Below are 55,748 nucleotides of genomic sequence, written 5' to 3' on the forward strand. Positions count from 1 at the left end.
CGCGAGCCCACCAGCAGCAGGTCGACGGCCAGGGCGAGGACGGCGATCAGGGCGATGCCCGCCCAGATGGGGGTGGGGAAGTTGCGCTGGTAGCCGTCGATGAACAGGTAGCCGAGCCCGCCGCGCCCGACCAGCGCGCCGACGCTCGCCAGCGAGATGCTGGACACCGCCGCGACCCGAAGCCCGGCGATCAGGTACGGCACGGCGGCGGGCAGTTCGACGGCGGTCAGCCGGTGCCAGGGCCCGTACCCCATGGCGGTGGCGGCCTGGCGTACGGCGTCCGGGACGGCGCGCAGCCCGTCCACGGTGGTCGGCAGCAGCACGGCCAGCGCGTAGAAGGTCAGCGGGATCATCACCGTCGCCTGGGTGGCGAGCCCGGTGTACGGGATCAGGATGATGAACACCGCCAGCGAGGGCAGCGCGTAGACGATGTTGAAGACGGCGGACAGCGGCTGGTAGAGCCGGGGGAAGCGGGCGCAGGCCAGGCCCAGCGGGACGGCGGCCAGCAGGCCGATCAGGACGGGGACGAGGGCGATCACGGCGTGGTCGGCGAGCAGGTCGCCGAGGTAGCCGAGGTGGTCGCCGATCCAGTACCAGCGGATGATCGGTTCATCGTCCACCGGCGGCTCCGTCCGTCAGTGCCGGGGCGGACAGCGCGGCGAGGACGGCCTCGCGGCTCGCGGTGCCCGTCACCCGCCCGTCCGCGTCCAGTACGGCGGCCACTCCGGCGGGGGAGAGGACGGCCGCGTCCAGCGCGGTGCGCAGGGTGTCCGCCTCCGGGCGGAAGCCCGGGGCCGGGTGCGGTCCGGCGCCCGCGGCGTCCCGGTCGATCCAGCCGGCCGGGCGGCGGTCCTCGTCCAGCGTCAACTCCCAGCCGCCGTAGCGCAGCCCGTCACCGAGCGGGCGGACGGCGACGGCGCTCGCGGGCCGCAGCGCCAGCCCGCGCAGGCCCCGGTCCCGGCCGAGGAAGGCGGCCACGCCGTCGTCGGCGGGGGAGGTGAGCAGGGTGTGCGGATCGGCCAGCTGGGCTATTCGGCCGTGCTCGCGCAGCACCACGACCTGGTCGCCGAGGCGTACGGCCTCCTCGATGTCGTGGGTGACGAACAGCACCGTCTTGTGCAGTTCGGACTGCAGCCGCAGCAGCTCGTCCTGCAGCCCGGCGCGCACCACCGGGTCGACGGCGCTGAACGGCTCGTCCATCAGCAGGACCGGCGGGTCGGCGGCCAGGGCTCGCGCCACGCCGACGCGCTGCTGCTGGCCGCCGGAGAGCTGGAACGGGTACCGCTTGGCGGTCTCGGGCGCAAGACCGACCAGCTCGAGCAGCTCGGCGGCCCGGGCGCGGGCCCGCTTGCGGTCCCAGCCGAGCAGCAGCGGGACGGTGGCGACGTTGTCGATCACCTTGCGGTGCGGGAAGAGGCCCGCCTGCTGGATCACGTACCCGATGCCGCGGCGCAGCTTGGCGGGCTCCAGGCCGGCCACGTCGGCGCCGTCCAGCAGGACCCGGCCGGAGGTGGGCTCGACCATCCGGTTGACCATCCGCAGCAGGGTGGTCTTGCCGCAGCCTGACGGCCCGACCAGGACGGTCGTGCGGCCGGTGGGGACCTCCAGGTCCAGGCCCTCGACGGCGATGGTGCCGTCGGGGTGGCGCTTGCCGGCGCCGTCGAATCTGATCACGGGGTGTTTCCTCGTCAGGGCGCCCGGGGAAGGCGGCGCCTGGATCGGTCGGTGGGACAGTCGTTCGGTTGACAGCGGATCCAACCGCCGGGGTGTCGACGTTCTTCCGCCGTTCTACGCCCGCGTGGCTGCCCAGCTTCGGAGCGGTGGAAACTCTGATCAGACTATGACCTGCGTCATCCGCTGTCGCACGGATATCAGCCACGGGCCTCTCAACGGCCCCCCTGACGCGTCGGCAGCCCGGCCGCCGCCCAGCCGACGAAACCGCCGTCCAGGTCCGTCGCCCGGTGCAGCCCCAGCTCCCGCAGCGTCGCCGCGGCCAGGCTGGAGGCGTAGCCCTCCGAGCAGACCACGATCACCTCCACGTCGTACCCGGTCGCCTCGGCGATGCGGTGGCTGCCCGTCGGGTCCAGCCGCCACTCCAGCACGTTGCGCTCGATGATCAGCGAACCGGGGATCTCCCCCTCCGCCGCGCGCTGCGCCGCCGGACGGATGTCCACCAGCAGCGCGCCCTCCCGCTGCGCCCGGTGCGCCTCCAGCGCCCCCGGCCGGTGGACGCCCTCGCGGGAGCGCTCCACCAGGTCGTCGATCGTGGTCACCATTGCTCCGGTCCTTCCATCGAGGTGCGGACGAGCCCTTCGGCCCGCAGGTCGTAGTGCGCCATCGAACTGAGCGGCGGCGAGTAGGCGTGCAGGGTGACGGCCGGGCCGACGGCCGTGTTGCGCACGTCGTGGACGTACTCGGGGCCGAACGCCCGGGCCGTCCCGGCCGGGACCCTGCGGATCAGCAGCCCCTGGTCCGGCCCGCCGAGGGACAGCTCCTCCAATTCGCCCAGCGCGACCGTGAAGGCGCCGCGCGAGCCGCCGTGGTCGTGGAAGCCGGTCGACTGGCCGGGCAGCCAGCTGATCAGCCACACCTCGTGGTCCTCGTCGCCCGCCAGGCGGCGGTACCAGCGCTCCTCGGTGGAGAGGCGGACGTGGTGGACCCACCGGTCGGGGCGTTCGGCCAGGTCGCGGACGATCGTGCGCAGGGTGCTCGGGGTGAGCGGTGTACGGGCCCCGGCGTCCGGGTCGGGGGCCGAGTCGGCGGCCGGGTCGGGCTCGGTCAGGGGCGTGGCACTCAGGCTCATCGGGGCGTCCTCGGATGCGGCGGGAACGTCGAATGGTCTGCCCGGGCCCGGCGAGCGAGCGCGTGGACGGGCCGCGGGAGCGGCCCGGAACGCGGCGGTGCGGTGCGCCGGTGCGGGCGGGAGTCAGAACTGCGGGTGCGGGTGCGAGCCGAGGGCCCTGGCAGACGTCACAGGGAAGGCCACGCGGAGAGGGGAAGGGTCAACAGGCACAGATGGAACTCGCCTGGCGTCGCAGATCGACGTGCAGGCGGCAGACCAGAGTGGTGCCGGTGTCCATGAGCCGGATCCTTCCCGAGCGACGCGGGCCAAGTCAAGCCGGGACGCGGACGGCTCCACCGCCGCACCGGCCGGGGGCGAGGAATGCATCCGGGTGGGCGGATGCGTAAGGAGGCGACCCGCGGGGTAGATGACCGTTTCATCCCGCCCCGCCAACCCTCGAAGCGCGGCCCGGCCCCCGCGGCCGAGCGGCGCAGTTGCGGAGGTACCCATGTCGCAGATCGTCCGTGCCGCGCTCGTCCAGACCCGCTGGACAGGCGACCAGGAGAGCATGATCGCCCTCCACGAGCGCCACGCCCGCGAGGCCGCCGCCCAGGGCGCGCGGATCATCGGCTTCCAGGAGGTGTTCAACGCCCCGTACTTCTGTCAGGTCCAGGAGGCCGAGCACTACCGCTGGGCGGAGGCCGTCCCCGACGGCCCGACCGTACGCCGCATGCAGGACCTCGCCCGCGAACTCGGCCTGGTGATCGTCGTCCCCGTGTACGAGGAGGAGCAGACGGGCGTCTACTACAACACCGCCGCCGTGATCGACGCCGACGGCAGCTACCTCGGCAAGTACCGCAAGCACCACATCCCCCAGGTCAAGGGCTTCTGGGAGAAGTTCTACTTCAAGCCCGGCAACCTCGGCTGGCCCGTCTTCGACACCGCCGTCGGCAAGGTCGGCGTCTACATCTGCTACGACCGCCACTTCCCCGAGGGCTGGCGGGCACTGGGCCTCGCGGGCGCCCAGATCGTCTACAACCCCTCCGCCACCAGCCGGGGGCTGTCCTCCTACCTGTGGCAGCTCGAACAGCCCGCCGCCGCCGTCGCCAACGAGTACTTCGTCGCCGCCATCAACCGCGTCGGCACCGAGGAGTACGGCGACAACGACTTCTACGGCACCTCCTACTTCGTCGACCCGCGCGGGCAGTTCGTCGGCGAGGTCGCCTCCGACAAGGAGGAGGAACTCGTCGTCCGCGACCTCGACCTCGGCCTGATCGAACAGGTCCGCCAGCAGTGGGCGTTCTACCGGGACCGCCGCCCGGACGCCTACGGCCCGCTCGCCGAGGCGTGAGGGGCACCGCGATGACCACCCGCGACCCCGGGCAGCGCACGATCATCCGCGGCGGCCTCGTCGTCACCGCCACCGAGGAACTCCACGCCGACGTCCTCGTCGAGGGCGAACGCATCGCCGCGCTCGCCGCCACCGGCAGCGCCGCCGCCGACGCCTGGAGCGCCGGGACCGTCATCGACGCCACCGGCCACTACGTCATCCCGGGCGGCGTCGACGCCCACACCCACATGGAACTGCCCTTCGGCGGCACCGCGGCCTCCGACACCTTCGAGACCGGCACCCGCGCCGCCGCCTGGGGCGGCACCACCACCATCGTCGACTTCGCCGTCCAGCCCGTCGGCAGCTCCCTGCGCGAGGGCCTGGACACCTGGCACGCCAAGGCCGACGGCAACTGCGCCGTCGACTACGCCTTCCACACCATCGTCTCCGACGTCAACGACGCCGTCCTCAAGGAGATGGACACCCTCGTCGACTCCGGCGAGTCCACCTCCTTCAAGCTCTTCATGGCCTACCCCGGCGTCTTCTACAGCGACGACGGCCGCATCCTGCGCGCCATGCAGCGCGGCGCCGCCAACGGCGGGCTCATCATGATGCACGCCGAGAACGGCATCGCCATCGACGTCCTCGTCGAACAGGCCCTCGCCGCAGGGAAGACCGACCCCCGCTACCACGGCGAGGTGCGGCGCGAACTCCTCGAGGCCGAGGCCACCCACCGGGCCGTCAAACTCGCCCAGGTCGCGGGCAGCCCGCTGTACGTCGTGCACGTCTCCGCCGCCTCCGCGCTCGCCGAGATCGCCCGCGCCCGCGACGAAGGGCTCGACGTCTTCGGCGAGACCTGCCCGCAGTACCTCTTCCTCTCCACGGACAACCTCGCCGAACCGGGCTTCGAAGGCGCCAAGTACGTGTGCAGCACGCCGCTTCGGCCGCGCGAGCACCAGGAGGCGCTCTGGCGCGGGCTGCGCACCGACGACCTCCAGGTGGTCTCCACCGACCACTGCCCGTTCTGCTTCGTCGGGCAGAAGGAGCTCGGCCGCGGGGACTTCTCGAAGATCCCCAACGGCCTTCCGGGCGTGGAGAACCGGATGGACCTGCTCCACCAGGCCGTGGTGGAGGGGCGGATCAGCCGGCGCCGCTGGGTCGAGATCGCCTGCACCGCCCCGGCCCGGATGTTCGGCCTCCACCCGCGCAAGGGCACCGTCGCGCCGGGCGCCGACGCCGACCTCGTCGTCTACGACCCCGTGGCCGTGCAGACCGTCTCCGCCGCCACCCACCACATGAACGTCGACTACTCGGCCTACGAGGGGCGCCAACTCACCGGCCGCGTACGGACGGTGCTCTCGCGCGGCACCGTCGTGCTGGACGACGGCCGATGGCTCGGCCGCGCCGGGCACGGCACCTTCCTGCGCCGGGGGACCTGCGGGTACCTGCGCTGATCCGCCCCTGTTCCTTCACCCCCGCCTCTGGAGCCGCACCCATGGACATCGGCCTCGTCCTGCAGACCGATCCGCCCGCCCGCCTGCTCATCGACCGGATGATCCGCGCCGAACGGGCCGGGTTCAGCCACGGCTGGACCTTCGACTCCTGCGTCCTGTGGCAGGAGCCCTTCGTCATCTACAGCCGCATCCTCGCCGAGACCGAACGGCTGGTCGTCGGCCCGATGGTCACCAACCCCTCCACCCGCACCTGGGAGGTCACGGCCTCCCTGTTCGCCACGCTCAACGACATGTACGGCAACCGCACCGTCTGCGGCATCGGGCGCGGCGACTCCGCCATGCGCGTCGCCGGCCGCCGCCCGGCCACCCTCGACCGGCTCTCCCAGGCCATGCACGCCGTCAAGGAACTGGCCGAGGGCCGCACCGTCGAGGTGGACGGCACCGAGATGCACCTGCCGTGGGTCGGGCCCGGCGCCCAACTGCCCGTCTGGATGGGCGCGTACGGTCCCAAGGCGCTCGCCCTGACCGGACGCCAGGCGGACGGGTTCATCCTGCAGCTGGCCGACCCGTACCTCACCGAGTACATGGTGAAGGCCGTCCGCGCCGCCGCCGCCGAGGCGGGCCGGGACCCGTCCTCGGTCACCATCTGCGTCGCCGCGCCCGCCTACGTCACCGCCGACGACTCGCCCGCCGCGCTCGCCCACGCCCGGGAGCAGTGCCGCTGGTTCGGCGGGATGGTCGGCAACCACGTCGCCGACCTGGTCCGCCACTACGGCGAGCACTCCGACCTCGTCCCCGACGCCCTCACCGACTACATCAAGGAGCGCCAAGGCTACGACTACAGTCACCACGGGCGTGCCGACAACCCGGACACCGCCTTCGTCCCCGACGAGATCGTGGACCGGTTCTGCCTGATCGGCCCGCCCGAGGCCCAGCTCGCCCGCCTGGAGCAGCTGCGCTCGCTGGGCGTCGACCAGTTCGCGGTCTACGCGATGCACGACGCGATCGAGAGCACCATCGACGCGTACGGGGAGCAGGTCATCCCGCGGCTGTAGGTCTTCGGCGACGGGTGACAGGTGGCGGGTGACAGATAACAGGTGACAGCGAACGGATGACGGATTTCATCATCTGTCATCCGTTCGCTGTTATCCGTCAGCTGTCACCCGTCACCTGTCAGCTGTCACCCGTCAGCTGTTCGCCGCCCGCTCCACGGCGGCGAGGACCTTGGCGGTGCCGTCCTCGGTGGCCAGAGCCGTGGCGACGGCGCGGGCGCGGGCCGCGTGCCGGGGGTCGTCGAGGGCGCGGCGGAGTGCGGCGGCCAGGTGGGAGGCGGTGAGGGCGCGCAGCGGCACCGGGCCGGGGGAGACGCCGAGCCGGGTGAGGCGGGCCGACCAGAACGGCGCGTCCAGCTGGGCGGGCACGGGCACGGTCGGCGTCCCGGCGCGCAGGGCGGCGGCCGTGGTGCCGGCCCCGGCGTGGTGGACGACGGCCGCCGTGCGGGGGAAGAGCCAGCTGTGCGGGGTGTCGCCGATGGTCAGGACGGTCTCCGAGTCCTCGGCGGCCAGCCCGCTCCAGCCGGACTGCAGGAGGAGCCGCACCCGCGCGGCCCGGGCGGCGGCGAGGACGGTCCCGGTGAGCCGCTCGGGGTCGGGGACGACCAGGCTGCCGAAGCCGACGAAGACGGGCGGCGGCCCGGCCGCGAGGAAGTCGAGCAGCCGGGCCGGTGGCTGCCAGCCGTCCGGCTCGGGCGGCCACCAGTACCCGGCGACGTCGAGCCGGGGATGCCAGTCGGCCGGGCGGGGCACGACGGTCGGCGAGAAGCCGTGCAGCACGGGGTGCCCGCGCCGGGCCCCGGCGGCGCCGAGGGCGGGCAGTCCGAGCCGGCGGCGCAGCTCCCGCACGGTCGGTCCGAACAGCTGGTCGGTCCCGGCCTGGACGGCGTATCCGGCCAGCAGGTTGCCCAGCGCCCCGAGCGAGCGGGAGCCGGTGACGGCGGGTGCGAACTCCCGCGTGGGGGAGAGGGGTTGGAGGTGCAGCCCGAGGCTGGGGATGCCCGACGCCTCGGCGGCGACCTGGCCGAGCGGGTCGGTGGCGCTCGAGGTCAGCAGCAGGTCGGCGCCGAGCGCGGTGGCCTCGACGATGCCCTCGCCGAGCGCGGGCATGAACCGGCGCCCCATGCGCAGGAGTTGCACGATCACGCCCGGCCCGGTGCCGGCCTTCAGCAGGCGCCGCCCCTCGACGGAGGCGAGTTCGGCACGCGGGTCGACGGGCAGCGGGCGGAACTCCAGCCCGGCCGAGCGCACCGATTCGGCGAAGGTGGCATGGGTGGCGACGGCCACCTGGTGACCCGCCGCCCGCAGTCGCACGCCCAGCCCGGTGAAGGGGGCGACGTCACCCCGGGACCCTGCGGTGGCGATCAGGATGCGCATGGCCGCAGTATTCCGGCCCCCGGGGCCCGCCGGAAGCCCGCCACGCCTGCCGCGCCCGCACCGGAACCGCCGACCGGGCGGCGGGCGTCCTTGGAGTCAGAAGGGCGCGGCGGGGCTCTCGCGCCGATGACGGGAGGGACGAACGAATGGGCATCATCGCGTGGATCGTACTGGGCCTGATCGCCGGGGCCCTGGCCAAACTGCTGCTGCCGGGCAGGGACCCGGGCGGCCTGATCGTGACGACCCTGATCGGCATCGCCGGCTCGTTCGTCGGCGGCTGGATCGCCTCGCATTTCTTCCACCGCTCCGTGACGGCGCACTTCTTCGACGCGACCACCTGGGTCTCCGCGATCGGCGGCGCCCTCGTCCTGCTGGTCGCCTACCGCATCCTGTTCGGCCACTCACGGCGCTGACGCCGACTGCAGCCCGAAGGCGGGCCGGTTCCGGGGGGAACCGGCCCGCCTTCGTCATTCCCCGTCACTCCCCGTCATTTCCCGACGTCCCCCGCCATCCCGCCGTCGGCGCCGCTTCGCCGACCCACTCCGGCAGGGCCTCGCGGGCGGCGAGCCAGGAGGCCGGGACCTCGGCCGTCCCGGTGCGGGCGGCGACCACGCCACCGGCGATCGCGCAGGTGGTGTCCCGGTCACCCCAGCCCTCCAGGGTCTGCCAGAGGGCCTCGGTCAGGCGGTCCAGGTGCCCTGCGGCGGACCAGAGGGCGAAGGGGACGGTGTCCGGCGCGGAGAGCAGCAGCCCGGAGCCGAGCACGGCGGCGGAGTGCCGCACGCTGGTGCCCTCGGGCAGTCGGGCGGCGATCCGCACCCCGGAGCGCACGTCGCTCTCCGGCAGCCGTCCGGCGATATCGGTCAGCAACTCGCCGCGCCCCGGCGGGACTTCGCCGCGACTGCGGACGGCCAGGGCCGCCGCGAGCGCGACGGCCACCGCACCGACCACGGCCTCCGGGTGGAAGTGGGTGGTGAGCGCCTGGAGTTCGGCTTCGCGGGCCGCCCGCGCGAGGTCGTCGGCGTACCAGGCACCCAGCGGCGCCACCCGCATGGCGGCGCCGTTGCCGTACGATCCCTGGCCCTCGAACTGGGAGGAGGTGACGGCACGCCAGTCCTCCCCGGCGTCGATGGAGCGCAGGACCCGGCGCATCGAGGGCCCGTACTTGCGGTGGGGCGTGCCGATGTACTCGGCGGCGAACTCTCGGGCCAGGGCGTCCTGGCGGACCTCGCCGTGGGCCTTCAGGTGACGTAGGAGGACGAGCGCCATCGCGGTGTCGTCCGTCCAGTGCCAGGGTGCGGGCCTGGGCCGGCGGGCGGCCAGCGCGGCGGGGGCCTCGTCGGCCGGCACGGAGAACCAGCGGTCGCCGAAGGCGTCGCCCAGGGCGAGCCCCTTCAGGCTGTCCAGCACCGGCCCGGCCGTGTCGCGCATGTCATCCTCCATGTGAGATCAACTGTGCGCGGCAGTCTGCCGGAACGCCGTGGCGCCGGCGACCGGATTTCGTTCCGGTCGCCGGCGCCGCGTCAGGATGTGTCAGTCAGGGCGTGTCAGCCGGTGGTGCGCAGGCCGTTGAGGATGAGGGTCCAGACGGCTTCGAAGCGGTGTTCGGCCTGGGGGCCGGACCAGTCGGGGGCGTAGGCGGGGTCGTGGAAGGGGGCGGTGGCGTCGAAGACGGCGCGGGCGGTGGTCTGGATGTGGGCGAGCTTGAACTCGCCGGCCTCGACGCCGTCCTGGAAGATCCGGGCGATCTGGCTGATGAGGGTCTCGATGTGCTCCTCGATACCGGCGCTGTTCTCCTCCGTCAGGACGGCGAAGGTCGCGAACAGCTCAGGGTCCTCGAGGGCCTTGCGGCGCTTGGTGCGGAAGAGGGTGTCCAGCCAGCGGTGCAGGCGCTCGGCGGTGCTGCCGTGGGTCGGGTCGTCGGCGATGGCGGCGAGTTCCCGGTTGGCCTGGTCGAGCCAGCGCTGGTTCACGGCCTCGCGCAGGGCGGTCTTGCTGGGGAAGTGCCGGTAGACGCTGCTGTGGCTGACCCCGAGGGTGCGGGCGACGTCCACGACGGTCGCCTTGGTGGGGCCGAATCGCCGGAAGACGTCCTCCGCCGCGATAAGGATCTGCTCGGCGGTGAGGGTGGTTTCCATGGTCACGCGGGTCCGTCCTTGGGGGTCGTGCCGGGGCCGGGCGGGCCGGTCATCGTTCGCTGTCCAACAGTGCCATTTGCGCGGCGGCGTATCGATCGCCTGCGGCCGATCCCGCCGGGACTGCGGCCTCAATCGCGGTGAGGTCGGCGTCCGTCAGGTTGACGTCGAGGGAGCCGAGGGCCTCCGCGAGCCGGTCGCGGCGGCGGGCGCCGACGAGCGGGACGATGTCCTGCCCGCGCGAGGCTACCCACGCGATGGCGACCTGGGCGACGCTCGCGCCCTTCGCGGCGGCGACCTCTCGCAGCGCCTCGACCAGGGAGAGGTTGTGGGCCAGGTTGTCGCCCTGGAAACGGGGGTTGAGGCCGCGGAAGTCGCCGCCGCCGAGCTCGCGGCCCTGCTGCCAGTGGCCGCTGAGCAGGCCGCGGGAGAGGACGCCGTACGCCGTGACGCCGATGCCCAGTTCGCGGGCGGTGGGCAGGATGGCGTCCTCGATCGAGCGGGAGAGCAGCGAGTACTCGATCTGGAGGTCGCAGATCGGGTGGACGGCGGCGGCGCGGCGCAGGGTGTCGGCGCCGACCTCGGACAGGCCGATGTGGCGGACGTAACCGGCCTGGACCATCTCGGCGACGGCGCCGACGGTCTCCTCGATCGGGACCTTCGGGTCGAGGCGGGCCGGGCGGTAGACGTCGACGTGGTCGGTGCGCAGCCGGCGCAGGGTGTAGGCGAGGGAGGTCTTGACCGCGGCGGGGCTCGCGTCGTAGCCGACGGGCATCCCGTCGGGGCCGCGCTGGGCGCCGAACTTGACGCTGATCTGCACGCTCTCGCGGTCGCGGCCGCGCAGCGCCTCGTGGATCAGCAGCTCGTTGTGGCCCATGCCGTAGAAGTCGCCGGTGTCCAGGAGGGTGACGCCTGCGTCCAGGGCGGCGTGGACGGTGGCGATACTCTCGGCCTCGTCGGCCGGGCCGTACAGGTCGGACATGCCCATGCAGCCGAGGCCGAGCGCGGAGGTGGTGAGGGGGGCGGTGCCGTTGGTGCCGAGGGTGCGCTGAGCAGCGGTGCGGTTGATCGAAGGCAAGGAGGACTCCAGATCGGTTGCGGCGCCGGATGGCGTGGTCGGTGGGCGACCCGGGGGCAACTCTGCCAGAACAGCGAACAGAATTCAAAATCTGTTCGCTGTTATCTGTTTTTTGTTACTTGTTACGCGCCGTCCGCCGACGGCGCGTCCCGGCGCACGGCCTGCCGCCAGTCCTCCCGCCCGCCCGGCGCCCGCAGTAGATGGGCGCGGGCGGGCGGCAGGTTGCGCCAGACCGTGCGCGAGCCCAGCCCGTACGTCGCCTCGAAGCGCCGCAGCAGCCGCACCACCGCGCGGTGCCGGGCCCCCTCGCGCGGACCGGAGGTCAGCATGCGGGCCGCGGTCGTGCCGAGATAGCCGAAGTACGTTAACTCGCCCCCGGGCACCAGCAGTCGCAGGTAGAGGTCGAGGATCTCCCGCACGGTGCGCGGCTCGAAGTTGGTGAACGGCAGCCCGGAGACGATCACGTCGTACCGCTCCCGCGGCCCCTCCAGCGCCCCGTGCGGCTCCAACTCCTCCACCCGGCACGTCGACAGCCGCAGCTCGATCCCGGGCCCGCGCGTCGCCAGCACCGGGTCCTCCCGCAGCCGTTCGGCGAAGCGGGGATTGGCCTCCACCACGTGCAGCCGGTCGCCGGGGCGCATCACCTGCGTCAGCCGCCGCGTCACCACGCCCGTCCCGGCGCCGACCTCCAGCACCGACAGCGGCCGGTTCGGGCGGCTCGTCACCGGCACCACCAGCGCGTTCACCAGGTCCGGCCCGCTGGGCGCCAGCGCACCCGTGTCGTGGAAGGTGCGCAGCGCCTCCGCGAGGAACAGCAGATGGTCCTCGCCCGGCGGCCAGCCCGAGGGCGCGAACCGCGACGGAGGCGGCGGCGAGGACGGCCAGGCGGACGGCGAACCGGTGGGGGAGGAGGCGGAGTTGGGGCCGGGGAGGGACAGCTCGTTCGTCATGGGAACGACGCTAGGAAGCCCGCGGCCGCACCGGATCGGCCGACGAGCGGCGCCGACCCCCGACGAAAGTCGAGGGCACGTCCGCCCGGAAGTCCGGGGCGCCCGCACCCGGACGCGCCCTAGCATCGAGCTCAGGCTCGCACACGACCGGGCAGTGGCGGAGAAGAAGTGGCGGAGAAGAAGGAGGGGCCCGTGCGCGCAGGTCTGCTCGGCTGGTACGGCCCGCAGTGCCGCCCCTGGAGCGAGACCCTGCTGCTGCTCGGCATCCTCGGCCTCACCGCCGAGGAGTCCGTCTTCCAGTGGCTCCACGCGAGCGGGCCGATGCGCGTGCCCGGCACGGTCGTCGCCGGTCTCGCCGCCCTCTCCCTGGTGCTCGCCCGCCGCTACCCCGTCGTCTCCGCCGTCCTGCCGGTGGTCACCGGCGGACTGCTCAACCGCGCCCTGCCCGGCCTGCTGAGCGTCTACCACCTCTCCTACCTCGGTCGGCCCGGTGCGGCGATGCTCGGGGGCGCCGTCATCGCCGTGCTCAGCGCGATCGGCGCGGACTCGGTGATCGGCTGGGCCGGCACCACCGGCTCCCAACTCCTCGTCCAGGCCGCCACCTTGTCCTTCGGGCTCTGGCTGCACGGCCGAAGGGTGCTGATCCGCACCCTGCACGAGCAGGTCGACGTGCTGCGCCGCGAGCGCGAACTGCGCGCCGAACAGGCCCGCGCCGCCGAACGCGCCCGGATCGCACGGGAGATGCACGACGTGCTGGCCCACCGGCTCAGCCTGCTGGTGCTGCACGCCGGGGTGCTGGGCGACCAGGCGAGGGCGGGCACCGTCGCCGCCGACCAGGACCGGCTCACCCACCGCCTCGAACTGCTGCGCACCACCGCCGCCCGCTCGCTGGACGACCTGCGCGACGTCCTGGGCGCCCTGCGCGCCCACCCGCCGGCCGCCCCGGACGGCGAGGCCGGGCCCGCCGTCCCGTCCGGCGGCCCGAGCGTCCCGGCGCCCGCCCTGCGCGACCTCACCGAGCTCGTCGGCGAGGCCACCCAGGCCGGTCAGCGCGTCGAACTGGCGCTCTCCGGCGACCCGGAGGCCGTCCCGACCACCCACCGGCTGGCCGTGCACCGGCTCGTCCAGGAGGCGCTGACCAACGCCCGCAAGTACGCGCACGCCGCATCCGTCACCGTCCGGGTCGCGTACGGCGCCCCGGCGACCACCGTCGAGGTGCGCAACGGCCCCGGCGAGATCCTGCCGGACGGTTCCGGCGGTGGCGGGTACGGACTGGTCGGGCTCAACGAGCGGGTCGGCGCCCTCGGCGGGCACCTCGACGCGGGCCCCGACGGCGCGGGCGGCTTCCGGCTCTCCGCCCGGCTGCCCGCTCCCGAGCGCCCGCCTCCGGTGCCCGGCCGGACGGGCGGTGCGGACGGCGGCGGTGCCGGGGCACCCGGGCCGCGTCCGTGCGCGTCGCAGCGCCTTTCCCCCTCCACGTCCCCGCGCCCGTTCGCGCGCCCGGCCCCGCGTCCGCACCCGGAGGAGTCCGCATGATCCGCACGATGGTCGTCGACGACGACGCGCTGGTCCGTCTCGGTCTGGTCGACCTGCTCGCCCAGGATCCGGCGCTCACCGTGGTCGCCGAGGCTTCGGACGGCCTCCAGGCCCTCGAGCTCGCCCGGGCCCAGCGCATCGACGTCGCCCTGATGGACATCCGGATGCCCCGGCTCGACGGCATCGCCGCCACCCGCCGCCTGCGTGAACTCCCCGACGCTCCAAGGGTGATCGCGCTCACCACCTTCGACCTCGACGAGTACGTGTACCAGGCGCTCGCGGCGGGCGCGGACGGCTTCCTGCTCAAGGACACCCCGCCGGCGGAGATCGCCCGGGCCGTCCACGTGGTCGCCGGCGGCCAGGGGATGCTGCACCCGGCTGCCGCGCGGCGCCTGATCGACCGCTACCACCGGGCGGGCGCGCCCCGCGCGGTCGCCGCCCGGGGCCGGGTCGCCGGGCTCACCCCGCGCGAGCGGGACGTGCTGTGCGAACTCGCGGACGGCCTCTCCAACGCCGAGATCGCGGGCGCCCTCGGGATGCGCGAGAGCACCGTCAAGGCACACGTCAGCCGCATCCTCACCGGGCTCGGCGTCGGCAACCGCGTCCAGGCCGCGCTGCTGGCGCGCGACGCGGGGCTGGTCGGCGACGGTGCCTGAGCGACGGCGCGTGAGTAACGGCGCCCGAGCGACGGGCCCGAGCGACGGCGGGCCGTCGCCGCGCGACGGCCCCTGGCGCGAGGCCCGCTACAAGGTGTGCGAACGGCTTCGATTCGGTCGCGGTTCGGCTTCGATTGGGTCGGGATTCGGCCGAGGTTCGACGGTGGTTCGCCCCGAGAGTGCCCGGCGTCGCACGCGTCGCTCCAGCGTCGTCGCGCGCCGTCCGCGCGCCTTCCCCCGGCGCGGGACCGTGCTTCCTCGCGTGGTCGGCGTGCCCCGGGTTCGTATCGCGGACTGAGCCGATGTCACCCATCCGGCGTGGAAATGCCGTGCCTTGGCCGTTTGCGCTGCCGATCGCGGGCGGTGGGTCCATCGTTGGAGATGGGCGTGATCCGATGACCGCGCCCGCGCGCCGAGCCGGGCCCGCGCGCCTCGCACCCGCCGCCGTCCCCCGACGGGCACCGGGGACGGGCGGTCCGGAACCGGCACGCTGGGAGCAGGGCCACCTCGCAGGAAACCGAACGGTTCTTCTAGGCTCACATCTCGGCTTCCCTGCGGCGGCACGGCCACTGCGCCCGTCGCCGGCAGGCCGCCGTCCACGGGGCTCCGGGTGGACCGGGGTCACCGGATCGAGCGAGGAGGACGCAATGTCAAGCACGCCGCCCAGCCGTTCCACCGCACTTGGGCCAGACGGGCCGTACCGAGGGGCGGTACGTCGCCCCGGTCTCCCGGCGGGGCTCGGCCGGGCCACGTGTCCGGGCGGGGACGGGCGGCCGCTGCGGCCGCTGAATACAGGCCGCACCGGCGGAGGCGTGCGTTGACCCCCCAGATCCTCGGGTCGCCGGCCGCACCCGACACCGTCACCGAGACCTCACCCGCCCCCGTCCCGACGGCCAACACCCCCTCCGGCGCCCCCGCCACGACGATCACCAAGGCGCTGCCCGGGCTGCCGCAGGCGCTCAGTACCCGGGCCCGCACCCTGTCCGGAGCCGTCAGACGCCGCTGCGCCGACCTGGCCCGGATCGAGTCGCCGAGCGGGGACGCGCCCCGACTCGACGCCCTCGCCGAGGAGTTGGCGTCCGGATTCCGCGCCACCGGCGCCACCGCCCGCCGCGAGCCCGGGCCCGCCGGCGACCACCTCGTCCTGGAGTGGGCGGGGCAGGACGAGTCCCTGCCGCACCTGCTCATCGTCGGCCACCACGACACCGTCTGGCCCGTCGGCACCCTCGCCGACTGGCCGGTCGCAGAACAGGACGGACTGCTCAGCGGCCCCGGCGTGGTGGACATGAAGGGCGGACTCGCCATCCTGGAAGGCGCGTTCGCCCTGCTCGCCGACCTCGGGCAGCGCCCGCACCGCACCGTCCGGCTGATCGTGGTCTCGGACGAGGAGGTCGGCAGCCCGGACGGGCGCGGCCTGGTCGAGCGCCAACTGCGCGGGGCGGCCGCCGTGTTGGGCCTGGAGCCGCCGCACCCGGACGGGCGGCTCAAGACCGCGCGGCGCGGCAGCACCCGGGTGCGGCTGACCGTCACCGGGCGGGAGGCGCACGCAGGCAACGACGCGCAGGACGGGGTCTCGGCGGTGGATGAGCTGGTGGACCAGCTCGTCCTCGTCCGGGGCCTCGCCCGTCAGCCCGGCACCGAGCTCAACGCCGGGCGGATCAGCGGTGGTTCGCGCGCCAACGTGATTGCGGGGCGGGCCGAGGCCGAGCTCGGGCTGCGGTTCGCCAGCGCCGAGGCGCAGCGCCGTACGCTCGACAACCTCGCCCGGCTCACCGCGCTGCGCCCGGGGGCGCGGGTGCGCACCGAGGTGCTGTCGAGCCGTCCGGCCTGGCCCGAGCGGACGGGCAACCCGCTGCTGCGGCACGTGCGTTCGCTGGCCGCCGTGCTGGGGCAGCAGCTGGACGGCGCCCCGGCGGGCGGGGCGGGGGACACCAACCTCCCGGGCTCGCGCGGACTGCCGACGCTGGACGGCTTCGGCGCGGTCGGCGCCGGGGCCCACGCCAGGCACGAGCACATCCGTCTCGACCAGCTCGCACCCCGCATCGCCCTGCTCGCCGCGCTGCTCGCGGTGCCGCTGCCCAGGCTGCGCGACCGGGTGGAGGGCTGACGGCCGGGGCGGGCGGCGAACAGATAGCAGAAAACGGATGACAGACAACGAATAACAGCTGACGAATAGCGGCCAACAGATGACAGCTGACGAAATCCGTCAGCTGTCATCTGTCTGTCCATCCCTCGGAAGCTCCTTGCCATCCCGCCGTCCCGCCACGCAGAATGGTACCGACCGAACGGTCAGTCGGTCGGCGCCCCGGCGGAGCGCGCCGAGCGCGGCAGGAGCGGGAACGAAAGGGGACCGTGGTGACAGCAGAGGTGGCCGAGGCCGTCCCCGCGCAGACGCCGGAGGACGTGTTCGAGGCGGTGATCGCCGCCGAGCAGCGCATCGAGCCCAGGGACTGGATGCCCGACGCCTACCGGGCGACGCTCATCCGCCAGATCGCCCAGCACGCCCACTCCGAGATCATCGGCATGCAGCCCGAGGGGAACTGGCTCACCCGCGCCCCCTCCCTGCGCCGCAAGGCCATCCTGCTCGCCAAGGCCCAGGACGAGGCCGGCCACGGCCTCTACCTCTACGCCGCCGCCGAGACCCTCGGTGTCGACCGCGCCGAGCTCACCGAGAAGCTGATCAGCGGCCGCCAGAAGTACTCCTCGATCTTCAACTACCCCACCCTCACCTTCGCCGACGTCGGCGTGATCGGCTGGCTGGTCGACGGCGCCGCGATCTGCAACCAGGTCCCGCTCTGCCGCTGCAGCTACGGCCCGTACGCCCGCGCGATGGTGCGGATCTGCAAGGAGGAGTCCTTCCACCAACGCCAGGGCTACGAGCTGCTGATGACGATGATGCGCGGCACCGAGGCCCAGCGCCGGATGGTCCAGGACGCGGTGGACCGCTGGTGGTGGCCGTCGCTGATGATGTTCGGCCCCTCCGACGCCGAGTCCCCGAACACCGCCCGCTCCATGGCCTGGCGGATCAAGCGCCACACCAACGACGAGCTGCGGCAGCGCTTCGTCGACATGTCCGTCCCGCAGGCCGAGCACCTGGGCGTCACCCTCCCCGACCCCGAGTTGCGATGGAACGAGGAGCGCGGCGGCTGGGACTTCGGCGAGCCGGACTGGTCCGAGCTGATGCGGGTCATCAAGGGCCAGGGCCCCTGCAACGCCCAGCGCGTCGACCGCCGCCGCACCGCCCACGAGGAGGGCGCCTGGGTGCGCGAGGCCGCCGTGGCGTACGCGGCCAAGCGCGCCGCCGAAGCAGCCGCCGCCGAAGCCACCGCTGTGGAACAAGCCGCCGCCGAACAAGCCTCAGTCGAACAGGAGAGCGCGAAGTGACCGGATCCCAGGCCGGCTGGCCGCTGTACGAGGTGTTCGTGCGCCCCCGGCGCGGGCTCAACCACGTCCACGTCGGCTCGCTGCACGCCGCCGACGACCGCATGGCCCTGCTCGCCGCCCGCGACCTGTACACCCGCCGCAACGAGGGCGTGAGCCTGTGGGTCGTCCGCTCGGACGCGATCACCGCCTCCACCCCGGACGAGCGCGACCCCTTCTTCGAGCCCAGCGGCGACAAGGTCTACCGCCACCCGACCTTCTACGACATCCCCGAGGATGTCCCGCACATCTGACGGGGGAGCCACCGTGCCCGAGAACACCACCGCCGCCACCGAGGACGACCACGTCTACCTGAGCCTCGTCGAGGCCACCCCCGGCCCCGAGGGCGAGGGCCGCTGGGCCTACGGGACGGGCTTCGCCGACCCGCTGCTCGGTGTGGACACCGCCCTGCCCGACGGCCTGGACGGCGCCGACCTCGCCGCCTACTGCCTGATGCTCGGCGACGACGCCCTGATCCTGGCCCAGCGGCTGATCGAGTGGTGCACCCGCGCCCCCGAGCTGGAGGAGGAGGTCGCCCTCGCCAACCTCGGCCTCGACCTGCTCGGCCAGGCCCGCCTGCTGCTCACCCGGGCCGGCCAGGCGGACGGCACCGGCCGCACCGAGGACGACCTCGCGTACCGGCGCGAGGAGCACGAGTTCCGCAACGTGCGCCTCGTCGAGACGGGCAACGGCGACTTCGCGTACTCCATCGCCCGGCTGCTGCTGTTCTCCACCGCCCGGGGCGCCCTCTACGAGGCGCTGAGCGCGCACCCCGACCCGGTGCTGGCCGCGGTCGCGGCCCGGGGCGTCAAGGAACTCGCCTACCACCGCGAGTACGCCACCGCCTGGACGCTGCGCCTGGGCGACGGCACCCCGTACTCGGCGCGGCGGATGCAGGCCGGCCTGGACGCCGTCTGGCCGCTGCTGGAGGAGTTGTTCACGGCGCACTCGGCGGAGCTGCGCGCGGGCGGGGCGGACCCGGCGACGCTGCGCGAGCCGGTGCTGCGCTCGCTCGGCGCCGTCCTCGCCGAGGCCGGGCTGAGCGTTCCGGAGGTCGCACCGCTGGCCACCGTGCTCGGTCGCGGCGGCCGGGACGGCGTCCACACCGAGGCCCTCGGCCCGCTGCTCGCCGAACTGCAGGTGGTGGCCCGCGCCCACCCGGGGGCGACGTGGTGACCCCGGCCCCCACCACCGCGAGCCGCGCCGACCGTGCAGATCGGGCCGACCGCGCAGATCGGACCGACCGCACCGACCGGGCGTGGGCCGTCGCCGCCGCCGTCCCGGACCCGGAGCTGCCCATGCTCACCCTGGCCGACCTCGGCGTCCTCGCGGGAGTCGAGACGGACGACGCCGACGGCACCGTGACCGCCTGGCTCACCCCGACCTACTCCGGCTGCCCCGCCGTCGCCGAGATGGCAGCCGATGTGGACCGCCGGCTGCGCGCCGCCGGGTACCGGGACGTCCGGGTGCGGCTGCGGCTGGACCCGCCGTGGTCCACCGACCTGATCACCGCCGAGGGCCGCCGCAAGCTCGCCGAGGCCGGGATCGCCCCGCCGCGCCCCACCACGACGGCCGAAGCCGGTCCCGTCCCGCTCACCCTCGGCCTCACCCGCACGGCGGCGGCCGCCGCCCCCGTGCCCTGCCCGCACTGCGGCGCCGCCGACACCGAGGAGCTGTCCCGCTTCGGCTCCACCGCCTGCAAGGCGCTCTGGCGCTGCCGCGCCTGCCGGGAGCCCTTCGAACGCGTCAAGGAGATCTGAATGCCCGCCGCCTCCGCCGCCACCCCGGCCACCGACGCGACAGCCGCCGACGCGACCAGCACCGACGCGACCGCCCCCGCAGAGAACGCCTGCACTCCGGCCGCCCGCCGCCCCGTGTTCCACCGGCTGGGCATCGAGCGGGTGGAGCGCCTGTGCGAGGACGCCGTCGCGGTGACCTTCGCCGTGCCGGAGGACCTGGCGGCCGCCTACGCCTTCCGGCCCGGGCAGACGCTGACGCTGCGCAAGGTGGTGGACGGCGTCGACGAGCGCCGCTCGTACTCGATCTGCGCCCCCGTGGGCGGTCCCCTGCGGATCGCCGTGCGCGAGGTGCCCGGCGGGCTGTTCTCCCGCTGGCTGGTGCGCGAGGCCCGGCCCGGCGAGGAGGTGGAGGTGCTCACCCCGACGGGCCTGTTCACCCCCGACCTCGCCGCCCCCGCCGACCACGTGCTCCTGGCGGCGGGCTCCGGCATCACCCCGATGCTGTCGATCGCCGCCTCCGTGCTGGACGCCGACCGCAGTTCCACCGTCACCCTGCTCTACGGCAACCGCCGCAGCGACACCGTGATGTTCGCCGACGAGCTGGCCGACCTCAAGGACCGCTTCCTGGGCCGCCTCCAGCTGGTCCACGTCCTGTCCCGGGAGACCAGGGACGCCGAACTGCTCAGCGGCCGCCTGGACCCTGAGCGGGTGCGCGCCCTGCTGACCGCGCTGGTGGACGTCCGCGAGGTCGGGCACTGGTGGCTGTGCGGGCCCTTCGGCATGGTCGCCGCCGCGAAGGACCTCCTCGCCGAGCTCGGGGTGCCCGCCCAGCGGGTGCACCAGGAGCTGTTCCACGCCGAGGACGAGCCGCTCGCCGAGCGCGACGAGGACTGGGACGGCGCCGACGGCGAGGGTGCCGGGCAGGCCGGGGAGCGCAGCGAGGTCACCCTCGTCCTCGACGGGCGCGGCAGCACCCTCACCCTCCCGCGCGACCGCTCGATCCTGGACGGCGCCCAGCGCTCCCGCCCCGACCTGCCGTTCGCCTGCAAGGGCGGCGTCTGCGGCACCTGCCGCGCCCTGGTCACCGAGGGCGAGGTGGAGATGCGGCGCAACTTCGCCCTGGAGGAGAAGGAGCTGGCCGCCGGCTACGTCCTCACCTGCCAGGCCCGCCCGCTCACCGACAAGGTGACCGTCGACTACGACCGCTGAAAGCCGCGACCGCTGGAGGCTACGACCGCCGGACGCTGAGACCGCTGAACGATGCGACCGCCGAGGACTACGCCCCCCGGACCTGCGCCAGGACCTGTCCGGCCGGCTCCTCCAGCGGGTCGCCGAGCAGCTTGACCAGGTCGTTGACGGCCGCCCGGCCCGCCCGGTTGGCGCCGACGGTGCTGGCGGACGGGCCGTAGCCGACCAGGTGGACGCGGGGGTCGACGGTGGCGCGGGTGCCGGTCAGGGCGATGCCGCCGTTCGGGGAGCGAAGCCCGAGCGGGGCCAGGTGGCCGACCTCGGGCCGGAAGCCCGTCGCCCAGACGATCGCGTCCACGGCCAACTCCTCCTCGCCCCAGACCGCCCCGTGCTCGGTGAGCCGGTCGAACATCGGCCGGCGGTTCAGCGCGCCCAGTTCCTCGGCCCGCCGGTAGGCGACGGAGGGGCCGAGCCCCGTCACGCTCACCACGCTGAGCGCCGGCAGCCCCTGCCGGACCCTCTCCTCGACCTTGGACACCACCGCGCGCCCGTACTCCGGGGTGAAGGGCCCCTCGTGGTAGACGGGCTCGGAGCGGGTGGCCCAGACCGTCTCGCCGACCGCCGCCACCTCCGACAGCACCTGGATCGCCGAGGCGCCCCCGCCGACCACCAGCACGCGCCGGCCCGCGAACTCCTCGGGGCCCCGGTAGTCGGCGTAGTGCAGCTGGCGGCCGGTGAAGCGGCCCGGGTAGTGGGGGAGGAAGGGCCGGGTCCAGGTGCCGGTCGCGTTGATCAGCGCGCGGGTGGACCAGACTCCCTGGTCGGTCTCGACAAGCAGCCGCGAGTCGGGGCGCTCGGACTCGGCACGTACGGCGCGCACCGTGACGGGGCGCACGACGGGGAGCGCGTGCCGCGCCTCGTACGCCGCGAAGTACCCCGGCACCACCTCGCGCGCGGGGGCTCCGAGGTCCGGCGGCGGCAGTTCGGCGTCCGGGAGGTCGTGGAAGCCGTGCACGGTGGCCATCCGCAGCGAGGGCGAGCGGTGCGCCCAGGCCCCGCCGGGCGCCTCCCCGGCGTCCAGTACGACGAATCCGCCGGTGCCCGCGCCCCCGTCGGCGCCCGGCCGGTACGGGGCGAAGCCGCGCCGGCGCAGGTGGTACGCGGCGGACAGGCCCGCCTGGCCGGCGCCCACCACGACGACGTCCACCCGACCCAAGGTGATTGAACCGTGAACAGCCATGCCCCGGGGAACCGCGACGGCCCGGCGGATGTTCCCGCCGGGCCGCCCGTGCTTCCCGCCCGCCCGCCCGCCCGTCCGTACGTCCGCCCGTACGTCCGTACGTGCTTCGCGTGCGTCGATCAGGCGGTGCGGGAGATCACCGCGGCCGTGCCGTAGGCGCAGACCTCCGTGCCCACGTCCGCCGCCTCCGTCACGTCGAAACGCATCATCAGGACGGCGTTGCCGCCGCGCGCCTTGGTCTGCTCGATCAGCCGCTGCATCGCCTCGTTGCGGCTCTCGACCAGCGTCTTCGTCAGACCGCGCAGCTCACCGCCGATCAGCGACTTGAGGCCCGCGCCGATCTGGCTGCCGATGTGGCGGCTGCGCACGGTCAGGCCGAAGACCTCGCCGATGATGTGGTCGACCTTGTAACCGGGGACGTCGTTGGTGGTCACGACCAGGACGTCCGCGTTCGGATGCTGCCCGCCGCCGTACTCGTTGATGTCTGCCATGGCCCCCATCCTGCCCCTGTCGTGCGTCCGAGTGACACAGGCGTGGCCGGACCGTGGCCGAGAAGCCTCCCGCAAGCCTGTCCGGACCGGTGATCGGACGCCCGAAAGGCCGTACCGTAGCCCCATGGGCGAGCGAAGCGATCATCCACAGGGACCGGGCGCGGCGGAGCACCCGGGCGACCCCGGCGACTCCGGAGCACCGGAGGTCGAGGCGACGGTGGTGCTGGGCCTGCGGATCACCGACTGGCCCGCCCTGCGGGCCGCCGCGATCCGGGCCGTCGAGGACCTGGACTTCGGCGGCGTCGACCCGGCCGGGCAGCGCCGCGAACTGCTGCGCGAGGTCTCCGAGGACGCCAACGCGGCCCTCGGCGCCCTGCTGCACCCGGACCGGCTGGTGGCGACCCTCCCCGGCGTCGAGGCCACCGGCGGCACGCTGGAGATCAGCGTCACCGAGGACTTCACGCCGGACTTCGCCGAACTCTTCCCGCTGGAGGGCGACGAGGAGGACGGCGGCGCCGGAGCCGACTGGACCCTCACCCCGCGCACCGCCTGCCTCCTCCACGCCCAGCTCCTCGGCCTCGCCGACGCCGCGTACGACGACCTCGAGGAACACGGCGACGACCCGGTCTCCGACGAGGACGACGCCGACTGGACGGTCTTCTCCCGCCTGCCCAAGCGCACCTGGACGCTGCACCGCTCCTGGCGCCGCGCCATGGCCCGGGCCTACGACGACCTCGCCGACGACCTCTCCCTCGGCGAATGGCCGCTGCCGCGCTGCCTCGCCGACGAGATCGCGCTGCGGATGGCGCTGCTGGACGCCCGGGCCCTGCTCGGCGCGCAGCCCGAATCGGTGGCCGACATGATGGGCGACCTGCCGGCCGACCTGTACGACTACGACTGGGACGGCTGCCACGACGAGCTGTTCGGCGTGTACGGCCCGGACGACGGCGACCCGGAACTGGCCGCCGAACAGCGCACCGAGGCGCTGCTGGCGGCCACCCACCCCGAGGGCTGGTTCCTGATGTACGAGGACGCGGAGGAGCGCGACCCCCAGCGCGGCTTCCGCCGCTGAACCGTGGCGGTGGCTGCGGCGGTGCTGTGGTGACGGACGGGGTTGCGGCTCTGGTCGCGGCTGGGGTGACGGCCGGGGCGGAAGCGGCCCGGGTGGGGCGGGCTGGCATGCTGGACGGGTGACTTCTCCGTTCGACACCCCCGCCTCCGACGCCCGCTCCGACGACCGGGACGACCCCCGCTCCGACGACCGGGACGAGCTGCCGCAGTACGTCCTCCCGCTGGTCGTCCGGCTGGAGAAGGCCACGCCGCCCGGGCGTACGGACGCCCTGGAGACCTCGGCGCGGGCGGTGCTGACCCTGCTCTCCGACCCCAGGGTGACCGAGCCGGACGGGGAGTGGGCCGAGCGGGTCGCGGCCTGGGAGGACGCCCGGATCCGCAAGGTGGTCCGCCGCGCCCGGGGCGGCGAGTGGCGCCGCGCGGGCGAACTGCCGGGCCTCACCGTGCAGGGCCGCGAAGCGGAGGTGCGGGTCTACCCCCCGATCCCGCTGGACGGCTGGCCCAAGGACCTCGCCAAGCTCCAGGTCTCCGGTACGGACCTGGAGGAGACCACCGAGCCCCCCACCCCCGACCCGGACCTCCCGGTGCTGTGGCTCAACCCCCGACTGGAGATGAGCGCGGGCAAGACCATGGCCCAGACCGGCCACGCCGCCCAACTGGCCTGGTGGCGCCTGGACGACACCCAGCGCAAGGACTGGGCCGAGTCCGGCTTCCCCCTCGCCGTCCGCACCGCTTCCCCGGACCACTGGGCCGACCTGGTCACGAGCGACCTCCCGGTCGTCCACGACGCGGGCTTCACCGAGATCGCCCCGGGCCCGACCGTCGCAGTCGAAGGCGGCACGCGCTACTGCCCCCTCCCGCGCCTGCGACGCAGGTGACAGCGAACGGATGACAGATGGCGAAATCTGTCATCCGTTCGCTGTCGGTTGTCAGCTTTCAGCTGTCACCTGTCAGGCCACCTCGCGGCGCCGGATGGCGCGCAGGCCGCCGTAGACCGCTGCCGCTGTCCACAGGGCCATGATCAACAGGCCCGTCCAGTGGCCGTAGTGGATGTCCGGGTCCGTCTGCAGGTGGGTCGCGTAGAGGCCGGCGCGGTCGGGGAGGAACTGGCCGATCTCGCGGACGCCCGGGATGGCGGCCAGCCAGGTGGTGCCGAGGAAGACCATGGGGGCGATCAGACCGAGGGCGGCGCTGAAGTTGCCCAGCATGGTGGTCAGTCCGAGGCAGAGCAGGACCAGGAGGGGGTGGTAGAGCGCCCCGGCGAGGAAGGCGCGGGTCAGACCGGGGGTGGAAAGGTCCAGGCCCGTGGTGCCTGCGACGGCGAGGAAGCAGCCGGTGGCCGTGGCCAGTCCGAGGAGCAGGCCCAGGGTGGCGCCAAGGGCGAGCTTGGCGCCGTAGAGCCGGGTGCGCCGGGGGACGGCTGTGAGTGAGGTGGCGATCATCCCGGTGTTGAACTCCTGCCCGATCAGCAGGACTCCGAGGCAGGCCACCGCGACGTGGCCGAAGAGCAGTCCGTAGTAGAGCGCCAACCCCTGGTCCCGGAGGAGCGATTGGTCGGCGTGGCCGTAGGCGGCGTTCACGGCGGCGGTGATGCCGACGGTCAGGACCAGTGCGACCGGAGGGGCCGCCCACTGCGAGGGCAGGGTGGTGAACTTGATCCGTTCGGCGCGCAGGGCGGCGGCGGTCGGGCGCATGTCGGTGCTCCTAGCTTCGGGCGGGGGTGGCGGGTTCGGCGGCGCGGTACTCGACGCTGTCGGCGGTCATCCGCATGAACGCCTCCTCCAGCGAGTCCCGGTGGACGGCGATCTCGTACAGCACCACGCCGTGTTCGGCGGCGAGCGCGGCGATCCGCTCGGGTGGGGCACCCGTCACCTCCCAGGCGCCGTCCTCGGCCGGGGCGGCCTCCAGGTCGCGGCCGGCGCGGCGGAACAGGGCAGCCAGCCTGGCCGGGTCGACGGCGCGCACGCGGACGCGGGTACGGCCGTGGCGGTCGATGAACTCGGAGGTGGCCGCGTCCGCGAGCAGCCGGCCCCGGCCGATGACCACCAAGTGGTCGGCGGTGAGCGCCATTTCGCTCATCAGGTGGGAGGAGACCAGCACCGCCCTTTCCTCGGCGGCGAGTTGGCGCAGCAGGGTGCGGATCCACCGGATGCCCTCCGGGTCCAGGCCGTTGACCGGCTCGTCCAGCAGGAGCACCGGCGGGTCTCCGAGCAGGGCCGCGGCCACGCCGAGGCGCTGGCGCATGCCGAGCGAGAAGCCGCGCACGCGCCGCCCGGCGGCGTCCGTCAGGCCGACCTGGTCGAGGACTTCGCCCACCCGGCGCTCCGGCAGGCCGTTGCTCGCGGCCAGCCAGCGCAGGTGGCCGCGCGCCGTGCGCCCGCCGTGCAGCGCGTGGGCGTCCAGCAGGGAGCCCACCCGCCGTAGCGGGCAGTCGAGTTCGGCGTACCGGCGGCCGTCGACCAGGGCCTGTCCGGCGGTGGGCCGGTCGAGGCCCAGGAGCAGGCGCAGGGTGGTGCTCTTGCCGGCGCCGTTGGGGCCGAGGAAGCCGGTCACCAGGCCCGGCCGCACGTCGAAGGTGAGGTCGTCGACGACGCGCCGGCCGTCGTACACCTTGGTCAGGCTCCTGATCTCGATCACGTCTGGGCTCCTTCGCGTTCGCCCCGCCGGTTGTCGTCGGTGACAAGTCCACCGGAGCGGCGCCGCGGGCACATCCCGCTGCGGCGGGGACGGGCCCTCCCTCTCGGGAGGGAGGCCGGGATGTTCGCTGACCTGGCAGGATGGGTCGCATGTCCAAGATCGTCGCGCCGCTGCTGGCGGGCACCACCTACGCCCGCCTCCTGCACCTGCTGGTCGGCTGGATCTTCGCGGGCGTGGTGCTGATGATCTACCCGGGCACGTACGACAAGGGCCTCGGCGAGATCCTGACGAAGAGCGCCGCCGTGGACGTCGTGCTGCTCGCGCTGGTCTCGCTCGTCCCCGCGGCGCGGCGCGCCGAGGGCGTGCAGGCGCGGCTGCTGCTCGTGCCCGAGCGCGAGGAGGACATCGGGGCGGAGCCGTCCCGGAGTTGGGCGGACCGGCGGCGTACGGCGGGCTGGCTGATCGGGCGGGTGGTGCTCGGATCGGCGGTCGGCTTCGCCCTGGCCTTCGGACTGCCCGCCGTGTACCAGCTGTTGACCGGCGCCGGCGGGTGGTGGGCGCTGCCGTTCGCGCCGCTGCTCCTGCTCGGCTGCGGATGGCTGGTCGTCGGGGCGGGGCGCCTTCAACTCGCCATGGCCGTCGCCCTGCTGGGACCGTCCCCGGCCGAGCGCCTGGCGGAGGCGGAGCTGCGCGCCGAACGGCTGCTGGAGCGCAACCGGTTGGCCCGCGAGCTGCACGACTCGATCGGCCACGCCCTGACGGTGACGGTCGTCCAGGCCGGGGCGGCGCGCGAGGTCGGCGATCCGGCCTTCGCCGCCCGGGCGCTCGAGGTCATCGAGGAGACCGGCCGCCGGGCCATGGAGGACCTCGAGCGCACCCTCGTCCTGCTGCGCGAGGCCCCGGCCGACGCAGGTGGCGGTGCCGCCGAGCAGCCCGGACTCGGGCAGCTGCCCGCGCTCTTCGACACCGTCCGCGCCGCCGGCAGCCCCGTCGACGCGAGGATCGAGGCCGCCGAGGGAGCGCTGCCCCGGGTGCTCTCGCGGGAGTCCTACCGGATCGTGCAGGAGGGCGTCACCAACGCGCTCAAGTACGCGCCGGGGGAGCGGGTCGAGGTGCGGATCGTTCTCAGGGACGGGCAGTTGGAGATGCGCTGCGCCAATCGGCTCCCGGGCGAGGGGAGTTCGGCGAGGGCGCACGGCAACTCGGGAGTTCGTAGGGGAGGAAAGGGTCTGCGCGGCATCCAGGAGCGTGCGGCCCTGCTCGGCGGGCGAGCAATGGCCGGGCCCTGCGAGGAGGGCGGTGGTCAGTGGGTGCTCGACGTGAGCCTGCCGCTGCACCTGGGCTCGTGACGGACGAACGCGACGGACGGGAAGAGGGCAACGGATGACGACGACGATCCTGCTCGCCGACGACGAGGAACTGGTCAGGCTCGGCATCAGGGCCGTCCTGGAGGCGCAGCCCGACCTGACGGTGGTCGGCGAGGCCGCGGACGGCGCCGAGGCGCTCGCCCTCGCCCGTGCGCTGCGTCCGGACGTCGTGCTGATGGACGTCCGGATGCCGGTGCTGGACGGTCTCGCGGCCACCCGCGAACTGCTTCGCCCGGGGGCGCCGGGGGAGGGGCCGCCGAAGATCCTCGTCGTCACCACCTTCGAGAACGACGACTACGTCTACGAGGCGTTGCGCGCGGGTGCGGACGGCTTCCTGCTCAAGCGCTCCCGCCCGGCCGAAATCGCTCACGCCGTACGGCTGGTGGCGGCGGGGGAGTCGCTGCTCTTCCCGGCAGCGATCCGCCGGCTGTCGGCCGGTCACGGCAACCCGCAGGCCCGGGCGGCGATGGCCCGCGCGGCCCTGACCGAGCGCGAGGCGGAGGTGCTGCGACTGGTCGCGGGCGGCCTGAGCAACGGCGAGATCGCCGAGCGGCTGTACCTCGGCGTGCAGACGGTGAAGACGCACGTGAGCAGCGTGCTGGCGAAGCTCGGCGCGCGGGACCGTACCCAGGCGGTGATCGCCGCGTACGAGTCGGGCTTCGTCGAGCCTTCGGGCGACTGAGAGCGCCGGACAGCGCACGGCGAGCAGCGCACAAGGGACAACCGACAGCGAACGGATGACAGATGGTGAAATCTGTCATCCGTTCGCTGTTCGCTGTTCGTCGTTCGCCGTCCGGCGTCAGGCCGGGTACGCGTGGGTCTGGGTCGCCTTGACGGAGGCCCAGACCTCGGTACCCGGGGTCAGGCGTAGGTCCGCGACGGCGGCGGCGGTGAGGTCGGCGGCCATGGGGAGGGGGCCGGTAAGGTCGGCGCGGACCTGGTCGCCGTGGAGGTCGAGGCCCGTGACCTCGGCGGGCCACAGGTTGCGGGCGCTGGTCCGGGGGCGTTCGCGGTAGAGGGTGACGGCGGACGGGGGGAAGGCGACGAAGGCGGGGCCGGTCAGGTCCTCGGTGGTGGCGAGGACCGTGCCGTCCGGGAGGGTGACGTGGGGGCCGTCGGCGACGCCCTGGTAGAGGTTGAGGCCGACCAGGCGGGCGATGTAGTCGGTGCGCGGGCGGCGGGCGATCTCGGACGGGCTGCCGGACTGCACCTCGCGCCCCTCCTCGATCACCACCAGCCGGTCGGCCAGCACCATGGCGTCCAGCGGGTCGTGGGTCACCAGCACCGCGACCGCCTCGAACTCAGCTAGATGGCGCCGCAGTTCGGCCCGTACGTCCAGCCGGGTGCGGGCGTCCAGGGCGGCCAGCGGCTCGTCCAGCAGCAGCAGGCGCGGCCGCACCGCCAGCGCCCGGGCGAGTGCCACCCGCTGCGCCTGCCCGCCGGAGAGCCGGCCGGGGCGGACGGAGGCGTGCTCGGCCAGGCCGAGGCGTTCGAGCCAGGCGTGGGCCTCCGCGCGGGCCTCGCGCCTGGGGCGGCCCTGGCAGCGCGGGCCGAAGGCGACGTTGTCGAGGGCGCTGAGGTGGGGGAAGAGCAGGTAGTCCTGGAACACCACGCCGACCGGCCGCTCCTCGGCGGGGGCGCGCAGCCGCCGGGCGGGGGCCTCCAGCAGGCGTCCGTCCAGACTGAGGTGTCCGCCGGTGAGCGGCAGCAGTCCGGCGAGGGCGCGCAGGGCGGTGGACTTGCCGGCGCCGTTGGGGCCGAGCAGCGCGACGACCTCGCCGGGCTCGGCGGTGAGCGCGAGGTCGAGGGTGAACGCGGGCCGTTCCACCCGCAGTCGGGCGTCCAAGGCGGATACGGCCGGGAAGTCGGACACGGCGAGGGTCGAGGTGCTCACCCGGCTCCTCCTCAGGGGCGTCACGGCGTGGTCAGCCAGCGCTCGCGCAGCCCGACCAGGACGGCGACGGAGACCACCAGCAGCACCAGCGACAGCGCGATCGCCGCCTGCGGGTCGGACTCCATGGCCAGGTAGACGGCCAGCGGCATGGTCTGGGTGCGGCCGGGGAAGTTCCCGGCGAAGGTGATCGTCGCCCCGAACTCGCCGAGGGCCCGCGCCCAGGCGAGCACGGCGCCGGCGGCGATCCCGGGGGCGATCAGCGGCAGGGTGACCCGTCGGAAGGCGGTCAGCCGACCGGCGCCGAGGGTGGCGGCGGCCTCCTCGTAGCGCGGGTCGGCGGCCCGCAGCGCGCCCTCGACGCTGATCACCAGGAACGGCATCGCCACGAACGCCTCGGCGATCACCACCCCGGTGGTGGTGAAGGGCAGGGTGAGGCCGAAGGCGGAGTCCAGCCAGGAGCCGACGATCCCGCGCCGCCCCAGGACGAGCAGCAGCGCGACGCCGCCGACCACCGGCGGCAGCACCAGCGGCAGGGTGACCAGCGCCCGTACCAGCCGCCGCCCGGGCAGTTCGGTGCGGGCGAGCAGCCAGGCCAGCGGGACGCCGAGGACCAGCGACACCGCCGTGGCCGCCGTGGCGCTGATCAGGGAGAGCCGCAGGGCGTCCCAGACGGCCGTGCCGGTCAGCTGCTCGGACAGCCCGCTCCACGGCGCCCGGATCAGCAGGCCGGCCACCGGCAGGATCAGGAACGCGAGCCCGAGCAGGGCCGGGAGCAGCAGTGCCAGCGGGGCACGGGCCCGCCGTGGGCGCGGCCGCCGCCCCGGCCCCGGCGGGGTCTGCGGGGGTGCGGCGTCGTCCCCGGGGCCGGTGCGCGTGCGGGAGTTCACGGCGCCTGGAAGCCCGCCGCGGTCAGCACCTGTCGGGCCTCGGGCGAGGTGACGTACGCGAGGAAGGCGGCGGCGCCGTTCTTGTTGGGGGCCTTGGCGAGCGCCGCGACGGGGTAGTCGTTGACGGCCTTGGCAGCCTCGGGGAAGTCCACGCCATCGATCTTCGCAGCATCGGCGTGCACATCGGTCCTGTACACCAGTGAGGCGTCGACCTCGCCGAGTTCGACCTTGGTGAGGGCGCCCTTGACGTCCTGCTCCAGGGTGACGGGGGTGAGCTGCAGGTCGGCGGCCTTGAGCGCGGTCAGGGCGGCGGCGCCGCAGGGCACCTCCTTTGCGCAGAGCGCGACCTTCACGCCGGGGGCGGTGAGGTCCCTGAGACCCGCGACGTGCTTGGGGTTGCCCTTGGGCACGGCGATGGTGAGGGTGTTCCTGACGAAGGTGGTGGGCCGGCCACTGACGCCGCCCGCGTCGGTGACGGTCTTCATGGTGGCGGGGCTGGCGGCGGCGAACACGTCGGCGGGGGCGCCGGAGTTGATGCTGGTGGCGAGGGTGGAGCTGCCGCCGAAGTTGAAGACGACCTTGGCGCCCGGGTTGGCGGCCTCGAACTTCTTGCCGAGGTCGGTGAAGGTCTCCTTGAGCGAGGCGGCGGCGAACACGGTGACGGTCCCGCTGGCCTTCACCGCGCCGCCGTCGGCCGAGGAGGGGGCGGCGGGAGCCGAGGAGGTCCCGGGGTCCGAGGAGGAGGACGAGCCGCAGGCGGAGGCCCCCAGGCCCAGGGCGAGGACGGCCGCGCAGGCCACGACGAGCCGCCGGGCGGGCGTACGGGCGTGCTTACGGGCAGGCGGGCGTACGGGCGTGCGGGTGCTCATCGGGGCTTCCCTCCGGGGCGCGCGCCGGAAGGGGCGCGAGGGCGGCGGCGCCGCGACTGCGGCCTTGTCGGCGATCATAGTGCCGCATGTGCGAGCGATTCGTCCCCTGTCGCTTCGCACAGGCGAGGGAGGAGCGGGGAACACCCTCGCCTGTCGGAAGACTCAACCCCGTCGCGGTCCCGTCGCGGTGCCGTCGCGCCCGACCGCCCCGGCGCCGGAAATTGCATCGCGCGCGGGACCGCCGACCGGCGAGAGTGTGCTCACGTCCAGATGACCGGCCGAGCCGTCCCGGCCGAGCCCTAGGGGAGGAGTCCGTCCCATGTCCACGCTTCGCGTCACCGCCGAGAAGCTGATCGTCCTGGAGCACCCGAACGCCGATGCCCTGGAGCTCGCGCAGGTCGGACTCTACCGGGCGGTGGTGGCCAAGGGCGCGTACCGGACGGGCGACTACGCCGTCTACATCCCCGAACAGGCCGTACTTCCCGAGGAGTTGATCGAGGAGCTGGGGCTCACCGGCAAGCTGGCCGGGGCCCGGGCCAACCGCGTCCGGGCCGTACGGCTGCGCGGCGAGCTCTCCCAGGGCATCGTCTGCCGGCCTGCCGCGCTGGCCGGCGCGGACCTGGAGGCCGCCGCCGGGAGCGGCGAGGACTTCGCGGAGCTGCTCGGGGTCGTCAAGTGGCAGCCGCCGGTGCCGGTGTCGATGAGCGGGGAGGCGGTCAGCGCCCCCGACCTGCTGCCCTGGGTCGACATCGAGAACCTGAAGCGCTATCCGGACGTCTTCGAGCCGGGCGAGCCGGTCGTGCTGACCGAGAAGCTGCACGGCAGTTGCTGCCTGCTCACGTACACCGCCGCCACCGGGGAGGTGCAGGTCTCCTCCAAGGGGATCGGCGCGCAGGGCCTCGCCCTGGTCGAGACCGAGCGCAACCTGTACTGGCGCACGGTGCGCGCCCACGGCGTACCGGAGGTCGCGGCCCGGCTGGCCGAGCGGCTCGGCGCCGAGCGGGTCGGCATCTTCGGCGAGGTCTTCGGCGAGGGCGTGCAGGACCTCACCTACGGTGCCACCGCCCGCGCGGGCCTGCCCGGGTACGCCGCCTTCGACGTGTCGGCCGTCGTCGACGGACGGCTGATCTGGCTGGGCGCCGCCGAACTGCTGGACGGGCAGCTGCCGTTGGTGCCCGAGCTGTGGCGCGGGCCGTTCGACCGCGAGACGGTGCTGGCCTTCGCCGAGGGCAAGGAGACCCACTCCGGGCGCGGACTCCACCTGCGCGAGGGCGTGGTGGTCCGCCCGGTCACCGAGCGCTGGAGCCTGCTGCTCGGCAGCCGGGCCATTGCCAAGGTGGTCAGCGATGCCTACCTGACCCGCAAGGGCGGCACCGAGTACGAGTGAGCCGGGCAGGAGGGGCGCGGAGCGATGGCCTCCGTGCCCTTCCCGCCCTTCCCGTAGTGACTACCCGTCAGTCGCCCGGGCGGAGGCCGAGTCGGTCCTGGCCGGCCGGGCGCCGACCGCGGCCGACCTGGACCGCCTGCCGTATCTGACCCGGGTGCTGAAGGAGGCGGTGCTCACCCTCGCGGTGCTGCTGCGGGACTTCGAGGTGGAGGCGGTGGACGGGCGGGTGGCGCTCGGCCAGGGCATAACGCTGCAGGTGACGAGCCCGATGAGGCTGCGGGTGAGGCCGCGCGGCGCCGTGGGTCAGGGGCCCGGCGCAGGACCGGGCACAGGACCGGCCCATTCGAACACACCGAAGCCGACCAGCGGGTAGCTTTTCAGATCTTCCGGCAATCGATTCCGGCCCCTCGATAGCGTCCCACGCACCCCGGGCCAGTCGTGCACATGCACCTGGCATATGACGGCACCGGCCGTCCGCCCGGCCCGGGGAGCCCGGGCGCACCGCGTACCGCCCCGGGCCCGACCGGTCGACCGGAGGTCCGATGGGCACCCTCAACCACTTCAGCTTCGGCTGGCTGACGCCCGCGCTCTCGTACGTCATGGCCTGCGCCGGCGCCGCCCTGGGCCTGCGCTGCACCCTGCGCGGCCTCGCGGCGGACGGCGCCGCCCGCCGCAACTGGCTGCTCACGGCCGCCGCCGCGATCGGCTCCGGCATCTGGACGATGCACTTCGTCGCGATGTTCGGCTTCACCGTCGACGGCACCGAACTGCGCTACAACGTGCCGCTGACCGTCCTCAGCCTGCTCGTCGCCGTCCTGGTCACGGGCCTCGGGCTCACCGTCGTCTGCTACGGCCGCCACCGGGGCCTCTCCCTGCTCGCCGGGGGCGTCACCACGGGCCTGGGCGTCGCCGCGATGCACTACCTCGGCATGGCCGCCGTCCGGATGCACGGCGGACTGCACTACGACGCCGGCACCGTCGCGCTCTCCGTCCTGATCGCGGTCGGCGCCGCCACCGCCGCCCTCGGGGCCGCCGTGACCATCCGCAACGTGTACGCGGCCGCCGCCGCCTCGCTGGCCATGGGCATCGCCGTCACCTGCATGCACTACACCGGCATGGCCGCCGTCCACGTCCGGCTCGACCCCGAGCGCACCGGGCTCGGCGGGGCCAGCCCGATGGAGTTCGTCTTCCCGCTCGCCGTGGGCCTCGGGTCCTTCCTCTTCCTCGCCTCCGCCTTCGTCGCGCTCTCCCCGACCGCCCAGGAGCGGGCCGGGTACCGGGAGGCGGGTGAACTGGCCATCGAGGAGTTCCCGGCGGGGCAGGAGCGCGCCGCAGCGCGCCCCGCGCCCGGCTCCACGCCCGCGCGCACGCCCGGCACGGAGGCAGGGCACGAGCCCGTACGGCAGCACCGCGCCGCCTGAGCGCCCCCGGACGCGCGCCCGGCTTCTCTCGTCGACACCTCTCGTCGACACGTCTGGTCGACACGTCTTGTCGACCCCACCCGCCGACCTCTCCCGCACAGGAAAGGCTGCTCACCCATGCGAGAAGACCGCGGTCACGCCCCCGGCGCGCGCCGGGGCGCCCACGCTGGGCCGCCGGCGCGCCAGCCGCGCCCCGGCCCCTGGCTGCGCCGCCTGCGCCCCCGGTCGGTCCGCGCCCGGATCATCGCCCTGCTGATGGTGCCGGTCGTCTCCGTGATCGGCCTGTGGGGGTTCGCCACTGTCACCACCGCCCAGGGCGTCTGGGACCTGCTGCGCCAGCGCGACGCCCAGCGCACCGTCCTCACACCGCTGCGCGACACCGTCGTGGGCCTCCAGGCCGAACGGGCCGCCGCCGGACAGCTCCTGGCCACCGCCCAGGGCGCCCCCACCGCCGCCCGCGAGGGAGACCTGCGCACCGCCGCGTCCGGCACCGACCGCGCCTTCGCCCCGCTCTTCCCCGACCCCGGCCGCCCCGGCCAGGGCTACAACCGGGCCGACGCCCAGGGCCTCGGCGCCGAGGCCGCGGCCCGGCTGGACGCCCTCGCCGGCTCCCTCGCCGCCCTGCCCGAACTGCGCGCCCGCGTGCTCGCCCGGGGCGTCGGCTGGCCCGAGGCGTACACGGCGTACGGGCAGGCGGTGGACCGGGCGCTCGCGGCCTCCACGGCCGTCACCGTGCGGCTCGGGCCCGGCGGCAGCGGCGGCGACGCCGACGTACGGGCCCCGCTCGACCTCGCCCGCTCCCGCGAACTCCTGGCCCGCGAGGACGCGTTGCTGCGCGCCGCCCGGCTCTCCGGAACCCTCGGCGACGACCAGTGGCGCGAGTTCTCCGGCGCGGCCTTCGCCCGGCGGGAGCTCCAGCAGTCCGTCGCCGGTGTGCAGTCGACGCATGTTGCGCAGTCCGTCAGCGGCGTGCAGCCCGCGAACGGCCCGGAGGCCGCCGCCGACGACCAGGACCGCCGCGACCTCGCCGCCTACGAGGAGAAGGTGCGCACCTCGCCCGACGCCCGTGCCGCGCTGGCCGCCGTGCCCGCCGACCGGTGGGCGCTGGTGGCCGGGAACACGGCCCGCGCGCTCGGGGCCGCCGAGGACCGGGCGGGCCGCCTCGCCGCCGAGAGCCGCAACCCCTACGCCCTGGGCCTGTTCACCCCGGCCGGGATCGCCGTGCTGCTGGGCCTGCTCGCCGTGGCCGCCTCGCTGGTGATCTCCGTGCAGATCGGGCGCGGGCTCGTCACCGAGCTGATCGGCCTGCGCAACTCGGCCCTGGACCTCGCCGGGCGCAAACTCCCCGCCACCATCCGCAGGTTGAGGGCGGGCGAGGAGGTGGACGTCGAGGCGGAGGCGCCTCGGCCGACGGACGGAAGCACCGTGGGCGGTGACGAGATCGGCCAGGTGCACCGGGCGCTGGGCACCGTGCAGCGTGCGGCCGTCACGGCGGCCGTCGAGCGGGCCGAGGTGCTGTCCGGGGTCTCCGGGGTGTTCGTCAACCTCGCCCGCCGCAGCCAGGTGCTGGTGCACCGCCAGCTCACCCTGCTGGACTCGATGGAGCGCCGCACCGAGGACCCGTCCGAACTCGCCGACCTCTTCCGGCTCGACCACCTCACCACCCGGATGCGGCGCCACGCCGAGGGCCTGATCATCCTCTCCGGCGCCGCCCCCGGGCGCGCCTGGCGCCGGCCCGTCCCGCTGGTGGACGTGGTGCGCGCGGCCGTCTCCGAGGTCGAGGAGTACGCCCGGGTCGAGGTGCACCCGCTGCCGCGCGCCGCCGTCGCGGGCCACGCCGTCGCGGACCTCACCCACCTGGTGGCCGAACTCGTCGAGAACGCCACCGGGTTCTCCCCGCCGCACACCCGGGTGCACGTGCGCGGCGAACGGGTCGGCAACGGCTACGCGTTGGAGATCGAGGACCGGGGCCTGGGCATGGGGGCGGGCGCGCTGGCCGACGCCAACCGGCGGATCGCCGCCGCCGAGCAGTCGGACCTGTTCGACAGCGACCGGCTGGGCCTGTTCGTGGTCAGCCGGCTCGCCCGGCGGCACGACGTCAGGGTCTCGCTGGTGCCCTCCGCGTACGGCGGCACCACGGCCGTCGTCCTGCTGCCCACGGAGCTGCTGGCCGACGGGAGCGGGCAGCCGCACCAACAGATCGAGCCCGTCGAGGAGTTGGACATCGAGTCGGTGACACCCCCGCGGACTCCGATGGCTCCGGCGGCCCCCGCGTACGGGCCGACGGGGACTCCTCCGGCGGCGGGTGGGCCGCCGCCGGAGGCCGGGGAGGGGGCGGCGCTGCTGTCCTTCGGGGGCAGGGCCGGGGAGTCGGGCCCGGCGCGCCACGTCCCGTACCGCTCCCCGTGCCGCTCCCCGCACCGGCCTGCGGCGGACGGCGGCCCGGGCAGCGCGGTGCGTCCGCGCTCCGGCCCCGAGCGGTCCGAACTCGCGGCCAGCGAGGAGGAGTTGCCGCGCCGCGTCCGCCAGGCCAGCCTGGCGCCGCAGCTGCGGGCCGCCCCCGAGAGGCCGGACCCGCGCCGAGGCCGGTTCGCGTCCGGGACCGTCGCCGGGGCCGCAGCCGGGCCCGAGGAGCGCAGCCCGGAGGAGGCGCGGGCCGCGATGGCCGCCTTCCAGACCGGGTGGGCGCGCGGCTCCCGGCCGTACGGCGAAACGCCGTACGGCCGCACGAGCGACCAGCCCGGCGACAGGCCGGGCGAGCGCCACCTGCCAGAGCACCGACCCGAAGGAGAGACCACATGATCGGTACCACCCACCGCGCGGGCGAGCTGAACTGGCTGCTCGACGAGTTGGCCCAGCGCGCCCCGGAGGTCCGCTTCGCCGTGATGCTCTCCGCGGACGGCCTGGCCATCGGCAGCTCCGCCGGCCTCCAGCGCGAGGACGGCGACCACCTCGCCGCCGTCGCCTCCGGCTTCCACAGCCTGGCCAAGGGCGCGGGCCGCCACTTCGGCGCCGGCGAAGTGCGCCAGACCATGGTCGAGTTGGAGGGCGGCTACCTGCTGGTCGCGGCCGCCGGCGAGGGCACCTGCCTCGCCGTGTTCACCACCGCCCGCGCCGATCTGGGCCTGATCGCCTACGAGATGGCCAGGATGGTGCGCCGCGTCGGCGAGCACCTGGGCACCGCACCGCGCGCGGTCCACGGCGGGTGAGCCCGGTGCAGCGTCCGTACGAGCAGCGTCCGTACGAGCAGGGCCGGTTCGAGCAAGGCCCGTACGCCCAGGGCTCGTACGCTCAGGGCCCGTTCCGGCAGCGCCCCGAGCACCCGCGCACCGAACCCGACGGCGCGCGGGGCCCGGGTGCGCCCCCGGGCCCGCCGGGCGCCGAGCCGCGCAACCCCCTCGCCGCCGCCCACCATGCCCGCTGGTACGACGACGAGGCCGGGCCGCTGGTGCGCCCGTACGCGATGACCGGCGGGCGCACCGGGGAGGGGCAGCGCTTCGACCTGATCGCCCTGGTCCGCGCCGAGCAGCCCGACCCCCTGCTCGCCCCGGCCGCCGCCGAGCTCCCGGCCGGTCCGGAACAGGCCCGCATCCTCGACCTGTGCCGCGGCACCCCGCTGTCCGTGGCCGAACTCGCCGCCGACCTCGACCTGCCGGTGGGCGTGGTGCGGGTGCTCCTCGGCGACCTGCTGGCGGCCGGGCTGATCCGGGTCACCCGCCCCGTCCCGCCCGCCCTGCTCCCCGACGAGCGCATCCTCCAGGAGGTCGTCCATGGACTCCGCGCACTCTGACCGCCACCCCGTTCCGGAGGGGGACGACGACCCCGACACCGCTGTCCTCGCCCTCAAGATCCTCGTCGCGGGCGGCTTCGGCGTCGGCAAGACGACGCTGGTCGGCGCCGTCAGCGAGATCCGCCCGCTGCGCACCGAGGAGCGCCTGACCGAGGCCGGGCGCGAGGTGGACGACCTGGACGGGGTGGAGCGCAAGACCACCACCACGGTCGCGATGGACTTCGGCCGGATCACCATCCGCGAGGGCCTGTCCGTCTACCTCTTCGGCACCCCCGGCCAGGACCGCTTCTGGTTCCTCTGGGACGAGCTGGCGCAGGGCGCCCTGGGCGCCGTCGTGCTCGCCGACACCCGGCGGCTGACGGACTGCTTCCCGGCCGTCGACTTCTTCGAGCACCGGGGCATCCCGTTCGTCGTCGCGGTGAACCGTTTCGCCGGGACCCGGGAGTACGGCCCCGAGGACGTGGCCCGCGCCCTCGACCTGGACGCCGGTACGCCCGTCCTGCTCTGCGACGCCCGCCGACGTGCCTCGGGCAAGGAGGTGCTGATCAACCTGGTCGAACACGCGGGCCGGGTCCACGCGGCCCGCCTGCTCGCCGACGCCCCGGCGGTGGGCTGAGCGCGCGGCGGCGCGGGAGGCGTGGGCGACCAGGGCGGCGCGGGCGGCGCGGGCGGGAAGGGCCCTCGACGCACCGAGCCCGGTGGCAAGCCGGGGGATGCGACTCCTTGGCCCGTACATTGAAAATCGTGATCACGGACGAGGACCACCGCCTGCGCGCCCTGGCCGACGACGGCCGTTGGCCCGAGCTGCTGGCCGCCTACCGGCAGGGGCGCGCGGCCGCCGTGGAGCGGGCGGGGGAGGCGATGGCGGCGGGGCTGGCGGCGCCGCTCGGGCACCTGATCGCGTACTCGGCGCCGCCCGAGGTGGCGGCCCGGCTGTTCGATCCGGACGGGGGCCCGGGCGCCGCCGCCGGGGTCGGGGACCACGACGCGGGGCCGCTGTGGGAGGTCCTCGCGACGCGGCACTCCTGGCTGCGGCTGGCCCCGCTGCTGGGCCCCGCGCCGGTGCGGCGGCTGGTCGCGCACACCCGGGTGCTGCTGGGCGAGGACCTCGCGTACGGCGGCTTCGCGGGCGGGCCGGAGCCCGGGGCGGACGGCGTGCCGCTGCGGCTGGAGCCCTGGGAGGCGGCCGGGTGGGAGGAGGGGGCGCGGGTGCGGGAGTACCTGCCGTGCGGCGGGGCGCGCAGCGCGCTGCTCACCCTGCCGGCCGACCGGGAGGGCCTGGTCGAGGTCGAACTGCCCGAGCCCGTGGAGCGGTTGGGCGGGCAGCGGGCCCACCGGGCGACGGTCGCGGCGGCGGCGCTGGCCGCGCTGGCGCCCTGGGCGGAGACGGTCTGCGTGCGCGGCTCGGCCCCGCTGGCGGCGGCCCGGCTGGCCCGGCGCCGCAGGGTCACCGGGGGGTACCTGCCGTTCGCGCTGGTCTACCCGGCGCTGGTGCAGGCGGCTTCGGGCGGGCGTGAGCGCGGTTCGGCGCACGGGAGGCTGGCGGTGTGGCGGGCGCTGGCGGCGATGGCGGGGGCGAGGCGGCCGGGCGGACCGGAGGCGGCCGCGCTGGTGGCCAGGATGCGCTGCTTCACCTGGCTGGAGCCGGCGGAGGGGCTGCGCCATCTGCACGTCGCCCTGGAGGACCCGGCGAGCGGGGTGGCCTGGGGGATCAGCGGCTCCGAGGAGCTCTGAGGTCCGGAGGAAGGACGAACCGGGGGAGTGGGCGGAGGGATAACAGATGTCAGCGAACAGATGATGAAATCTGTTCGCTGACATCTGTTATCCGGGATGTGAACCCCCCCGGTCCGCCGGGGGAATCCGGACCGGGGGGAGTGAGGGGGAGGGTCAGGCGGTCACCGGCGCTGCGCTCGCCGGGGTGGCCGAGGGCACCCGGTCGTCGTCCTGCGGGCCGTCCGCGCCGTGGGCGCTGTCGACGAGCGTCCGCTCGTCGAACGGCAGGTCGCCCGCGAGCACCAGCGCGGCGCGCTCGGCGTCCAGCTCGCCCGTCCAGCGGCCGATCAGCACGGTGGCGACGGCGTTGCCCGCGAAGTTGGTGAGCGCCCGGGCCTCGGACATGAAGCGGTCGATGCCGACGATCAGCCCGACGCCGTCCACCAGGGCGGGCTTGTGCGACTGGAGTCCGCCCGCGAGGGTGGCCAGTCCGGCGCCGGTGACCCCGGCCGCGCCCTTGCTGGCGATCACCATGAAGACCAGCAGCGACAGCTGCTCGCCCAGCCCCATCGGCTTGTCCAGCGCCTCGGAGATGAAGATCGAGGACATCGTCAGGTAGATCGCGGTGCCGTCGAGGTTGAAGCTGTAGCCGGTCGGCACGGTGATGCCGACGACCGGGCGGCTGACGCCCAGGTGCTCCATCTTGGCGATCAGCCTTGGCAGGGCGCTCTCCGAGGAGGAGGTGGAGAGGATCAGCAGGAACTCCCGGCCCAGGTACCTGAGCAGGCTGAACACGTTGATCCCGGCGACCAGGCGCAGCAGCGCGCCCAGCACCACCACGACGAACAGCGTGCAGGTCAGGTAGAAGCCGATCATGATCACGGCGAGGCTCTTGAGCGCGGCGGTGCCGGTGGCCCCGACGACGGCGGCCATCGCACCGAAGGCGCCGACCGGCGCGACCCACATGATCATCGACATGACCCGGAAGACCAGCTTCTGCATGTGCTCGACCCCGCGCAGCACGGGCGCGCCGGACCTGCCCATCGCCTGGAGGGCGAAGCCGACCAGCAGCGCGACCAGCAGGGTCTGCAGCACCTTGCCCTCGGTGAGGGAGGAGAACAGGGTGGTGGGGATCATCCCGAGCAGGAAGTCCGTGGTGGACTGGGCGCCGCCGGCCGCCGCCTGGGCGTGGCCGGACTTGGCGAGCGCGGCGGTCAGGTGCAGGCCCCCGCCGGGCTCGAGCAGGTTGCCGACGAGCAGGCCGATGGCGAGCGCGACGGTGGACATCACCAGGAAGTAGCCGAGGGCGAGGCCGCCGACCCGGCCGACCTTGGCGGCCTTGCTGACCGAGCCGATGCCCAGCACGATGGTGCAGAAGATGACCGGGCTGATCATCATCTTGATCAGATTGACGAAGCCCGTGCCGACCGGCTTCAGCTCCACCGCGAAGCCGGGCGCGGCGAGGCCGACCACCACGCCCGCGATCACGGCGGCGATCACGGCGAGGTAGAGGTAGTGGGTGCGGTCCTTACGTCTGGGCGCGCCCACCGGGGCGGCTGCGGCGTTCGTCATCTGCGGCTCCCTTGCCGTGCAGTCCTGGCGGCCCTTGGGTGGGGAGGGCCGATCCGACTATGCGGCGGACGGGTGACGCAGGTCACGTTTGTGTTCATAGAGTTCGCGGAACACGGCCGCGACGGGGCGCGCACCCGGTGGTGCACACTGGCAGGCATGTCCGTGCGCCCCGCCCCCACCACCCCGCGCCGCCGGCCGCGCCTGTCGCGCCGGCTGGTCCGCAGCCTGGCCGGGCAACTGTTCGTGGTGCAGGTGGTGATCGTCGCCGCCGTGGTGGCCGGGGGCGCGGTGCTCGCGTACCTGTTCACCGCCGACCGCACCGAGGGCGCCGCCCGCCGCGAGGTGACGGCCGTGGCGCACGCCGTCGCCGACTCGCCGACGGTGCGCGAGTCCGTCACCGGGGCGGACCCGACCGCCGTGCTCCAGCCGTACGTCGAGCAGGTGCGCACCGACAGCGGCGTCTCCTTCATCACCGTCATGGACACCGCCGGGGTGCGCTGGACCCACCCCCGGCCCGAGGAGATCGGCCGCCGCTACCTCGGCCACATCGACCGGGCGCTCGCGGGCGAGACCAGCAGCGAGACGTACACCGGCACCCTCGGCCCGTCCGTGCGGGTGGTCACCCCGGTGCTGGACGGGCAGCGCCACGTGATCGCGCTGGTCAGCGTCGGCATCACGCTCGACTCCATCTCCGAGCAGCTCAGCGGCCCGCTGCTGGCCCTGGTCGGTGTCGCGGTGGGCGCCCTCGCGCTCGGCGGGCTCGGCACTTACCTCGCCAACTCCCGTCTGCGGCGCCACACCCACGGCATGGGCCCGGACGAACTCAGCCACCTCTACGAGTACCACCAGGCCACCCTGCACTCCGTCCGCGAGGGGCTCGTCCTGCTCGACCGCGACCACGCCGTGGTGCTCTGCAACGACGCCGCCCGCGAACTGCTCGGCCTCGAGGGCGAGTTGAACGGCCGGCCGCTGGAGGGCCTGGGACTGCCCGAGGCGCTGACGGCGGCCGTGCTCGGCGCCGAGCCCGTACGGGACGAGGTGCACCTGACCGCCGAGCGGGTCGTGGTGCTCAACACCTCCACCATCGGCACGGGCCTCGGCCGCGTCGTCACCCTGCGCGACCACACCGAACTCCAGTCCCTCAGCGGCGAACTGGACTCCGTGCGCGGCTTCACCGAGGCCCTCGGCGCCCAGGCGCACGAGGCCGCCAACCGGTTGCACGCCGTCGTCTCGCTGATCGAACTCGGTCGCCACGAACAGGCGGTGGAGTTCGCCACCGCCGAACTCGCGCTCGCCCAGCAGCTCACCGACCGTGTCGTCGCGGCCGTCGCCGAACCGGTGCTGGCCGCGCTGCTGCTCGGCAAGGCGGCCCAGGCCGCCGAGCGCGGCGTCGAGTTGACCCTCACCGAGGACAGCCGCATAGACGACGGGGTGCTCCCGCCCGGGCTCAGCGCCCGCGACCTCATCACCGTGCTCGGCAACCTGATCGACAACGCCGTGGACGCCGCCATCGCCGGCGCCGCCCACAGCCCGCAGCCGCCCGAGGTCACCGTCACCGCCCGCATCGACTCCGGGAGCGACTGCCTGGTCCTGCGCGTCGCCGACACCGGCGCCGGCATCGACCCCGCCGCCGTGCGCGACGTCTTCCGACGCGGCTGGAGCACCAAGCAGGACGGCCACGGGCACGGCCTCGCCCTCGTCGCCCAGGCCGCCCGCCGCAACGGCGGCACCGTCGAGGTCGGCCGCGAGCGCGGCGCGGTGCTCACCGTACGGCTGCCACTGGCCGGCCGGGCCCTCGAGCGGGCGGGAGAGCCGGCATGAGCGAGGACCTCGGCATCTCCGTCCTGGTCGTCGAGGACGACCCGGTGGCCGCCGCCGCCCACACCCTGTACGTGGAGCGCGAACCCGGTTTCCACGCCGCCGGGACGGTGCACAGCTGCGCCGACGCGCTGCGCTTCCTGGAGCGCGCCCGCGCCGCCGGCCGGCCCGTCGACCTCACCCTCCTCGACCTCTACCTCCCCGACGGCCACGGGCTGCAGCTGTGCCGCACGCTGCGCACCGCCGGGCACACCACCGACGTCATCGCCGTGACCTCGGCCCGCGACCTCGTCATGGTCCGCCAGGCCGTCTCCGCCGGGGTCGTGCAGTACCTGCTGAAACCGTTCAGCGCCGCGGCCCTGCACGACCGGCTGGAGCGCTACGCCCGCTACCGCGCCAGCCTCGGGCGCACCGGCGAGGCCACCGGACAGGACGAGGTCGACCAGGCGCTCGCGCTGCTGCGCACCTCCGAGCGCAGCACCCTGCCCAAGGGGCTGAGCGCCCCCACCCTGGAGAGCGTGGCGGCCGTACTGCGCGAGGCGGAGACGGGCCTGTCGGCCGCCGCCGCGGGCGCCGCCGCCGGGGTCTCCCGGATCACCGCGCGCCGGTACCTGGAGCACCTGGTGGACACCGGACGGGCGGTGCGCGAGCCGCAGTACGGCAGCGTCGGGCGGCCGGAGCTGTGCTACCGCTGGACGGGCCGGGCCTGACGGCCCGGCGGGGGCGGCGCCCGGTCGTGGCCCGCCGCACCTGACGGCCCGCTGGGGGCGGCGCCCGGTCGCGCCCGGCCGTGTCCTTCCGGGCCGGCGCTCGTTAGGGGACCGGGGGCGTGATGCGGCGACGGTTCACCCGCACGGGTGGTTCTACGGGCCCCGGCGCATCCGGGCAGGTCAGGGGCAGTAAAGTTAGCCTTACCTAACTTTCATTTGGGGGTCCGCCATGCCGCTCGCCGCCGTACCCGCCCAGGCCGCCTCCGAGGCCCCCGCCCCGGGAGCACCCGGCCCCGGACCATCCGGCCCCGGCGAGGCCATCCTGCGCCGCCAGCGCGTGCGCGAGTCCGCCGCCCGCACCTACGCCCGCTCCTTCCCGATCGTCCCCGTCCGCGCCCACGGCATGACCGTCGAGGGCGCCGACGGGCGGCGCTACCTCGACTGCCTCTCCGGCGCCGGCACCCTCGCCCTCGGCCACAACCACCCCGTCGTGCTGGAGGCGATCCGCCGCACCCTCGACAGCGGAGCCCCCCTCCACCTCCTCGACCTCGCCACCGCCGAGAAGGACGACTTCACCGGCGCCCTCTTCGAGAGCCTGCCCCCCGCCTTCGCCGCCGATGCCAAGGTCCACTTCTGCGGCCCCGCCGGGACGGACGCCGTCGAGGCCGCGCTCAAACTCATGCAGACCGCCACCGGCCGCTCCGGCGCCCTCGCCTTCACCGGCGCCTACCACGGCATGACCGCCGGAGCCCTCGCCCTCACCGGCAACGTCGCCGTCAAGGAACCGCTGCCCGGCGGGCGGGACGTCGTGCGCCTGCCCTACCCGTACGGCTACCGCTGCCCGTTCGGCGTCGGCGGCGAGGCCGGGGCCGAACTCTCCGCCACCTACGTCGAGCGGCTGCTCGACGACCCCTCCGGCGGCGTGGTCACCCCCGCCGCGATGGTCCTGGAGGCCGTGCAGGGCGAGGGCGGCGTCGTCCCCGCGCCGGACGACTGGCTGCGCGCCATGCGCCGCGTCACCGCCGAGCGCGGCATCCCGCTGATCGTCGACGAGGTCCAGACCGGCGTCGGACGCACCGGCGCCATGTGGGCCGTCGAGCACAGCGGCATCCTCCCCGACGCGATGGTGCTCTCCAAGGCCATCGGCGGCAGCCTGCCGCTCGCCGTCGTCGTCTACCGCGAGGACTACGACGGCTGGCTCCCCGGCGCCCACACCGGCACCTTCCGCGGCAACACCCTCGCCATGGCCGCCGGAGCCGCCACCCTGCGCTATGTCGCCGCGCACTCCCTCGCCGACCGGGCCGCCCTGGTCGGCGCCCGCATGGTCGACCAACTGTGCGCCCTCGCCAACGAGTTGCCCGTCATCGGGGACGTGCGCGGACGCGGGCTGATGATCGGCGTCGAACTCGTCGACCCCGCCGCCGAACCCGACGCCTGCGGAGCCCGGCCCGCCGACCCGGCGCTGGCCGTGCGGGTGCGCGAAGCCTGCCTGGCGCGCGGACTGATCGTCGAACTCGGCGGCCGGCACGACGCCGTGTTGCGGCTGCTGCCCCCGCTCACCATCACCGACGAGCAGGCCCGGGCGGTCCTCGACCGGCTCGCCGACGCCATCGCGGCAGCCTCCCTCGGGACGGCCGGAGACGCACGGTGACCGGCGCCCTGCCCGAACTGCCCGGCGAGGACGCCCCGTTGGATGCCCTCGCCGGCGGAGCGGGCGGGCCGGGCGCGCTCGCCCCGCTGCTCGCCACCGTCCTCGACGCGCTGGAGACCGGCATCGCCCTGCGCTCCGGACCGCTGCCCGCCGGCAGCCCCGCCGAGATCTCCGCACTCGTCACCGATGCGCTCACCGATGCCGATACCGGTACCGGCGCCGGTACCGGTGAGGGCGGTCGCGGCGCGCTCGCCCGGCTCACCGAACTCCTCGCCTACGGCGCCGCCGACCCCGCCGACCCCGCCTGCGCCGCCCACCTGCACTGCCCGCCGCTGGCCGTCGCCGCCGCCGCCGACCTCGCCGTCAGCGCCCTCAACCCCTCCCAGGACTCCTGGGACCAGGCGCCCGCCGCCACCGCCCTCGAGACCGCGCTCCTGGCCGAACTCGCCGAACTCGTCGGCTACGACCCTGCGCGCTCCGCAGGCGTCCTCACCTCCGGCGGCACCGAGTCCAACCTCATGGGGCTGATGCTCGCGCGGGACCAGAAGCTCGACGGCATCGTCGAACTGGACGGCCTTCCGGCGGGCGTGCGGCCCTGCATCCTCGCCTCCGAGGCCGCCCACTTCTCCGTCCAGCGCTCCGCCGCCCTGCTCGGGCTCGGCGAGCGCGCCGTCGTCCCCGTCCCCGTCGACTCCGAACTACGCATGCGCGAGGACGAGTTGGAACGCGCCATGGCCGAGGCCAGCTGGGCCGGGCGCACCCCGATCGCCGTCGTCGCCACCGCCGGGACCACCGACACCGGCGCCGTCGACCCGCTGCACGCCGCCGCCGAACTCGCCGGACGCTACGGCGCCTGGCTGCACGTCGACGCCGCGTACGGGGGCGGGGCGCTGCTGTCCGACCGGCTCGCGCCGCTGCTCGACGGCATCGCCCGCGCCGACTCCGTCTCCCTCGACTGGCACAAGCTCGGCTGGCAGCCGGCCGCCGCCGGGGTGTTCCTCGTCCGGCGCGCCGAGACCTACGTCTCCCTCGCCCGGCGGGCCGAGTACCTCAACCCCGTCGACGACGAGCAGGCCGGCTACCCCAGCCTGCTGGGCCGCTCGCTGCGCACCACGCGGCGGGCCGACGCCTTCAAACTCGCCGTCACCCTGCGCACCCTGGGGCGCGACGGGCTCGGGCGGCTGGTCGACGCCTGCCACGACCTCGCGCTCGCCGCCGCCGGGGCCGTCCGCGCCGAGCCGCTGCTCGAACTGCACGCCGAGCCGGTGCTCACCGCGCTGCTCTTCCGCTACCGGCCGCCGGGCCTGGGGGCGGAGGAGACCGACGAACTCAACGGGCGGCTGCGGCGGTTGCTGCTGCGGTCGGGGCGGGCGGTGGTCGGGCGCACCGAACTGCCGGGGGAGGGGCCGGGGCGGGTGCGGCTCAAGCTGACGCTGCTCAACCCGCACACGACGGTGGGTGAGGTGGAGGCGCTGCTGCGGGAGGTGGTGGGGGCGGGGCGCAGGGTCGCGGGGGAGCGGGCGGGCTGATCCCGGTCGCTTCAGCCGGCCGTCAGGACGGCGCGGGTGAGCTCCCAGGTGGCCGGGTCGGCGGCGACCAGGAGGCCGTCCTCGCAGCCGGGCGCCTCGGGGCGGTACGGCGTGCCGTCCAGGCGGGCGGAGACGCCGCCGGCCTCGGTGACCAGCAGGGAGCCGGGCGCGTGGTCCCAGGGGAGGGTGCGCCAGTAGAAGATGAAGTCGAACCGGCCGTTCGCGACCTCCGGGTACTCGACGCCGGCGGCGCTGAGGCCGGGGTCGATCTCGCCGAACACCTCGCAGTTGGCCTCCAGGCGGTGGCGGTGCTGCGGGGCGAGGAAGCGGCTCTTGAGGACGCCGGTGAGCTCGGCCGCGTCGGCCGGCGCGGCCGGACGGGTGAGGCGCTCGCCGTCGCGCCAGGCGCCGGAGCCGAGTTCGGCGGTGTACGCGGTCGCGGTCTCCGGCTGCCAGATCCAGGAGGCGACGGTGCGGCCGCCTCGGACCAGCGAGCACATCACGGCGTACTCGGGGCGACCGGCGACGAAGTTGGACGTGCCGTCCACCGGGTCGACCAGCCAGACGGCGGGCTCGGAGCGCAGGGCCTCGGTGAGGGAGGGGTCGGCGGCCACGGCCTCCTCGCCGACCACCGGGACGGGCAGTAGCTCGCGCAGCCGCCGGGAGATGATCGCCTCGGCCTCGCGGTCGGCGACCGTCACCAGCTCGCCGGGCGCCTTCTCCATCACCTCGCCCGCCGCCAGCGCGCGGAAGCGCGGCTCCACGACCTCGGCCGACGCCTCGGCGAGTATCTCCGCCACCTTGTCCATCAGCACGCTCGTGCTCCCTTCACCGGGTACCACTGTCCCACGAGCGGGAGGAGGGGGAGTGGGCGGAGGGATAACAGATGTCAGCGAACAGATGATGAAATCTGTTCGCTGACATCTGTTATCCGGTATTTGAACTCTGTCCGCTGAACTTCGTCCGCTGAACCCTGTGAGGCCGTCGGGGGTCAGGCGGTGGCCGCGCGCACGCGCGCCCTGGGCACCACCAGCGGGGTCCCGGTCTCGGGGTCGGGCACCACCCGGCACGGCACGCCGAACACGGCCTCGACGAGGTCGGCCGTCAGCACCTCGGAGGGCGGCCCGGCGGCGGCGAGGCGGCCGTCCTTGAGCACCACCAGGTGGTCGGCGTAGCGGGCGGCCTGCCCGAGGTCGTGCAGCACCATGACGACGGTGCGCCCGGCCTCGGTGTGCAGGTCGGAGACCAGGTCGAGGACGTCCAGCTGGTGGCGCAGGTCGAGGAAGGTGGTCGGCTCGTCGAGCAGCAGCAGGTCGGTCTGCTGGGCGAGCGCGAGCGCGATCCAGACCCGCTGGCGCTGCCCGCCGGAGAGCCGGTCGACCTGCCGGTCGCGCAGTTCGGCGGTGCCGGTGCGCTCCAGCGCCTCCTCGACGGCCTCCTGGTCGGCCCGGGACCAGGGGGTGAGCAGCCGCTGGTGCGGGTAGCGCCCCAGGCGCACCAGTGCCTCGACTGTCACCGCCTCGGGGGTGACCGGCTGCTGCGGCAACAGGCCCATCCGCTTGGCGAGTTCGCGGGCCGGCATCCGGTGGATGTCCGCGCCGTCCAGGGTGACGGTGCCCTTCGCCGGGCCGAGGAGGCGCACGAGCCCGCGCAGCAGCGTGGACTTGCCGCAGGCGTTCGGGCCGACGATCGCGGTGACGGCGCCGCCGGGCAGCTCGAGGTCCAGCCCCTCGACGATCGTCCGGTCGCCGTAGCGCAGCCCGAGACCCCGGGTGGCGAGCCGGTTCTGCGCGGGAGGAGTCTGCGCGGAAGCGGAAGGGGTCTGCGCGGAGGCGGAAGGGGTCTGCGCGGAGGCGGAAGGGGTCTGCGCGGAGGCGGGGGGCGTCATCAGCTGCTCCTCTGGGGAAGCCGGCCCTGGCGGATCATCAGCACCAGGAGCAAGGGCGCGCCGAGGGTGGCGGTGACGGCACCGACCGGCAGCCCGTGGACGGGGATCACGTGCAGGACGAGGAGGTCGGCGCCCAGCAGCAGTACGGCGCCGGTGAGCGCGGTGAGGCCGAGCGTGCCGGGGGTGGGCGGCCCGGCGAGCAGACGGACGAGGTGGGGGACGGCGAGCGCCACGAAGGCGACCGGTCCGGTGAGTGCGGCGGCCAGCGAGGCGAGGGCGATGGTGAGCAGCAGCAGCCGCAGGCGGTCCCGGGCGGGGTCGAGGCCGAGGCCCCCGGCGGAGTCGTCGCCGAGGTCGAGGACGGCGATACGCCGCTGGCACAGCAGCGCGACGACCGCGCACACGGCGATGGCGCCGCCGCCGATCCACACCTCCGTCCAGTTGCGTCCGTAGAGGGAGCCGGTGGTCCACTGCATCGCGGAGGAGGCCAGCTCCGCCGGGAACCGTACGATCATCAGGTTCACGGCGGCGGCGAGGCCCTGCTGCACCGCCAGGCCCACCAGCACCAGCCGGGTGACGGCCATCTTCGAGCGCCAGGCGAAGGCGCCGAGCAGCAGCGCCGCCAGCAGCCCGCCGCCGACGGCGGCCAGCGGGATGAACTGGTGGGAGGCGCCGGTGGCGAGCATCAGCACCGCCCCGAAGGAGGCGCCGCCGGTGATGCCGATGGTGTCGGGGGCGGCCAGCGGGTTGCGGAAGAGCCGCTGCAGCATCGAGCCCGCCACGGCCAGCGCGGCGCCGGCGATCAGTGCCGAGACCACGCGCGGCGCCCGGAACTGCTGCACCACCAGGACGTCGCCGCCCGCGCCCTGGCCGAACAGGGCGCGCAGCGCGTCCCAGTAGGGGATGTCGACCTGGCCGGTGCCGAGCGCGACGCCGGTCAGCAGGACGAGGAGGGCGGCGGCCAGCAGCGACCAGGCGGCCGTACGGGCCCGGCGGCGGGTGATCGCGCTCATCGGCGCGGGGGTGCTCATCGGGCCACCTTCCGGGCCAGTACGGCGAGCAGCGGGGCACCGAGGAAGGCGGTGACGATGCCGACCTCGATCTCGGAGGGCCGCACCACCAGCCGGCCCAGGATGTCGGCGGTGAGCAGCAGCAGCGGGCCGGCGACCAGGCAGCCGGGCACCAGCCAGCGGTGGTCGTTGCCGAGCAGCGGGCGGACGAGGTGAGGGGCCGCCAGTCCGATGAACGCCACCGGGCCGGCGACGGCGACGGCGCTGCCCGCGAGCAGCACGACGGCCAGCCCGCCGGCCAGGCGGATGCGGGCCACGGGCACGCCCAGGGACTGCGCGGCCTCGTCGCCCAGGGCGAGCGCGTTGAGCGCGGGCGCGACGAGGAAGGCCGTCAGCAGCCCGAGGGCGAGGAAGGGCAGCACGGGGGTGAGGGTGTCCAGGTGGCGCCCGGCGACGGAGCCGGCCAGCCAGAACCGGGCCTCGTCCAGGGTGCGGTTGCTGGCCAGCATCAGGGAGGAGGTCCAGGAGGAGAACACCACCGTGAGCACGGTGCCGCCGAGCGCGAGACGCACCGGGTCCAGCTGCCCGCCGCGCCGCGAGATGGCGTACGCGGTGACGGCGGCGACGGCCGCGCCGGCGAAGGCGAACCAGACGTACTGCACCGGACGGGTGAGGTCCAGGATGTAGATCGCGGCGACCACGGCGAGGCTCGCGCCGGCGTTGATGCCGAGGGTGACGGGGGAGGCCAGCGGGTTGCGGGTCACGCCCTGGGCGAGCACCCCGGCGACGCCGAGGGCCGCGCCGACGGCGAGTCCGATGACGGTGCGCGGGACGCGAAGGCCCGTCACCACGTCGGCGTCGCCGCCGTGGGCGGAGCCGGTGAGGGCGTCGAGGACGGTGCCCAGCGGGATGGACCGGGAGCCGAGCGCGAGGCTCAGCGCGGCGCACAGCACCAGGGCACACAGCCCGGCGGCCAGCAGCAGGGGCCGCCTGGCCGCCGAGGAACGGGGGGTCGCCGGGGCAGTGGGGCCCGGCGGTTCGGTTCTCAGCACGAAGCGACATCTTAGGTTAGCTTTTCCTAACTACGTCAAACGGTGTGCTGCCGGGCCGACCGTGCCGACCGTGCTGACCGGGCCGTCACGGCCTGTCCGACTGTCAGAGGCATGCGCTAGCGTCGCGCGCATGATCGATGCGACGACGCGGGTCCGGATCGCCCGCCCCTCCCGGGACCTCGCGGCCGCCGAGCGCTTCTACGCCGACGGCCTCGGGCTCGACGTGCTGTGGCGCACCACCGAGCGCGTCCCCGGTCACCACGACCTGCTGATGGTCGGTCCGCCCGGCGGCGCCTGGCACTTCGAGCTGACGCACGACCCCGAACACCCGCTGGAGCCGACCCCGACCGTCGACGACCTCTTCGTCGTCTACCTCGGCGCGCCCGTCGACGACGCCCTCGTCGCCCGGCTGGAGGCGGTTGGCGGCACCCGGGTCGGCTCCCACAACCCGTACTGGGACGAGTTCGGCGTGACGATATCCGACCCGGACGGCTACCGGCTGGTGCTCTGCTCCCGCGCCTGGGGCGCCTGAGCAGCCGCCCGATCCGCCCGTGCGACGGCCCGTCGCGGCGGTGTGTGACAGCTCTGCAACACTCAACCACCGGCCCCGACGCGGCCGCTGAGGCCGCGAAACCCTCTGGCACACTGTGTGCCGACGACCTGCCGGGTCGGGGCATGACACAAACGGGGGTAGGGGCATGATCGGCGCGGGCACCGTGCTCAACGACCGGTACAGGTTGACGGAACCGCTCGGACGCGGCGGGATGGGGACGGTCTGGCGCGCCCAGGACTCCAACCTCAAGCGCGAGGTCGCCGTCAAGATCCTCAACGCGGGCCTGCTGGAGGAGCCCACGCAGATCGAACGGTTCCGCCGGGAGGCGCAGGTCGTCGCGGCGATCGGCCACCCGGGCATCGTGGGCGTCCACGACTACGGGGAGAGCCGCGGGGAGGACACGGACGGCGGCGAGCCCTTCGCCTACATCGTGATGGACCTGATCGAGGGCCGGGCGCTCAGCACCCTGCTCAAGGACGAGGGCCGGATGCCGCCCGAGCGGGCCCTCGCCCTGGTGGCCGACGCCCTGGACGCCCTGCAGGCCGTCCACCAGCGCGCCATCGTCCACCGGGACATCAAGCCCTCCAACCTGATGGTGCGTGCGGACGGCGCCCTGTTCGTCGCCGACTTCGGCATCGCCCTCGCGATCGCCGGTACGAAGATCACCATGACGGGCGGGTTCGTCGGCACCGCTGCCTACATGTCGCCCGAACAGGCCGCCCACGACCGCGCCAACCCCATCACGCCCTCCTCGGACCTCTACTCCATGGGCGTCGTCTGCTACGAGATGCTCACCGGGAGCCTGCCCTTCGACGGCGGGGCCGTGCAGCTGGCGTACAAGCACGTCCACCAGCCGGCGCCGGAACTGCCCGCGACCTTCCCGGCGCCGGTGCGGGCGCTGGTCGCCAGGGCGCTGGCCAAGGCGCCGGAGGACCGGTTCGCCAGCGCTGCCGAGATGGCGGCCGCGGCGCGAACGGCGGCCGGGCTGCCGGGCGGTGAGGCCGGAACGCGGACGGTCAAGCTGTGGAAGGGCGCCCGGCGAATAGCCGCCGTGCCCACGCAGGACGCTCCCGCGCCCGCACCGGGGGCGGAGCCGGTCGTGAAGGTGGGCCCGAACGCGGCCACCGAGCCGAGTGAACGCCGCAGGCGCCGCAGGATGCTGGTGCCGGTCATCATCCCGGTGGTCGTCTCGCTCGGGACGGCGGGCGCGCTGTTCGTCGACCGCAACCCGTTCAGCTCGGACGCGGCGCCCGCCCCGACCACCGCGATGAGCACCCCGGCGGCCGCGGGCCCGGGTACGGGCACGGGAACGGGCGTCGCGGGCGCCACCACCCCCGTCACCACGGCGCCCGCCACACCCCAGGCCGCCACCACGGCGCCGGCGGCGACCCCGGACGCGGCGCAGCCGCAGCCGCAGCAGCCCGTACCGGCGCCGCCGGCGGCGGGCGGCAACGGCGGGTCGGGCGCCGGCGGTGGAGCGAACGGTGGCGGAACGAACAGCGGTGGCGCGAGCGGGGGCAACGGCGGCGGCACCCAGGCCCGTCCGCCGGCGACCAACAACAACCCCGCCCCGCCGCCCCCGCAGCAGAACACCTCCAGCGGCGCGGGCGCCTCGGCCGGCGGCGGCAACCCGCCGCCGCAGACCCCGGCGCGCCCGCCGGAGTGCAACGGCGACGCCTGGACGCGCATCGTCAACGTCCAGTACGGAGCGCCGATCGGACTGGCCAACGCCGACCCGAACGCGAAGGGCAACCCGGTCGTGCTGGGCGGCAACACCCAGTTCGGCTGGCTCGCCGCCGACAGCGCCTACTCCTCGTACAACGCGTGCAACAACAACGGCGCGAGGCTCGTCCAGAGGATGGGGGACCGCGCGGTCGTCCTCGGCGACTACATGGACATCCTCAACCTGTGGGTCAAGACCTCCGTCGGCAACGGCGCCTACACCATCGCCGAGAACGGCGGCGCGAACTGCCTGACCGCCAACGGCGTGGGCAGTCCCCTCACCATGACCGCCTGTACACCGGGCAACGCGACCCAGCAGTGGAGGTTCCAGAAGTGACCGGCGCGCAGGTTCAGCTGCTGGAAGGCCCCGTACTGGAGGGGGAGTTCGTCCGGCTGGAGCCGCTGGAGCGGCGGCACGCCGAGGGGCTGGCGCTGGCCGCCGCGGAGGACCGGGACTCGTACGGGTTCACGTGGGTGCCCGCCGCGGACTCCGTGCCGGAGTACATCGACGCCCAGTTCGCCCGCAGGGACGCGGGGCTGTTGTCCCCCTACGTGCAGGTGGAGCGGGCCTCGGGGCGGGTGGTCGGTGCGACGGCGTACTGGGAGCCGCGCCGGCTGCCGTTCGACGGCGGGAAGTTCGACGGTTCGCTGTTCGCGGTCGAGGTCGGCTTCACCTGGCTGGCCGCCTCCGCGCAGGGCTCCGGACTGAACACCGAGGCGAAGTACCTGCTGTTCCGGCACGCCTTCGAGGAGTGGGGCGTGGGCCGGGTGGACCTCAAGACCGATGCCCGCAACGCCCGTTCGCGGGCGGCGATCCTGAAGGCGGGGGCGGTCTTCGAGGGCGTGCTGCGCAGTTCGGCGCGGTCCTGGGCGCCGGGGGAGGAGGGCCTGCTGCGGGACGCGGCGGTCTTCTCGATCATCCGGGAGGAATGGCCCGCCCGCCGTGCGGAGTTGGAGCGCAGGCTCGCGGAGCTGCGGGAGCGGCTCGGGTCGTTGCGCGGTTAGCGGCGGCTAGCAGAGGTCCTGGGCGCTGGACAAGGGGGCCCTGTGGCGGGACCTCGCCAACCGGGTGTCAAGGGCATGTGTGCGAACTTCTACAGGAATGTAAAACTCGCTCGGCGGCCCGGCCTGCGCCGGGGGTGCGAGCGGGCGCGACCGGGGGCGGCGGGCGGTCGGGCGTCGGCCCAGGCGATCGGCCGTGACCTCGGGTGGGGTCTCGCTCCGGGCGGGTCGAATTGCCCCTCTTTGCCCGGCACTTGACCTTCTTTGCCAACTGGCGGGACCTGGCCAACAAATGATGCAGACCTGTCAATTCGGCGACGGGATTGCCATGCTTCTGGGCATCCCCCGGCGGCAGCCCCCACCCCCACCCCATGGTGGCGAGCCGTCCGACTGCACGGGGTCACTGCACGTCAGCGCCCGTTCCGCCCCCATGGTGCCGACCCCGGCCCCCGGGACGCGGCGCGACCGCGCCCACACGCGGTTTCCCGGAAGGACTCGTACGTGAAGCGTAAGCTCGCGGCCGTCGCCGTCGTCTCGGCCACCGCCCTGCTGACCGGTGTCGTCCAGGTGGGCGCCGCCCAGGCCGCCCCCGCCACCTCCTCGATCAAGGCCCAGGCCGCCCGCCAGCACGCCGCCGTCCTCGCGGTGGCAGCCGGCCAGTCCGGCCCGCTGGCCCAGGCGCTGGGCCTCGGCGCCCAGGAGAAGCTCGTCGCCAAGGACGCCGTCGTGGACCGGGACGGCACCCGGCACCTGCGCTTCGAGCGCACCTACGCGGGCCTGCCCGTCCTCGGCGGCGACCTGGTCGTCCACCAGAGCGCCACCGGCGGCGTGAAGTCGGTCGACAAGGCCGTGGCCGCCACGATCGCGCTGCCCAGCCTCACCCCGAAGATCCCGGCCGACCAGGCCGCCGCGGGCGCCGCCGGCGCCGTCAAGGCCACGGTCGGGCAGACCATCGACGCCGACGAGTCACCGCTGGTCGGCGTGCACCAGACCGGCAAGGCCGAACTGGTCGTCTGGGCGAACGACAACAACCCGCGCCTGGCCTACCGGACCACCGTCGAGGGCGAGCGCGCCGACGGCACCCCGAGCAGCCAGGTCCTGGTCACCGACGCGGCCGGCGGGCAGGTCCTGTCCACCCACGAGAAGGTCCAGACGGCGGCCGGCACCGGCAACGGCATCTTCGTCGGCCAGGTCCCGCTGAACACCAACCAGAACGGCTCGCAGTACGAGCTGAAGGACGCCGACCGCGGCGGCCAGTCCACCACCGACATGAACAACGGCCAGTCGGGCAGCGGCTCGTTGTTCGCCAACACCGGCAACAGCTTCGGTGACGGCACCAACAACAACCGCGAGTCCGCCGCCGTGGACGCCCAGTTCGGCGCCGCGACCACCTGGGACTTCTACAAGAGCACCTTCAGCCGCAGCGGCATCCGCAACGACGGCGTCGGCGCGCTCAGCCGCGTCCACTACGGCTCCAACTACGTCAACGCGTTCTGGAGCGACGACTGCTTCTGCATGTCGTACGGCGACGGCGCCAACGACTCCGCCCCGCTGACCGAGATCGACGTCGCCGGCCACGAGATGACGCACGGCGTCACCGCCGCGACCGCCGCGCTCAACTACTCGGGCGAGTCCGGCGGCCTCAACGAGGCCACCTCGGACATCTTCGGCACCATGGTCGAGTGGTACGCCAACCTGCCCTCCAACCCGCCGAACTACTGGATCGGCGAGAAGATCAACCTGCGCGGCGACGGCAGCCCGCTGCGCTACATGGACC

At 74.5% G+C, this 55,748-nt stretch carries 54 protein-coding genes (2 of these 54 running past the window's edge); 32 read left to right on the forward strand and 22 right to left on the reverse strand.

Features of this window, described 5'->3' with window-relative positions; genetic code table 11:
• The 5 genes from IH61_RS0104110 to IH61_RS50160 form a co-directional block, all read right to left on the reverse strand.
• On the reverse strand, window positions 1-620 hold the 5' portion of the coding sequence (locus IH61_RS0104110) for an ABC transporter permease (protein WP_031065014.1). It extends 49 nt beyond the left edge of the window; only the first 620 of its 669 coding nucleotides appear in the window; the start codon lies at window positions 618-620; its stop codon lies beyond the left edge, outside the window.
• Complete coding sequence (locus IH61_RS0104115) at window positions 610-1,674, reverse strand: ABC transporter ATP-binding protein (protein ID WP_031065017.1); 1,065 nt, start codon at window positions 1,672-1,674, stop codon at window positions 610-612. Before IH61_RS0104115 ends, IH61_RS0104110 begins: the two co-directional genes overlap by 11 nt.
• Window positions 1,675-1,886: 212 nt before the next feature.
• Window positions 1,887-2,276 carry a rhodanese-like domain-containing protein gene (locus tag IH61_RS0104120; protein ID WP_031065020.1) on the reverse strand — a complete coding sequence of 130 codons (390 nt, stop codon included), beginning with the start codon at window positions 2,274-2,276 and terminating at the stop codon, window positions 1,887-1,889.
• Window positions 2,270-2,803, reverse strand: a complete 534-nt coding sequence (locus tag IH61_RS0104125; RefSeq protein ID WP_051836201.1) for a cysteine dioxygenase — start codon at window positions 2,801-2,803, stop codon at window positions 2,270-2,272. The genes IH61_RS0104120 and IH61_RS0104125 overlap by 7 nt, the downstream gene beginning before the upstream one ends.
• Before the next feature lie 199 nt (window positions 2,804-3,002).
• Window positions 3,003-3,080 (reverse strand): putative leader peptide, encoded by a 78-nt coding sequence (locus tag IH61_RS50160; protein ID WP_106981192.1) that lies wholly within the window; start codon window positions 3,078-3,080, stop codon window positions 3,003-3,005.
• A gap of 210 nt (window positions 3,081-3,290) precedes the next feature.
• Here IH61_RS50160 and IH61_RS0104130 point away from each other — a divergent pair, with 210 nt between their 5' ends.
• Genes IH61_RS0104130 through IH61_RS0104140 form a run of 3 tightly spaced genes read left to right on the forward strand, consistent with a single transcriptional unit; the run spans window position 3,291 to window position 6,621 of the window.
• Complete coding sequence (locus IH61_RS0104130) at window positions 3,291-4,133, forward strand: nitrilase-related carbon-nitrogen hydrolase (protein ID WP_031065026.1); 843 nt, start codon at window positions 3,291-3,293, stop codon at window positions 4,131-4,133.
• An 11-nt stretch (window positions 4,134-4,144) separates the two neighbouring features.
• Complete coding sequence (gene hydA / locus IH61_RS0104135; protein ID WP_031065029.1) at window positions 4,145-5,566, forward strand: dihydropyrimidinase; 1,422 nt, start codon at window positions 4,145-4,147, stop codon at window positions 5,564-5,566.
• Between the two features lie 41 nt (window positions 5,567-5,607).
• Entirely contained in the window at window positions 5,608-6,621 is a 1,014-nt protein-coding gene (locus tag IH61_RS0104140; protein WP_031065031.1) for a TIGR03842 family LLM class F420-dependent oxidoreductase, read from the forward strand.
• A 132-nt stretch (window positions 6,622-6,753) separates the two neighbouring features.
• Here the strand turns inward: IH61_RS0104140 and IH61_RS0104145 are convergent, their stop codons facing one another.
• Window positions 6,754-7,995, reverse strand: coding sequence for a glycosyltransferase (locus tag IH61_RS0104145; RefSeq protein ID WP_031065033.1), 1,242 nt, complete (start codon window positions 7,993-7,995; stop codon window positions 6,754-6,756).
• A 146-nt stretch (window positions 7,996-8,141) separates the two neighbouring features.
• Between IH61_RS0104145 and IH61_RS0104150 the strand changes: the two genes are divergently transcribed.
• Window positions 8,142-8,408 carry a GlsB/YeaQ/YmgE family stress response membrane protein gene (locus IH61_RS0104150; protein WP_031065035.1) on the forward strand — a complete coding sequence of 89 codons (267 nt, stop codon included), beginning with the start codon at window positions 8,142-8,144 and terminating at the stop codon, window positions 8,406-8,408.
• Between the two features lie 64 nt (window positions 8,409-8,472).
• Here IH61_RS0104150 and IH61_RS0104155 read toward each other — a convergent pair whose 3' ends face one another.
• The 4 genes from IH61_RS0104155 to IH61_RS0104170 all read right to left on the reverse strand — a co-directional run bounded on the left by IH61_RS0104155 (window position 8,473) and on the right by IH61_RS0104170 (window position 12,158).
• Complete coding sequence (locus tag IH61_RS0104155; RefSeq protein ID WP_031065039.1) at window positions 8,473-9,426, reverse strand: ADP-ribosylglycohydrolase family protein; 954 nt, start codon at window positions 9,424-9,426, stop codon at window positions 8,473-8,475.
• Between the two features lie 116 nt (window positions 9,427-9,542).
• Window positions 9,543-10,133 carry a TetR family transcriptional regulator gene (locus IH61_RS0104160; protein ID WP_031065041.1) on the reverse strand — a complete coding sequence of 197 codons (591 nt, stop codon included), beginning with the start codon at window positions 10,131-10,133 and terminating at the stop codon, window positions 9,543-9,545.
• A 49-nt stretch (window positions 10,134-10,182) separates the two neighbouring features.
• Window positions 10,183-11,208: an aldo/keto reductase gene (locus IH61_RS0104165; RefSeq protein ID WP_420713829.1), complete on the reverse strand. Its 1,026-nt coding sequence runs from the start codon at window positions 11,206-11,208 to the stop codon at window positions 10,183-10,185.
• Window positions 11,209-11,330: 122 nt separating this feature from the next.
• Window positions 11,331-12,158: a class I SAM-dependent methyltransferase gene (locus tag IH61_RS0104170; RefSeq protein ID WP_063763129.1), complete on the reverse strand. Its 828-nt coding sequence runs from the start codon at window positions 12,156-12,158 to the stop codon at window positions 11,331-11,333.
• A gap of 192 nt (window positions 12,159-12,350) precedes the next feature.
• Between IH61_RS0104170 and IH61_RS42515 the strand changes: the two genes are divergently transcribed.
• From IH61_RS42515 to paaE, 8 genes are all read left to right on the forward strand, one after another.
• Window positions 12,351-13,694, forward strand: a complete 1,344-nt coding sequence (locus IH61_RS42515; RefSeq protein ID WP_234327014.1) for a sensor histidine kinase — start codon at window positions 12,351-12,353, stop codon at window positions 13,692-13,694.
• On the forward strand, window positions 13,691-14,350 hold the full coding sequence (locus IH61_RS0104180; RefSeq protein ID WP_031065051.1) for a response regulator: 660 nt from the start codon (window positions 13,691-13,693) through the stop codon (window positions 14,348-14,350). The genes IH61_RS42515 and IH61_RS0104180 overlap by 4 nt, the downstream gene beginning before the upstream one ends.
• Before the next feature lie 817 nt (window positions 14,351-15,167).
• Window positions 15,168-16,457 carry a M20 family metallopeptidase gene (locus tag IH61_RS0104185; RefSeq protein ID WP_199823263.1) on the forward strand — a complete coding sequence of 430 codons (1,290 nt, stop codon included), beginning with the start codon at window positions 15,168-15,170 and terminating at the stop codon, window positions 16,455-16,457.
• 164 nt (window positions 16,458-16,621) lie between these two features.
• Complete coding sequence (gene paaA / locus IH61_RS0104190; RefSeq protein WP_078910814.1) at window positions 16,622-17,734, forward strand: 1,2-phenylacetyl-CoA epoxidase subunit PaaA; 1,113 nt, start codon at window positions 16,622-16,624, stop codon at window positions 17,732-17,734.
• Complete coding sequence (gene paaB, locus IH61_RS0104195) at window positions 17,731-18,024, forward strand: 1,2-phenylacetyl-CoA epoxidase subunit PaaB (protein ID WP_031065061.1); 294 nt, start codon at window positions 17,731-17,733, stop codon at window positions 18,022-18,024. Before paaA ends, paaB begins: the two co-directional genes overlap by 4 nt.
• A complete protein-coding gene (paaC, locus tag IH61_RS0104200; RefSeq protein ID WP_078910815.1) occupies window positions 18,008-18,946 on the forward strand; it encodes a 1,2-phenylacetyl-CoA epoxidase subunit PaaC in 939 nt (312 codons plus the stop codon). Before paaB ends, paaC begins: the two co-directional genes overlap by 17 nt.
• The gene (gene paaD / locus IH61_RS0104205; protein ID WP_078910816.1) at window positions 18,940-19,530 is read left to right on the forward strand and encodes a 1,2-phenylacetyl-CoA epoxidase subunit PaaD; all 591 of its coding nucleotides are present in this window, start codon (window positions 18,940-18,942) and stop codon (window positions 19,528-19,530) included. Before paaC ends, paaD begins: the two co-directional genes overlap by 7 nt.
• A complete protein-coding gene (gene paaE / locus IH61_RS0104210; protein WP_078910817.1) occupies window positions 19,531-20,718 on the forward strand; it encodes a 1,2-phenylacetyl-CoA epoxidase subunit PaaE in 1,188 nt (395 codons plus the stop codon). It abuts the gene before it with no gap.
• Between the two features lie 67 nt (window positions 20,719-20,785).
• On the opposite strand, the gene IH61_RS0104215 is transcribed toward paaE, so the two are convergent.
• The gene (locus IH61_RS0104215; protein WP_031065075.1) at window positions 20,786-21,937 is read right to left on the reverse strand and encodes an NAD(P)-binding domain-containing protein; all 1,152 of its coding nucleotides are present in this window, start codon (window positions 21,935-21,937) and stop codon (window positions 20,786-20,788) included.
• Window positions 21,938-22,056: 119 nt separating this feature from the next.
• Complete coding sequence (locus IH61_RS0104220) at window positions 22,057-22,428, reverse strand: YbjQ family protein (RefSeq protein WP_031065077.1); 372 nt, start codon at window positions 22,426-22,428, stop codon at window positions 22,057-22,059.
• 124 nt (window positions 22,429-22,552) lie between these two features.
• On the opposite strand from IH61_RS0104220, the gene IH61_RS0104225 reads away from it, so the two are divergent.
• Window positions 22,553-23,500, forward strand: a complete 948-nt coding sequence (locus IH61_RS0104225; RefSeq protein WP_158844634.1) for a hypothetical protein — start codon at window positions 22,553-22,555, stop codon at window positions 23,498-23,500.
• Window positions 23,501-23,618: 118 nt separating this feature from the next.
• Window positions 23,619-24,377, forward strand: coding sequence for a peptidyl-tRNA hydrolase (locus IH61_RS0104230; protein ID WP_037971579.1), 759 nt, complete (start codon window positions 23,619-23,621; stop codon window positions 24,375-24,377).
• A gap of 72 nt (window positions 24,378-24,449) precedes the next feature.
• Here IH61_RS0104230 and IH61_RS0104235 read toward each other — a convergent pair whose 3' ends face one another.
• Both IH61_RS0104235 and IH61_RS0104240 read right to left on the reverse strand, forming a co-directional pair.
• Window positions 24,450-25,193: an ABC transporter permease gene (locus IH61_RS0104235; RefSeq protein ID WP_031065083.1), complete on the reverse strand. Its 744-nt coding sequence runs from the start codon at window positions 25,191-25,193 to the stop codon at window positions 24,450-24,452.
• Window positions 25,194-25,203: 10 nt separating this feature from the next.
• On the reverse strand, window positions 25,204-26,136 hold the full coding sequence (locus tag IH61_RS0104240; protein ID WP_031065085.1) for an ABC transporter ATP-binding protein: 933 nt from the start codon (window positions 26,134-26,136) through the stop codon (window positions 25,204-25,206).
• 149 nt (window positions 26,137-26,285) lie between these two features.
• Between IH61_RS0104240 and IH61_RS0104245 the strand changes: the two genes are divergently transcribed.
• Together IH61_RS0104245 and IH61_RS0104250 are read left to right on the forward strand one after the other, a co-directional pair.
• On the forward strand, window positions 26,286-27,485 hold the full coding sequence (locus IH61_RS0104245; protein ID WP_031065087.1) for a sensor histidine kinase: 1,200 nt from the start codon (window positions 26,286-26,288) through the stop codon (window positions 27,483-27,485).
• A gap of 34 nt (window positions 27,486-27,519) precedes the next feature.
• A complete protein-coding gene (locus IH61_RS0104250; RefSeq protein ID WP_031065090.1) occupies window positions 27,520-28,185 on the forward strand; it encodes a response regulator transcription factor in 666 nt (221 codons plus the stop codon).
• Between the two features lie 117 nt (window positions 28,186-28,302).
• On the opposite strand, the gene IH61_RS0104255 is transcribed toward IH61_RS0104250, so the two are convergent.
• The 3 genes from IH61_RS0104255 to modA are packed head-to-tail and all read right to left on the reverse strand — an operon-like array spanning window position 28,303 to window position 31,153.
• Window positions 28,303-29,397 (reverse strand): ABC transporter ATP-binding protein, encoded by a 1,095-nt coding sequence (locus IH61_RS0104255; protein ID WP_051836203.1) that lies wholly within the window; start codon window positions 29,395-29,397, stop codon window positions 28,303-28,305.
• Window positions 29,398-29,417: 20 nt separating this feature from the next.
• Entirely contained in the window at window positions 29,418-30,284 is an 867-nt protein-coding gene (locus tag IH61_RS0104260; RefSeq protein ID WP_051836204.1) for an ABC transporter permease, read from the reverse strand.
• A complete protein-coding gene (gene modA / locus IH61_RS0104265) occupies window positions 30,281-31,153 on the reverse strand; it encodes a molybdate ABC transporter substrate-binding protein (protein ID WP_051836205.1) in 873 nt (290 codons plus the stop codon). The genes IH61_RS0104260 and modA overlap by 4 nt, the downstream gene beginning before the upstream one ends.
• Before the next feature lie 319 nt (window positions 31,154-31,472).
• Here modA and IH61_RS0104270 point away from each other — a divergent pair, with 319 nt between their 5' ends.
• From IH61_RS0104270 to IH61_RS0104305, 8 genes are all read left to right on the forward strand, one after another.
• The gene (locus tag IH61_RS0104270) at window positions 31,473-32,540 is read left to right on the forward strand and encodes an RNA ligase (ATP) (protein ID WP_031065102.1); all 1,068 of its coding nucleotides are present in this window, start codon (window positions 31,473-31,475) and stop codon (window positions 32,538-32,540) included.
• Between the two features lie 154 nt (window positions 32,541-32,694).
• Entirely contained in the window at window positions 32,695-32,913 is a 219-nt protein-coding gene (locus IH61_RS0104275) for a hypothetical protein (protein WP_031065104.1), read from the forward strand.
• A gap of 169 nt (window positions 32,914-33,082) precedes the next feature.
• Window positions 33,083-33,961, forward strand: coding sequence for an MHYT domain-containing protein (locus IH61_RS0104280; RefSeq protein ID WP_078910818.1), 879 nt, complete (start codon window positions 33,083-33,085; stop codon window positions 33,959-33,961).
• A 117-nt stretch (window positions 33,962-34,078) separates the two neighbouring features.
• Complete coding sequence (locus tag IH61_RS0104285; RefSeq protein WP_051836206.1) at window positions 34,079-36,763, forward strand: nitrate- and nitrite sensing domain-containing protein; 2,685 nt, start codon at window positions 34,079-34,081, stop codon at window positions 36,761-36,763.
• Complete coding sequence (locus IH61_RS0104290) at window positions 36,760-37,170, forward strand: roadblock/LC7 domain-containing protein (protein WP_031065113.1); 411 nt, start codon at window positions 36,760-36,762, stop codon at window positions 37,168-37,170. The genes IH61_RS0104285 and IH61_RS0104290 overlap by 4 nt, the downstream gene beginning before the upstream one ends.
• 236 nt (window positions 37,171-37,406) lie before the next feature.
• The gene (locus IH61_RS45595; RefSeq protein ID WP_051836243.1) at window positions 37,407-37,751 is read left to right on the forward strand and encodes a DUF742 domain-containing protein; all 345 of its coding nucleotides are present in this window, start codon (window positions 37,407-37,409) and stop codon (window positions 37,749-37,751) included.
• Window positions 37,732-38,367, forward strand: coding sequence for a GTP-binding protein (locus tag IH61_RS0104300; protein ID WP_031065120.1), 636 nt, complete (start codon window positions 37,732-37,734; stop codon window positions 38,365-38,367). The genes IH61_RS45595 and IH61_RS0104300 overlap by 20 nt, the downstream gene beginning before the upstream one ends.
• A 128-nt stretch (window positions 38,368-38,495) precedes the next feature.
• Window positions 38,496-39,485 carry a hypothetical protein gene (locus tag IH61_RS0104305; protein ID WP_031065122.1) on the forward strand — a complete coding sequence of 330 codons (990 nt, stop codon included), beginning with the start codon at window positions 38,496-38,498 and terminating at the stop codon, window positions 39,483-39,485.
• 153 nt (window positions 39,486-39,638) lie between these two features.
• On the opposite strand, the gene IH61_RS0104310 is transcribed toward IH61_RS0104305, so the two are convergent.
• The gene (locus IH61_RS0104310) at window positions 39,639-41,036 is read right to left on the reverse strand and encodes a cation:dicarboxylate symporter family transporter (protein WP_031065124.1); all 1,398 of its coding nucleotides are present in this window, start codon (window positions 41,034-41,036) and stop codon (window positions 39,639-39,641) included.
• A gap of 156 nt (window positions 41,037-41,192) precedes the next feature.
• Here IH61_RS0104310 and IH61_RS0104315 point away from each other — a divergent pair, with 156 nt between their 5' ends.
• From IH61_RS0104315 to IH61_RS0104330, 4 genes are all read left to right on the forward strand, one after another.
• Window positions 41,193-42,857 carry an ATP-binding protein gene (locus IH61_RS0104315; protein WP_051836208.1) on the forward strand — a complete coding sequence of 555 codons (1,665 nt, stop codon included), beginning with the start codon at window positions 41,193-41,195 and terminating at the stop codon, window positions 42,855-42,857.
• Complete coding sequence (locus tag IH61_RS0104320; protein WP_031065126.1) at window positions 42,854-43,564, forward strand: response regulator; 711 nt, start codon at window positions 42,854-42,856, stop codon at window positions 43,562-43,564. Before IH61_RS0104315 ends, IH61_RS0104320 begins: the two co-directional genes overlap by 4 nt.
• Before the next feature lie 229 nt (window positions 43,565-43,793).
• Window positions 43,794-45,215, forward strand: a complete 1,422-nt coding sequence (locus IH61_RS0104325; protein ID WP_031065127.1) for a diaminobutyrate--2-oxoglutarate transaminase family protein — start codon at window positions 43,794-43,796, stop codon at window positions 45,213-45,215.
• The gene (locus tag IH61_RS0104330) at window positions 45,212-46,744 is read left to right on the forward strand and encodes a pyridoxal phosphate-dependent decarboxylase family protein (protein WP_031065128.1); all 1,533 of its coding nucleotides are present in this window, start codon (window positions 45,212-45,214) and stop codon (window positions 46,742-46,744) included. The genes IH61_RS0104325 and IH61_RS0104330 overlap by 4 nt, the downstream gene beginning before the upstream one ends.
• Before the next feature lie 11 nt (window positions 46,745-46,755).
• Here IH61_RS0104330 and IH61_RS0104335 read toward each other — a convergent pair whose 3' ends face one another.
• From IH61_RS0104335 to IH61_RS0104350, 4 genes are all read right to left on the reverse strand, one after another.
• Window positions 46,756-47,553 carry an inositol monophosphatase family protein gene (locus IH61_RS0104335; protein WP_031065130.1) on the reverse strand — a complete coding sequence of 266 codons (798 nt, stop codon included), beginning with the start codon at window positions 47,551-47,553 and terminating at the stop codon, window positions 46,756-46,758.
• 182 nt (window positions 47,554-47,735) lie between these two features.
• A complete protein-coding gene (locus tag IH61_RS0104340; protein ID WP_078910820.1) occupies window positions 47,736-48,632 on the reverse strand; it encodes an ABC transporter ATP-binding protein in 897 nt (298 codons plus the stop codon).
• Window positions 48,632-49,663, reverse strand: a complete 1,032-nt coding sequence (locus IH61_RS0104345) for a FecCD family ABC transporter permease (protein WP_420713831.1) — start codon at window positions 49,661-49,663, stop codon at window positions 48,632-48,634. The genes IH61_RS0104340 and IH61_RS0104345 overlap by 1 nt, the downstream gene beginning before the upstream one ends.
• Complete coding sequence (locus tag IH61_RS0104350; RefSeq protein WP_234327025.1) at window positions 49,660-50,625, reverse strand: FecCD family ABC transporter permease; 966 nt, start codon at window positions 50,623-50,625, stop codon at window positions 49,660-49,662. Before IH61_RS0104350 ends, IH61_RS0104345 begins: the two co-directional genes overlap by 4 nt.
• A gap of 199 nt (window positions 50,626-50,824) precedes the next feature.
• Between IH61_RS0104350 and IH61_RS0104355 the strand changes: the two genes are divergently transcribed.
• The 4 genes from IH61_RS0104355 to IH61_RS0104370 form a co-directional block, all read left to right on the forward strand.
• A complete protein-coding gene (locus IH61_RS0104355; RefSeq protein WP_031065139.1) occupies window positions 50,825-51,226 on the forward strand; it encodes a VOC family protein in 402 nt (133 codons plus the stop codon).
• A gap of 166 nt (window positions 51,227-51,392) precedes the next feature.
• Window positions 51,393-53,306: a serine/threonine-protein kinase gene (locus tag IH61_RS42520; RefSeq protein WP_051836210.1), complete on the forward strand. Its 1,914-nt coding sequence runs from the start codon at window positions 51,393-51,395 to the stop codon at window positions 53,304-53,306.
• Window positions 53,303-53,974, forward strand: a complete 672-nt coding sequence (locus tag IH61_RS0104365) for a GNAT family N-acetyltransferase (RefSeq protein WP_234327015.1) — start codon at window positions 53,303-53,305, stop codon at window positions 53,972-53,974. Before IH61_RS42520 ends, IH61_RS0104365 begins: the two co-directional genes overlap by 4 nt.
• A 498-nt stretch (window positions 53,975-54,472) precedes the next feature.
• On the forward strand, window positions 54,473-55,748 hold the 5' portion of the coding sequence (locus IH61_RS0104370) for a M4 family metallopeptidase (RefSeq protein ID WP_031065146.1). Its footprint extends 362 nt past the window's final position; 1,276 of the gene's 1,638 nt are visible here — the first part of the coding sequence; it begins with the start codon at window positions 54,473-54,475; its stop codon lies beyond the right edge, outside the window.

This window comes from Streptomyces sp. NRRL WC-3742 (genome assembly GCF_000720635.1).
Lineage (GTDB): Bacteria > Actinomycetota > Actinomycetes > Streptomycetales > Streptomycetaceae > Kitasatospora.

Excerpts from the sequence above, each read along its gene's own strand:
- IH61_RS0104120 (WP_031065020.1), bottom strand. The coding sequence starts at position 2,276 with ATGGTGACCACGATCGACGACCTGGTGGAGCGCTCCCGCGAGGGCGTC.
- IH61_RS0104125 (WP_051836201.1), bottom strand. The coding sequence starts at position 2,803 with ATGAGCCTGAGTGCCACGCCCCTGACCGAGCCCGACCCGGCCGCCGAC.
- IH61_RS50160 (WP_106981192.1), bottom strand. The coding sequence starts at position 3,080 with ATGGACACCGGCACCACTCTGGTCTGCCGCCTGCACGTCGATCTGCGA.
- IH61_RS0104130 (WP_031065026.1), top strand. The coding sequence starts at position 3,291 with ATGTCGCAGATCGTCCGTGCCGCGCTCGTCCAGACCCGCTGGACAGGC.
- hydA (WP_031065029.1), top strand. The coding sequence starts at position 4,145 with ATGACCACCCGCGACCCCGGGCAGCGCACGATCATCCGCGGCGGCCTC.
- IH61_RS0104140 (WP_031065031.1), top strand. The coding sequence starts at position 5,608 with ATGGACATCGGCCTCGTCCTGCAGACCGATCCGCCCGCCCGCCTGCTC.
- IH61_RS0104145 (WP_031065033.1), bottom strand. The coding sequence starts at position 7,995 with ATGCGCATCCTGATCGCCACCGCAGGGTCCCGGGGTGACGTCGCCCCC.
- IH61_RS0104150 (WP_031065035.1), top strand. The coding sequence starts at position 8,142 with ATGGGCATCATCGCGTGGATCGTACTGGGCCTGATCGCCGGGGCCCTG.
- IH61_RS0104155 (WP_031065039.1), bottom strand. The coding sequence starts at position 9,426 with ATGCGCGACACGGCCGGGCCGGTGCTGGACAGCCTGAAGGGGCTCGCC.
- IH61_RS0104160 (WP_031065041.1), bottom strand. The coding sequence starts at position 10,133 with ATGGAAACCACCCTCACCGCCGAGCAGATCCTTATCGCGGCGGAGGAC.
- IH61_RS0104170 (WP_063763129.1), bottom strand. The coding sequence starts at position 12,158 with ATGACGAACGAGCTGTCCCTCCCCGGCCCCAACTCCGCCTCCTCCCCC.
- IH61_RS0104180 (WP_031065051.1), top strand. The coding sequence starts at position 13,691 with ATGATCCGCACGATGGTCGTCGACGACGACGCGCTGGTCCGTCTCGGT.
- paaA (WP_078910814.1), top strand. The coding sequence starts at position 16,622 with ATGGTACCGACCGAACGGTCAGTCGGTCGGCGCCCCGGCGGAGCGCGC.
- paaC (WP_078910815.1), top strand. The coding sequence starts at position 18,008 with ATGTCCCGCACATCTGACGGGGGAGCCACCGTGCCCGAGAACACCACC.
- paaE (WP_078910817.1), top strand. The coding sequence starts at position 19,531 with ATGCCCGCCGCCTCCGCCGCCACCCCGGCCACCGACGCGACAGCCGCC.
- IH61_RS0104215 (WP_031065075.1), bottom strand. The coding sequence starts at position 21,937 with ATGGCTGTTCACGGTTCAATCACCTTGGGTCGGGTGGACGTCGTCGTG.
- IH61_RS0104220 (WP_031065077.1), bottom strand. The coding sequence starts at position 22,428 with ATGGCAGACATCAACGAGTACGGCGGCGGGCAGCATCCGAACGCGGAC.
- IH61_RS0104225 (WP_158844634.1), top strand. The coding sequence starts at position 22,553 with ATGGGCGAGCGAAGCGATCATCCACAGGGACCGGGCGCGGCGGAGCAC.
- IH61_RS0104235 (WP_031065083.1), bottom strand. The coding sequence starts at position 25,193 with ATGCGCCCGACCGCCGCCGCCCTGCGCGCCGAACGGATCAAGTTCACC.
- IH61_RS0104245 (WP_031065087.1), top strand. The coding sequence starts at position 26,286 with ATGTCCAAGATCGTCGCGCCGCTGCTGGCGGGCACCACCTACGCCCGC.
- IH61_RS0104250 (WP_031065090.1), top strand. The coding sequence starts at position 27,520 with ATGACGACGACGATCCTGCTCGCCGACGACGAGGAACTGGTCAGGCTC.
- modA (WP_051836205.1), bottom strand. The coding sequence starts at position 31,153 with ATGAGCACCCGCACGCCCGTACGCCCGCCTGCCCGTAAGCACGCCCGT.
- IH61_RS0104270 (WP_031065102.1), top strand. The coding sequence starts at position 31,473 with ATGTCCACGCTTCGCGTCACCGCCGAGAAGCTGATCGTCCTGGAGCAC.
- IH61_RS0104280 (WP_078910818.1), top strand. The coding sequence starts at position 33,083 with ATGGGCACCCTCAACCACTTCAGCTTCGGCTGGCTGACGCCCGCGCTC.
- IH61_RS0104285 (WP_051836206.1), top strand. The coding sequence starts at position 34,079 with ATGCGAGAAGACCGCGGTCACGCCCCCGGCGCGCGCCGGGGCGCCCAC.
- IH61_RS0104290 (WP_031065113.1), top strand. The coding sequence starts at position 36,760 with ATGATCGGTACCACCCACCGCGCGGGCGAGCTGAACTGGCTGCTCGAC.
- IH61_RS0104300 (WP_031065120.1), top strand. The coding sequence starts at position 37,732 with ATGGACTCCGCGCACTCTGACCGCCACCCCGTTCCGGAGGGGGACGAC.
- IH61_RS0104310 (WP_031065124.1), bottom strand. The coding sequence starts at position 41,036 with ATGACGAACGCCGCAGCCGCCCCGGTGGGCGCGCCCAGACGTAAGGAC.
- IH61_RS0104315 (WP_051836208.1), top strand. The coding sequence starts at position 41,193 with ATGTCCGTGCGCCCCGCCCCCACCACCCCGCGCCGCCGGCCGCGCCTG.
- IH61_RS0104320 (WP_031065126.1), top strand. The coding sequence starts at position 42,854 with ATGAGCGAGGACCTCGGCATCTCCGTCCTGGTCGTCGAGGACGACCCG.
- IH61_RS0104325 (WP_031065127.1), top strand. The coding sequence starts at position 43,794 with ATGCCGCTCGCCGCCGTACCCGCCCAGGCCGCCTCCGAGGCCCCCGCC.
- IH61_RS0104335 (WP_031065130.1), bottom strand. The coding sequence starts at position 47,553 with ATGGACAAGGTGGCGGAGATACTCGCCGAGGCGTCGGCCGAGGTCGTG.
- IH61_RS0104340 (WP_078910820.1), bottom strand. The coding sequence starts at position 48,632 with ATGACGCCCCCCGCCTCCGCGCAGACCCCTTCCGCCTCCGCGCAGACC.
- IH61_RS0104345 (WP_420713831.1), bottom strand. The coding sequence starts at position 49,663 with ATGAGCACCCCCGCGCCGATGAGCGCGATCACCCGCCGCCGGGCCCGT.
- IH61_RS0104355 (WP_031065139.1), top strand. The coding sequence starts at position 50,825 with ATGATCGATGCGACGACGCGGGTCCGGATCGCCCGCCCCTCCCGGGAC.
- IH61_RS42520 (WP_051836210.1), top strand. The coding sequence starts at position 51,393 with ATGATCGGCGCGGGCACCGTGCTCAACGACCGGTACAGGTTGACGGAA.